At 53.1% G+C, this 57,671-nt stretch carries 50 protein-coding genes; 33 read left to right on the top strand and 17 right to left on the bottom strand.

Annotation, left to right across the window (positions count from 1 at the left end):
- The first annotated feature begins 90 nt into the window (after positions 1 to 90).
- From mpl to ACT3XD_RS07860, 3 genes are read left to right on the top strand one after another with little or no spacing between them, the layout of a single operon-like run.
- A complete protein-coding gene (gene mpl, locus ACT3XD_RS07870; RefSeq protein ID WP_192537838.1) occupies positions 91 to 1,476 on the top strand; it encodes a UDP-N-acetylmuramate:L-alanyl-gamma-D-glutamyl-meso-diaminopimelate ligase in 1,386 nt (461 codons plus the stop codon).
- On the top strand, positions 1,473 to 2,132 hold the full coding sequence (locus tag ACT3XD_RS07865) for a flavin prenyltransferase UbiX (protein ID WP_192537839.1): 660 nt from the start codon (positions 1,473 to 1,475) through the stop codon (positions 2,130 to 2,132). The genes mpl and ACT3XD_RS07865 overlap by 4 nt, the downstream gene beginning before the upstream one ends.
- Positions 2,129 to 2,749, top strand: a complete 621-nt coding sequence (locus ACT3XD_RS07860; protein WP_192537840.1) for a LysE family translocator — start codon at positions 2,129 to 2,131, stop codon at positions 2,747 to 2,749. Before ACT3XD_RS07865 ends, ACT3XD_RS07860 begins: the two co-directional genes overlap by 4 nt.
- A 22-nt stretch (positions 2,750 to 2,771) precedes the next feature.
- Here the strand turns inward: ACT3XD_RS07860 and ACT3XD_RS07855 are convergent, their stop codons facing one another.
- The 3 genes from ACT3XD_RS07855 to ACT3XD_RS07845 are packed head-to-tail and all read right to left on the bottom strand — an operon-like array spanning position 2,772 to position 5,971.
- Entirely contained in the window at positions 2,772 to 4,169 is a 1,398-nt protein-coding gene (locus ACT3XD_RS07855; RefSeq protein ID WP_192537841.1) for a bifunctional DedA family/phosphatase PAP2 family protein, read from the bottom strand.
- A gap of 27 nt (positions 4,170 to 4,196) precedes the next feature.
- Entirely contained in the window at positions 4,197 to 5,126 is a 930-nt protein-coding gene (locus ACT3XD_RS07850; RefSeq protein WP_192537842.1) for a GGDEF domain-containing protein, read from the bottom strand.
- Positions 5,123 to 5,971, bottom strand: a complete 849-nt coding sequence (locus tag ACT3XD_RS07845; protein WP_192537843.1) for a hypothetical protein — start codon at positions 5,969 to 5,971, stop codon at positions 5,123 to 5,125. The genes ACT3XD_RS07850 and ACT3XD_RS07845 overlap by 4 nt, the downstream gene beginning before the upstream one ends.
- Positions 5,972 to 6,166: 195 nt before the next feature.
- On the opposite strand from ACT3XD_RS07845, the gene ACT3XD_RS07840 reads away from it, so the two are divergent.
- From ACT3XD_RS07840 to lipB, 11 genes are all read left to right on the top strand, one after another.
- A complete protein-coding gene (locus ACT3XD_RS07840) occupies positions 6,167 to 7,474 on the top strand; it encodes a glutamate-5-semialdehyde dehydrogenase (RefSeq protein ID WP_192537844.1) in 1,308 nt (435 codons plus the stop codon).
- Between the two features lie 13 nt (positions 7,475 to 7,487).
- Entirely contained in the window at positions 7,488 to 8,159 is a 672-nt protein-coding gene (gene nadD / locus ACT3XD_RS07835) for a nicotinate-nucleotide adenylyltransferase (RefSeq protein WP_192537845.1), read from the top strand.
- A gap of 78 nt (positions 8,160 to 8,237) precedes the next feature.
- Positions 8,238 to 8,624: a ribosome silencing factor gene (rsfS, locus tag ACT3XD_RS07830; RefSeq protein WP_192537846.1), complete on the top strand. Its 387-nt coding sequence runs from the start codon at positions 8,238 to 8,240 to the stop codon at positions 8,622 to 8,624.
- The gene (gene rlmH / locus ACT3XD_RS07825) at positions 8,621 to 9,088 is read left to right on the top strand and encodes a 23S rRNA (pseudouridine(1915)-N(3))-methyltransferase RlmH (protein WP_018917311.1); all 468 of its coding nucleotides are present in this window, start codon (positions 8,621 to 8,623) and stop codon (positions 9,086 to 9,088) included. The genes rsfS and rlmH overlap by 4 nt, the downstream gene beginning before the upstream one ends.
- A 71-nt stretch (positions 9,089 to 9,159) precedes the next feature.
- Positions 9,160 to 11,067: a penicillin-binding protein 2 gene (gene mrdA / locus ACT3XD_RS07820; RefSeq protein WP_192537847.1), complete on the top strand. Its 1,908-nt coding sequence runs from the start codon at positions 9,160 to 9,162 to the stop codon at positions 11,065 to 11,067.
- Between the two features lie 3 nt (positions 11,068 to 11,070).
- Positions 11,071 to 12,231 (top strand): rod shape-determining protein RodA, encoded by a 1,161-nt coding sequence (gene rodA / locus ACT3XD_RS07815; protein ID WP_192537848.1) that lies wholly within the window; start codon positions 11,071 to 11,073, stop codon positions 12,229 to 12,231.
- 43 nt (positions 12,232 to 12,274) lie between these two features.
- Positions 12,275 to 13,303 carry a lytic murein transglycosylase B gene (mltB, locus tag ACT3XD_RS07810; RefSeq protein ID WP_192537849.1) on the top strand — a complete coding sequence of 343 codons (1,029 nt, stop codon included), beginning with the start codon at positions 12,275 to 12,277 and terminating at the stop codon, positions 13,301 to 13,303.
- Complete coding sequence (locus tag ACT3XD_RS07805; RefSeq protein WP_192537850.1) at positions 13,300 to 14,310, top strand: septal ring lytic transglycosylase RlpA family protein; 1,011 nt, start codon at positions 13,300 to 13,302, stop codon at positions 14,308 to 14,310. Before mltB ends, ACT3XD_RS07805 begins: the two co-directional genes overlap by 4 nt.
- A gap of 61 nt (positions 14,311 to 14,371) precedes the next feature.
- Positions 14,372 to 15,571 (top strand): D-alanyl-D-alanine carboxypeptidase family protein, encoded by a 1,200-nt coding sequence (locus tag ACT3XD_RS07800; protein ID WP_192537883.1) that lies wholly within the window; start codon positions 14,372 to 14,374, stop codon positions 15,569 to 15,571.
- 56 nt (positions 15,572 to 15,627) lie between these two features.
- On the top strand, positions 15,628 to 15,939 hold the full coding sequence (locus ACT3XD_RS07795) for an HP0495 family protein (protein WP_018917305.1): 312 nt from the start codon (positions 15,628 to 15,630) through the stop codon (positions 15,937 to 15,939).
- Positions 15,940 to 16,590: a lipoyl(octanoyl) transferase LipB gene (gene lipB, locus ACT3XD_RS07790; protein WP_192537851.1), complete on the top strand. Its 651-nt coding sequence runs from the start codon at positions 15,940 to 15,942 to the stop codon at positions 16,588 to 16,590. It abuts the gene before it with no gap.
- Between the two features lie 127 nt (positions 16,591 to 16,717).
- On the opposite strand, the gene lipA is transcribed toward lipB, so the two are convergent.
- Positions 16,718 to 17,770, bottom strand: coding sequence for a lipoyl synthase (lipA, locus tag ACT3XD_RS07785; RefSeq protein WP_192537852.1), 1,053 nt, complete (start codon positions 17,768 to 17,770; stop codon positions 16,718 to 16,720).
- A 198-nt stretch (positions 17,771 to 17,968) separates the two neighbouring features.
- Complete coding sequence (locus ACT3XD_RS07780; protein ID WP_192537853.1) at positions 17,969 to 18,955, bottom strand: LysR family transcriptional regulator; 987 nt, start codon at positions 18,953 to 18,955, stop codon at positions 17,969 to 17,971.
- 228 nt (positions 18,956 to 19,183) lie between these two features.
- Between ACT3XD_RS07780 and ACT3XD_RS07775 the strand changes: the two genes are divergently transcribed.
- The 6 genes from ACT3XD_RS07775 to ACT3XD_RS07750 all read left to right on the top strand — a co-directional run bounded on the left by ACT3XD_RS07775 (position 19,184) and on the right by ACT3XD_RS07750 (position 27,160).
- Positions 19,184 to 21,871 (top strand): DUF3141 domain-containing protein, encoded by a 2,688-nt coding sequence (locus ACT3XD_RS07775; RefSeq protein ID WP_192537854.1) that lies wholly within the window; start codon positions 19,184 to 19,186, stop codon positions 21,869 to 21,871.
- 367 nt (positions 21,872 to 22,238) lie between these two features.
- Positions 22,239 to 24,866: a type I DNA topoisomerase gene (topA, locus tag ACT3XD_RS07770; RefSeq protein ID WP_192537855.1), complete on the top strand. Its 2,628-nt coding sequence runs from the start codon at positions 22,239 to 22,241 to the stop codon at positions 24,864 to 24,866.
- A complete protein-coding gene (locus ACT3XD_RS07765; protein WP_192537856.1) occupies positions 24,863 to 25,324 on the top strand; it encodes a DUF6586 family protein in 462 nt (153 codons plus the stop codon). The genes topA and ACT3XD_RS07765 overlap by 4 nt, the downstream gene beginning before the upstream one ends.
- An 89-nt stretch (positions 25,325 to 25,413) precedes the next feature.
- Positions 25,414 to 25,878: a 2-hydroxyacyl-CoA dehydratase gene (locus tag ACT3XD_RS07760; protein WP_192537857.1), complete on the top strand. Its 465-nt coding sequence runs from the start codon at positions 25,414 to 25,416 to the stop codon at positions 25,876 to 25,878.
- A gap of 178 nt (positions 25,879 to 26,056) precedes the next feature.
- A complete protein-coding gene (locus ACT3XD_RS07755; RefSeq protein WP_192537858.1) occupies positions 26,057 to 26,686 on the top strand; it encodes a L,D-transpeptidase in 630 nt (209 codons plus the stop codon).
- A 210-nt stretch (positions 26,687 to 26,896) separates the two neighbouring features.
- On the top strand, positions 26,897 to 27,160 hold the full coding sequence (locus ACT3XD_RS07750) for an Lpp/OprI family alanine-zipper lipoprotein (protein ID WP_018917296.1): 264 nt from the start codon (positions 26,897 to 26,899) through the stop codon (positions 27,158 to 27,160).
- A gap of 95 nt (positions 27,161 to 27,255) precedes the next feature.
- Here the strand turns inward: ACT3XD_RS07750 and ACT3XD_RS07745 are convergent, their stop codons facing one another.
- Both ACT3XD_RS07745 and mfd read right to left on the bottom strand, forming a co-directional pair.
- Positions 27,256 to 28,383, bottom strand: a complete 1,128-nt coding sequence (locus ACT3XD_RS07745) for a L,D-transpeptidase family protein (protein ID WP_192537859.1) — start codon at positions 28,381 to 28,383, stop codon at positions 27,256 to 27,258.
- 82 nt (positions 28,384 to 28,465) lie between these two features.
- Positions 28,466 to 31,915 carry a transcription-repair coupling factor gene (gene mfd / locus ACT3XD_RS07740; RefSeq protein WP_192537860.1) on the bottom strand — a complete coding sequence of 1,150 codons (3,450 nt, stop codon included), beginning with the start codon at positions 31,913 to 31,915 and terminating at the stop codon, positions 28,466 to 28,468.
- Positions 31,916 to 32,270: 355 nt separating this feature from the next.
- Between mfd and ACT3XD_RS07735 the strand changes: the two genes are divergently transcribed.
- The 9 genes from ACT3XD_RS07735 (at position 32,271) to sthA (ending at position 42,001) form a co-directional block, all read left to right on the top strand.
- Positions 32,271 to 33,731, top strand: coding sequence for a glyceraldehyde-3-phosphate dehydrogenase (locus ACT3XD_RS07735; protein ID WP_192537861.1), 1,461 nt, complete (start codon positions 32,271 to 32,273; stop codon positions 33,729 to 33,731).
- A gap of 314 nt (positions 33,732 to 34,045) precedes the next feature.
- Positions 34,046 to 35,395, top strand: a complete 1,350-nt coding sequence (locus tag ACT3XD_RS07730; protein ID WP_192537862.1) for a Na(+)-translocating NADH-quinone reductase subunit A — start codon at positions 34,046 to 34,048, stop codon at positions 35,393 to 35,395.
- A 2-nt stretch (positions 35,396 to 35,397) separates the two neighbouring features.
- On the top strand, positions 35,398 to 36,621 hold the full coding sequence (locus ACT3XD_RS07725; protein WP_192537863.1) for an NADH:ubiquinone reductase (Na(+)-transporting) subunit B: 1,224 nt from the start codon (positions 35,398 to 35,400) through the stop codon (positions 36,619 to 36,621).
- Positions 36,621 to 37,442: a Na(+)-translocating NADH-quinone reductase subunit C gene (locus tag ACT3XD_RS07720; protein WP_192537864.1), complete on the top strand. Its 822-nt coding sequence runs from the start codon at positions 36,621 to 36,623 to the stop codon at positions 37,440 to 37,442. Before ACT3XD_RS07725 ends, ACT3XD_RS07720 begins: the two co-directional genes overlap by 1 nt.
- 2 nt (positions 37,443 to 37,444) lie before the next feature.
- Entirely contained in the window at positions 37,445 to 38,113 is a 669-nt protein-coding gene (locus ACT3XD_RS07715; RefSeq protein ID WP_192537865.1) for an NADH:ubiquinone reductase (Na(+)-transporting) subunit D, read from the top strand.
- A gap of 1 nt (position 38,114) precedes the next feature.
- A complete protein-coding gene (gene nqrE, locus ACT3XD_RS07710) occupies positions 38,115 to 38,732 on the top strand; it encodes an NADH:ubiquinone reductase (Na(+)-transporting) subunit E (protein ID WP_018917287.1) in 618 nt (205 codons plus the stop codon).
- A 70-nt stretch (positions 38,733 to 38,802) separates the two neighbouring features.
- Positions 38,803 to 40,035: an NADH:ubiquinone reductase (Na(+)-transporting) subunit F gene (nqrF, locus tag ACT3XD_RS07705; protein WP_192537866.1), complete on the top strand. Its 1,233-nt coding sequence runs from the start codon at positions 38,803 to 38,805 to the stop codon at positions 40,033 to 40,035.
- A 238-nt stretch (positions 40,036 to 40,273) separates the two neighbouring features.
- A complete protein-coding gene (gene nqrM, locus ACT3XD_RS07700; protein WP_192537867.1) occupies positions 40,274 to 40,528 on the top strand; it encodes a (Na+)-NQR maturation NqrM in 255 nt (84 codons plus the stop codon).
- 81 nt (positions 40,529 to 40,609) lie between these two features.
- Positions 40,610 to 42,001 (top strand): Si-specific NAD(P)(+) transhydrogenase, encoded by a 1,392-nt coding sequence (gene sthA, locus ACT3XD_RS07695; RefSeq protein WP_192537868.1) that lies wholly within the window; start codon positions 40,610 to 40,612, stop codon positions 41,999 to 42,001.
- Between the two features lie 93 nt (positions 42,002 to 42,094).
- On the opposite strand, the gene ACT3XD_RS07690 is transcribed toward sthA, so the two are convergent.
- From ACT3XD_RS07690 to leuS, 5 genes are all read right to left on the bottom strand, one after another.
- Complete coding sequence (locus ACT3XD_RS07690) at positions 42,095 to 43,024, bottom strand: PA2778 family cysteine peptidase (RefSeq protein ID WP_192537869.1); 930 nt, start codon at positions 43,022 to 43,024, stop codon at positions 42,095 to 42,097.
- 10 nt (positions 43,025 to 43,034) lie between these two features.
- Complete coding sequence (locus ACT3XD_RS07685; RefSeq protein WP_018917282.1) at positions 43,035 to 43,439, bottom strand: PA2779 family protein; 405 nt, start codon at positions 43,437 to 43,439, stop codon at positions 43,035 to 43,037.
- Between the two features lie 103 nt (positions 43,440 to 43,542).
- Positions 43,543 to 44,610, bottom strand: coding sequence for a DNA polymerase III subunit delta (gene holA / locus ACT3XD_RS07680; protein ID WP_192537870.1), 1,068 nt, complete (start codon positions 44,608 to 44,610; stop codon positions 43,543 to 43,545).
- The gene (locus tag ACT3XD_RS07675) at positions 44,607 to 45,101 is read right to left on the bottom strand and encodes an LPS-assembly lipoprotein LptE (RefSeq protein ID WP_192537871.1); all 495 of its coding nucleotides are present in this window, start codon (positions 45,099 to 45,101) and stop codon (positions 44,607 to 44,609) included. Before ACT3XD_RS07675 ends, holA begins: the two co-directional genes overlap by 4 nt.
- A complete protein-coding gene (gene leuS / locus ACT3XD_RS07670; RefSeq protein WP_192537872.1) occupies positions 45,098 to 47,683 on the bottom strand; it encodes a leucine--tRNA ligase in 2,586 nt (861 codons plus the stop codon). Before leuS ends, ACT3XD_RS07675 begins: the two co-directional genes overlap by 4 nt.
- Positions 47,684 to 47,844: 161 nt before the next feature.
- Here leuS and ACT3XD_RS07665 point away from each other — a divergent pair, with 161 nt between their 5' ends.
- On the top strand, positions 47,845 to 48,366 hold the full coding sequence (locus ACT3XD_RS07665; protein ID WP_018917278.1) for a zinc ribbon-containing protein: 522 nt from the start codon (positions 47,845 to 47,847) through the stop codon (positions 48,364 to 48,366).
- A 66-nt stretch (positions 48,367 to 48,432) separates the two neighbouring features.
- Here the strand turns inward: ACT3XD_RS07665 and ACT3XD_RS07660 are convergent, their stop codons facing one another.
- On the bottom strand, positions 48,433 to 49,749 hold the full coding sequence (locus tag ACT3XD_RS07660) for a hypothetical protein (RefSeq protein WP_192537873.1): 1,317 nt from the start codon (positions 49,747 to 49,749) through the stop codon (positions 48,433 to 48,435).
- Positions 49,750 to 49,961: 212 nt separating this feature from the next.
- On the opposite strand from ACT3XD_RS07660, the gene ACT3XD_RS07655 reads away from it, so the two are divergent.
- Together ACT3XD_RS07655 and ACT3XD_RS07650 are read left to right on the top strand one after the other, a co-directional pair.
- Entirely contained in the window at positions 49,962 to 50,309 is a 348-nt protein-coding gene (locus tag ACT3XD_RS07655; protein WP_192537874.1) for a DUF488 domain-containing protein, read from the top strand.
- Between the two features lie 43 nt (positions 50,310 to 50,352).
- Entirely contained in the window at positions 50,353 to 50,901 is a 549-nt protein-coding gene (locus ACT3XD_RS07650; RefSeq protein ID WP_192537875.1) for a nucleotidyltransferase family protein, read from the top strand.
- Between the two features lie 105 nt (positions 50,902 to 51,006).
- On the opposite strand, the gene ACT3XD_RS07645 is transcribed toward ACT3XD_RS07650, so the two are convergent.
- Genes ACT3XD_RS07645 through pgaA form a run of 4 tightly spaced genes read right to left on the bottom strand, consistent with a single transcriptional unit; the run spans position 51,007 to position 57,020 of the window.
- Positions 51,007 to 51,399: a hypothetical protein gene (locus ACT3XD_RS07645; protein ID WP_192537876.1), complete on the bottom strand. Its 393-nt coding sequence runs from the start codon at positions 51,397 to 51,399 to the stop codon at positions 51,007 to 51,009.
- Entirely contained in the window at positions 51,389 to 52,639 is a 1,251-nt protein-coding gene (gene pgaC / locus ACT3XD_RS07640) for a poly-beta-1,6-N-acetyl-D-glucosamine synthase (protein WP_192537877.1), read from the bottom strand. The genes ACT3XD_RS07645 and pgaC overlap by 11 nt, the downstream gene beginning before the upstream one ends.
- Positions 52,636 to 54,597, bottom strand: a complete 1,962-nt coding sequence (pgaB, locus tag ACT3XD_RS07635; RefSeq protein WP_192537878.1) for a poly-beta-1,6-N-acetyl-D-glucosamine N-deacetylase PgaB — start codon at positions 54,595 to 54,597, stop codon at positions 52,636 to 52,638. The genes pgaC and pgaB overlap by 4 nt, the downstream gene beginning before the upstream one ends.
- A complete protein-coding gene (gene pgaA / locus ACT3XD_RS07630; protein WP_192537879.1) occupies positions 54,594 to 57,020 on the bottom strand; it encodes a poly-beta-1,6 N-acetyl-D-glucosamine export porin PgaA in 2,427 nt (808 codons plus the stop codon). Before pgaA ends, pgaB begins: the two co-directional genes overlap by 4 nt.
- Positions 57,021 to 57,547: 527 nt before the next feature.
- Here pgaA and ACT3XD_RS07625 point away from each other — a divergent pair.
- Positions 57,548 to 57,671 (top strand): GFA family protein (locus ACT3XD_RS07625; protein WP_444280551.1); only part of this gene is annotated, 124 nt, incomplete at its 3' end.

Here is a 57,671-nt window from a genome sequence, read left to right as displayed (position 1 = left end):
TCCAACGCTTATGGATGAGCATTCCAGCCGGGCATGCTAGTCTTTTCAGCTATTTGTTTGCTGTTTACTACGTTGTTAGGGGCGCACGCCATGCATCTTCACATTATCGGTATCTGCGGCACCTTTATGGGTAGTCTTGCGCTGTTGGCACGTGAGCAGGGCCACCAGGTCAGCGGATCGGATGCAAATGTCTATCCGCCCATGAGTACGCAGCTGGCTGAGGCAGGCATTGCGCTGATGGAGGGCTATCGTGCAGAGCACCTTGAGGCGTCTGTCGACTTGGTTATCGTAGGCAATGCGTTATCGCGCGGAAACCCGGAAGTAGAGGCGCTGCTTAACTGTGGCTTGCCCTATACCTCTGGCGCCCAGTGGCTTGCCGAGCATGTTTTGCCAGGGCGGCGCGTAATTGCCATTGCCGGGACCCACGGTAAAACCACCACCGCCAGTTTATTGGCCTGGCTACTAGAAAGCGCTGGCCAAGCGCCGGGTTTTTTAATCGGCGGCGTACCGCGTAACTTTGGTGTTTCGGCGCGCCTGGGCGACCCTCAAGGCCCGTTTGTGGTTGAAGCCGATGAGTATGATACGGCTTTCTTCGATAAGCGCTCCAAGTTCGTTCACTATCGCCCAGATATTGCCGTTCTCAATAACCTTGAGTTCGACCATGCGGATATTTTTCCAGACTTAACGGCCATTGAGCGCCAGTTCCATCATCTCGTGCGCACTGTACCAAGCCAGGGACGCTTACTGGTCGCCGACGAGCAGCCAGCTCTTGAGCGCGTTCTGGCAATGGGCGCCTGGACACCCGTTGAGTACTTTGGCGAGCAGGCCGAAAGCGCTTGGCAGCTCTGTCTGGAACGCCCCGATGCCAGTCGCTTCCAGGTCATTTACCGTACGCCGGAAGGTGAGGAAGACAGTGTTGTTGAATGGCCGTTAAGCGGTGCCCACAACGCGCGTAATGCATTGGGTGCGCTGGCCGCCGCCCATCAGTGCGGCGTTGACTTGGCCCGTGCCTGTGCGGCTCTTTCACGCTTTGAGACCCCGCGGCGGCGTCAGGAAGTGCGTGGCGAGGTGAAAGGCGTTCAGGTGATTGACGACTTTGCCCATCATCCCACCGCAATCGCCGCCACCTTGGAAGGTTTACGAGCCACTACGACCAAAGGGCGCTTGCTGGCGGTCATCGAGCCACGCTCCAACACCATGCGTTTGGGAGCGCTACGTGATCGGCTTAAAGAAAGTATTGCCGATGCCGACCAGGTCTACTGGTATCAGCCGGAGGGAATTGACTGGTCGATGGACGAGCTGGTCGCAGAGCAGGGCGCCAAGGCCCATCTGTACCGTGAGATCGATGCATTGGTAAGCGCGGTGGTGAGTCAGGCGGAGCCGCTGGATCGTATTGTTGTCATGTCTAACGGTGGTTTTGAAGGCGTACACGAACGTTTATTGAGCGCACTAGCGGCAAAGGAATCCATGGCGTGAGTAAAGATTTGTGCTTTAAAAAACCGGTGACCGTCGCGTTAACAGGTGCATCCGGCGCGCAGTACGGCTTGCGGCTGATTGACGTGCTGGTAGAGGCTGGCCATGAAGTGTGGGTCATGATCTCCAAGGCGGCGCATATGGTCGTCGCGACAGAAACCGATATTACGCTACCCGCCCAGCCAGATCGGCTGGCTAAGGCGTTAAGCGAGCGCAGCGGTGCGCAGCCGGGGCAGATCCGCTGTTTTGGCCGGGAAGACTGGATGGCTCCTGTAGCCTCAGGCTCCGGCGCGGCATCCGCCATGGTTATTTGCCCCTGTTCCACAGGCACGCTTTCTGCGGTGGCAACCGGAGCCAGCAACAATCTGATAGAGCGCGCAGCGGACGTGGCGATTAAGGAGCGGCGAACGCTGGTGATGGTGCCTCGGGAGAGCCCGTTTTCGCCCATTCATCTGGAGCATATGCTGGGATTGAGCCGACTGGGAGTGGTGATTTTACCCGCCGCACCCGGGTTCTATCATCGCCCGCAATCAATTGAAGATCTTGTCGATTTTATCGTCGCAAGAATTCTTAATCAGTTAGGCATTCAACATACTTTGATGCCCCACTGGGGCGAGCTTGATACTGACGCAGGCGATAATGTTAAGGATGACCAATGAGCTGGGCAACGCTATCGATATTTGTGCCAACATTTCTATTCGTATCGCTGACGCCCGGTATGTGTATGACCCTTGCGATGGTGTTAGGGATGACCCAGGGCGTTAAGCGCACGCTGTGGATGATGATTGGTGAGCTTCTGGGTGTGGGGCTGGTGGCTGCCGCCGCGGGAGCGGGTGTCGCTGCATTGATGCTGCGCCAGCCCGAAATTTTTATCGCCTTTAAATGGATCGGGGGCGCTTATCTAGCTTATTTGGGTGTGATGATGTGGCGCTCTCGTGGGCGCATGGCCATACCCAATGAGTTAAATGCCGGCCCACCCGCTGGTCGTCTTCAGTTAGCCATGCAGGGGTTTGTAACCGCGGTGGCTAACCCCAAAGGCTGGGCTTTCTTTATGGTGCTGCTGCCGCCTTTTCTGGACAGCAGTCGTCCTCTTGCAAGCCAGCTTAGCCTGCTTATCATGGTGATCCTGCTAATTGAATTTGCCAGCATGCTGGTTTATGCCACCGGCGGTAAAACGCTGCGTAAAACGTTGGGTAAGAGCGGCAATGTTCGGCTTCTTAACCGAATTGCCGGCTCGTTGATGATAGGCGTGGGCGCGTGGCTGGCGCTAGGCTAACGCGTTGAGCTAAAGCTCTGAGCTATACCGGTGGAAAGAAGCCAACCCGCACGCTGATCAGGATTAAAGAGGTCACGCCTAGTAGCTGCCATGGGCAGGGGGTTAACGGCTGGCGCGGATAGCGTTGCCAGCTTAAACGTACCAACGCGCACATCACCAAGCCCAGCAGCGCGCCGCCGATCAGGTCGCTAAACCAGTGCACGCCGATAACTAGCCGGGATAGGGCCATCGGAACGGCTAAGGCAATTGCCGCCCAATAGATCCAGACACGTTTCTGGCGCGAGAGCTCTGAGGCCACAAATGCCGCCAACAGCCCCAGAACCACCACCGATGTTGAGGTATGGGCGCTGGGGTAGGAGAGCGATCCGGTTAGATAGTCCGGCGTGTCTGGGCGGGCACGGCCAAAATATGCCTTGCCAAAAGTATTTAGAAACGCGATGCCACCGACGGCTAAACCCCAATGCAGTAGGGCATCAATCCGCTTATTAAACAGCATCCATAAGCCCCACGGCGCAAGAAGCGTGGCGATACCCAGCTTGTCACCTATCTTGGCAAATACCGCCCCAATTTCAATTAACGTATCGTTTTCCAGCCAGGTGAACAGCCGCTGTACATAGAGGTCGAGCATTAAAGGACCGTCGTGGTGTATCACCATCAGCGTCCAGCCAGAGAGGCTGGTGAGTGCAACGATAAACAGCAAGAGTGAGGCGAGAGGAACTTCGCCGGATTGACTCATGGAAAGCCATGGGCGACGCATCAACGGGACTTTTCGCGCCAGGCGGGCCATAGCGAGATATAGGCGCCCATGACGCCCTACCTGGGCACGGCCCCAGGAGAACACAACGGCCAAGACCACAATGCTGGCTGCCATAATGAGCAGGGCTAACTTGATCCCCGGCGGCACGTTGAGGTGCTCTTGCCAAGTGCGCCCCAGTAAATAGCCCGGCAACAGATAAGCCGGTGCCCATAGAGCGGCTGAGCCAATATTAGCCCATAAAAAAGTACGCGGCGGCATGCGCATCATGCCCGCGACCAGAGGAATAATCGGCCTTACCGGGCCTACAAATCGGCCAATGAATACCGAATAAAGGCCGTAACGTTCAAAAAAACGCACGCCTCGCCCCAGCCACTCGGGATGCGCGGAAAGTGGCCAGCGTTGGGTGATTTGCGCACGTTGATGATAGCCAAGGCTAAAGCTAACGCCGTCGCCTATTACCGCCCCTATAAACGCGGCCATCATCAGCCAGGGAAGCCCTACCAGCTGATGTCCCGCAAGTGACGCCACTGCCGTAATCAGCACAACACCGGGTACCAATAGGCCAACCAAAGCCAAGGACTCAGCCAATGAAATCAAAAATACCAGCAGGATTAGCATTAACGGCGATAGCGAGAGCTGATAAAGGTTATCGGCTAAAGACACAAAAAACTCCTAAAAGGCATTAAGCCGTCACCCGTTGGCCAGTGCCTTCGCACGGGCATTCAGGCGTTGTACATAGCGCTCAAAGCTCTCTTTGTGAGGCAAGCAAGCGGCGATGCGTGATTCAAGTTGACCGGTTTCAACCAGTACACATTGGGATAGCGCATGTTGCAGGCGCTCACGCACTAATAATGCCCCACTTTCGCTGGTATCGGGTAATACTAACCAGAAGGCTGTTTCTCCCGCGCGACCTAGCAGGTCATGGTCACGGCAGCGGCCATGTACTTCATTACACAGGGTATCAAGTAGCGCATTTTTCGCTCGGTGACCAAACTGCTCTTCCGCCATGTCTAATTGTGGCAGGTGAATCACCAGGACGGCCAAGCGCTTGTTGAGCATGGCAGCACGCTGAAACTCATTTTGTAAGCGCTCTTTTAAGGTATCAATATTATAAGCATTACACTGACAGTCGTTTGGGTCGGTTGCTCGTAGGAGCGCACCGCGGCGGCCATGCTCCCAGCGGGGGAGCGCTAGCAGCAAAATAAGCGTGACATAGCCAAGTACGAAAGGGGCTTGTACAGCTGGATAGAAAATAAATAACCATATCAGTGGACCAAGTAGACCGGTTATCAGCAAAGCAGCCCATAAGGGTAGGAGTAAAAAAGCGCTAACTGTAGGTAAGCCTAACCAGATAGAAGACACATAGGGAGGATGATAAAGTGCATTGAATACCGTCAGGTAGGTAGCACTTAACAGCAGTAGCTGGGGTATATAACCTTTTATGCCTTGCCCTAGATGAATCAATAGAGCGGCTAATAACAGCAGTGTCACAAAGGTAGGTATCAGCAAATGCCGGTAGTTACCCAGCCCGTAAAGCCATGTCGCATAACCAACCATCAAGACCAGGCTAGCACCGTAAGCGAGTGACATTAGACGTCTTGAAAACGGGTATTCGGTCATGTCGGGCTCCGCTGACAAGAGGGGTGGCTAAGCTCTTCAAGCGTTAGGTTAGCGGGCTCGATATCAATTAACGGCAGCGAGTGGCTTAAGACACTATCTGGCAGTGCGGCATGTAACTGCTTGCGGCGCAGGGCCGCTTCCTGTGGTGAACGCGAAAGCATCAAGGTCGCAAGCGTGGTGCCATTAAGGCGGTAAGCATTTTCAAAGGTATAGGTTAGCGCACACAGTTTTTTGGCCATGGACCAGAGCTGGTGTCGTTTCACTTGAAAAACCACCAGCTCCGCATGGATAGCTTCACGCTCCGAGCGTGTTTGTTCGCGGGGCAAATCACGTAACAACTGTTCTCCAGCCCATAGGTTAACTTTCGGAATTAAGCGCAGGCGCTGGCGGATAGCGCCATTCATATCGACCAGTTGACGTGCTCTGGATAATGCCAGCAGACTCAAGAGAATAAAAAGAAGCAGCATTAATCCCCCTTCCGGCAGGCTTAGTTGCGGCGCAATTAAGACCCAGCTAAATAGCGCTGCTATGACATTAAACGCCAGTATCCACCGCGTCTGAGGTAGCATGAACATAGCGGCCCACGCCCAGATCAACATACTATGGCGTTCTGGCGCAGCGGCAATTAAGCCCAGCAGTAGTGCGCCGGGTAATACTTGCCAGGGTAGGCCATGCGAATAACGATGACTGAAGTCCAGCAGCAGTGCGGTGATGGAAAGCCAGCCTACCGATAGCCAAAGCAGTAAGGCAGCCATTGGCGGGGCGGTTAGCGTCCAAATCGCTAATACAGCCGCAGCAGCGAATAAACTGGCCTTAAGCAGACGAATTTTGTATTTGCTTTGCATGGTGGCTTACTATTCACCTTTAATAACGCTATTTAGCAGCCATCGTGGATAAAGGCGGCTGACTAAGATACGAAGCCTAACGCACTTATTGTAACGTTTAATTAGCGTAATATACTGCCAACCACTGAACACAATTACCATGTTATTGCCTAGGCATTTCTCATACTGCTTGCGCGACGAAAATAGGGGGACAGCATGAGCGTTTTAACACTGTTTCAAGATGAGGCCCAGCAGCAACTCACTTCTGGTGATGTTGGCGCCTACATGCAAACGCTCGGGAAAGCGGCCCGTTTAGCAGCAAGCGAACTGCGTCGTGCCGATACCGGTATCAAAAACCGTGCTCTTGAGGCGATAGCAAGCCGGGTCGCTAACGCGCGAGCGGCTATTTTGACCGCTAATACCCAGGATATGCAGCACGGGGAAGATAACGGCCTGGATAGCGCACTGCTCGACCGTTTGGCATTAAATGATGCTCGGATCGACGCCATGATTGAAGGGTTGCGCCAAGTAGCTACGCTGCCAGACCCGGTAGGTGAAATTGATGATATGAGCTATCGGCCCAGCGGCATTCAGGTGGGCAAGATGCGCGTGCCGCTAGGCGTCATTGGGATCATTTATGAATCGCGTCCCAATGTCACCCTGGAAGCCGCCAGCCTGTGTTTGAAGTCTGGCAATGCGTGCATTTTACGTGGCGGCTCTGAAGCGAGCGCCTCGAATGCAGTCATTGCTGAATGCATTGCGCAAGGCTTGCAGGAAGTAGGTCTCTCGGCAAGCTGCGTGCAGGTAGTGGCAACGATTGATCGCGCCGCGGTAGGCGCATTGATCAGCATGCCTGACTATGTGGATGTGATTATTCCACGCGGCGGTAAATCGCTGATCGAGCGGATCTCCCGCGAAGCAAAGGTGCCGGTTATCAAGCATCTGGATGGTGTCTGCCACGTCTATATCGATACCACAGCAGACCCGGTCAAGGCGCTGGCCATTGCCGTCAATGCCAAGACGCACCGTTACGGCACCTGCAACACTATGGAGACCCTGCTGGTGGATGCACCGGTGGCGGATCTGATTTTGCCCGAGCTGGCCCGCGCGTATGCTGAACATAACGTTGAACTGCGTGGCTGCGAGCGTACCCGTGCCTTGCTGCCTCAAGCGCTGGCCGCATCGGAAGAAGACTGGCATGCCGAGTACTTGGCACCGATCCTGGCCATTAAAGTCGTCGACGGGGTGGACGAAGCGATTGCGCATATTGAGCAGTATGGCTCGCACCACACCGATGCCATCGTGACTCAGGACTACTCGCTGGCGCGCCGTTTTATGGCCGAAGTAGATTCAAGCTCAGTGATCGTGAATGCTTCGACGCGCTTTGCCGATGGCTTTGAATACGGTTTGGGCGCTGAAATTGGTATTTCAACCGATAAACTGCACGCCCGGGGCCCCGTTGGCCTGGAAGGCCTTACCACGCGTAAGTATGTCGTGTTCGGGGATGGGCAGGTTCGACAGTGAAGGCTGGGGCAATATGAGTTCTCCACCGATAAAAATCGGCATGCTGGGCGGGACGTTCGATCCCGTCCATCATGGCCATCTGCGTAGTGCTTTGGAAGTACGTGAAGCGTTGGGGCTTGATCGGCTGCATATGATACCGGCGCCCAAGCCACCATTGCGTGGCGCGCCTCAGGTATCAGCCGAGCAACGCTTGGCGCTGCTTAACGCCGGGATTGGTGATACGCCGGGGCTGTATGCGGATGATCGTGAGCTGCGCCGTGAAGGGCCATCCTACAGTATCGATACGCTCGCTCAACTGCGGGCCGAGTACGGTGAGCAGGCGCGTTTGGTCATGGTGATTGGGTTTGATGCGTTTTTGCGTCTTCATCAGTGGTACCGTGCTGGCGATCTGTTTTCCCTGGCGCATGTGGTTGTTATGGCGCGCCCTGGTTATCAAATGCCCTGGACCAGTGAATTAAGGGAACTGGTTGGTGAGTGCGAAGTCGAAAGCGTGGATTCGCTGATGCAGTACCCAAACGGGGGGCTTTTAACGCTATCGTTACCGTCGATGATGGCTATTTCAGCGACCTATATTCGCCAGCGGCTTAGGGAGGGCAAAAGCATTCATTATTTGCTTCCAAATGCGGTTGAAGAGGCCATTCGAGAGAACGGCTTTTATCAACACTTTTCCCAGCACGACGAATAGCGCTGGTAGTCACGAAAGAAGCCGTTACAATGGCCCGCTTTATGGGCCGATTACCAAATGGGGTTGTCTTCAGGAGTCATGCACATCGATACACTGAAAAGCCTAGCGCTTGATGCGTTAGAAGAACTTAAAGCACGTGATATCACCCAGCTGGATGTTTCCAGCTTGACCGAGGTCACCGACCTTATGCTGATTGCCAGCGGCACGTCTACGCGACACGTGGCGGCACTTGCGCAAAACGTCGTAGAAAAAGCCAAAGCAGCAGGTCTGGCACCCCGTGGCGTTGAAGGGGGCGACAATGCAGATTGGGTACTGGTGGATCTGGGCGATATTGTGGTTCATGTAATGCTGCCAGAAGCGCGCACTCTCTATGACCTTGAGCGGTTATGGGCGGATCTTCCAAGCGACGGTTTCAAAGCAGACGAGTCGTTTGAGCAGTTTGAAGAGCGAGCCAGCATGTCATGAAGGTACGGCTGTTAGCGGTAGGTACCAAGATGCCTGCGTGGGTGGAAGAGGGCATTGAAACTTACCGTAAACGGCTCCCTCGGGATTTCAGCCTTGAAATAGAAGAGATCCCGCTTGGCCAGCGTGGCAAAAATGCCGATATTGCTAAAGCGCGAGCCCAAGAGGCGCAACGCATTCGAGATAAACTGCGGGGCGATGAATACGTGGTGGCGCTTGAAGTAAAAGGTAAGCCCTGGACAACTGAGCAGTTAGCCCAGGAGGCTGATGCCTGGCGGATGGAAGGCCGCGATATCGTGCTATTGGTCGGCGGGCCGGACGGTCTTGAACCGTCTCTGTCCGCCATGGCTGATAAAGCGTGGTCGCTTTCGCCGTTAACCCTGCCGCATCCGTTAGTTCGTATTATGCTTGCCGAGCAGCTTTATCGCGCTTGGACCTTATTGGTTGGTCACCCCTATCACCGCTAAGGCTCAAACGGGTGGTGGTGTTTGTTGACTGTTGTTGCGTCAATCGTCTGATTTGAGAGTCATCTGTTGCCATGCCCCAGCGCCGTGACACGCTAAAAAATTCTGAGCAAGAGTTGCGTATTTTTCGTGTCAGAACGCTGCTTGCTGTTCTGGTGGTGGCAACGCTTACCAGCCTATTAGTGGGGCGTTTGGCCTACCTGCAGATCGTTCAACATGAAATCTATACCACTCGGTCGGAAAAGAATCGTGTGCGCGTTGAGCCACTGCCGCCCAATCGCGGTTTGATTTACGACCGCAATGGCGTGCTGCTGGCTGAAAATCGACCTACCTATAACCTGACGCTGGTGCGCGAACGCGTTGATAATCTTGATGATACCCTGGCACTGCTGGTAGAGCTTCTAGAGCTTCCCGAGGAGGATGTCGAGGCCTTCAACGTGCGTTCACGCCAGCGTCAGCGTCCCTTTCAACCTGCACTATTGATGAGTGATCTTAGCGAGGAGCAAATTGCGCGCCTCGCCGTTAATCGTCATCGCTTGCCGGGGGTTGAAGTCGAAGCGCAGCTGCTGCGTTACTATCCTGACTCCGAAGTGATGGCGCACACCCTGGGTTATGTGGGGCGGATCAATGTCGAAGAGCTTCAATCTTTGGATGCTGGCCGGTATGCCGGCACTCACTTTATTGGAAAAACCGGGGTCGAGCGCTTCTACGAAGAAGAGCTCCACGGCGAAGCGGGCCTACGCAAGGTTGAAACTAACGCTCGCGGACGCGTATTAAGAGAATTAGGGCGTACCGATCCTGTGCCCGGAGAGAACATTACCCTGACGATCGATAAGTCGCTTCAGACGCTTGCCTATGAGCTGATGGATGGTCGACGCGGCTCTATTGTAGCGATTGCGCCGGCAACAGGTGAAATTCTGGCAATGGTGTCGACGCCAGGATTTGATAGCAACCAATTCGTAACCGGGATTGACGTCGCGTCCTACCGTGGCTTGCAGGAAGACCTTGATCTACCGCTGTTTAATCGCTCGATACGTGGGCATTACCCTCCGGGCTCGACCATTAAACCTTTTTTAGCGCTTGCAGGGCTTGCTGAAGGCGTGATTACGCCTGACAGCACGATTAACGACCCCGGCTATTACCAGTTACCCAATGACTCACGCCGCTACCGTAACTGGCTGCGCTGGGGGCATGGGCGTGTGGATTTGGAGCGCTCGTTGGCGGTTTCCAACAACACCTATTATTACACCCTGGCGCATGATTTGGGCATCGACAACCTGGATAAGCGGATGAGTGGATTTGGGTTCGGGCAGCGAGTTGCCCACGATGTCCAGGGCGAAAGCAACGCCTTGATGCCATCTCGCGAGTGGAAGCGAGAGCGCTTTAATCAACCTTGGTACCCAGGTGAAACCTTGTCAGTCGGCATTGGCCAGGGGTACTGGCAAGTAACGCCGTTACAGTTAGCGAGTGCAACGGCCACCCTTGCTAACCGAGGCCACTGGGTAAAACCCCGTCTAGCACTGCAAATTGGCGGTGAGCCGCTGCCTCAAGACTTACCTGATACATTGGATGATATTCAGCTGGAAAATGATGCCTGGTGGGATCGGGTGTTTAGCGGTATGGAAAAAGTTCTAAGTGGTAGCGAGGGTACTGCGCGGCGATCCGGTGTCGGTCTTGAGTATCGTATGGGCGGCAAATCGGGAACGGCCCAGGTATTTTCGTTGGGCCAGGACCAGCGCTATAACGCCGATGAGCTTGAGGAGCGACTGAGAGACCATGCCCTGTTTATGGCGTTTGCCCCGATTGAGAATCCCCAAATTGCCGTTTCGGTCATCGTGGAAAATGCGGGCGGCGGCAGTACGCATGCCGCGCATTTAGCGCGCGCAATGACCGATGCTTGGCTGTTAAAAGATGAAGCCCCTGACGCTGATGAGGTACGCGAAGTTTTGGAAGAAGATACCGCTCAAGTGGAGGGAAACTGATCTATGCCTTGGCAGACGCTGACCCGTCCATTACGGCGCCATCCAGTGCGCCCACCCGATAGCGGGATAGCCCGGCGTAAAAGTATTTGGGAACGTATCCATATTGACCCTTGGCTGTTAGGACTTTTGCTGATTTTGATGGCGGGCGGTCTGCTGGTTCTTTATAGCGCGTCGGGCCAGCGTATTGAGGCGGTAATCGCTCAGGCGATGCGGTTTGGAGTGGCGCTGGCAGGCATGGCGTTTTTGGCGCAGCTATCACCTACTACGTTTTTACGCTGGGCGCCCTTTGCTTATGGTGCAGGGGTTGTCATGTTATTGGCAGTGGAGATTGCTGGTGATATTGGAATGGGCGCCAAGCGTTGGCTTGAGATTCCCGGCGTTATTCGCTTTCAACCTTCAGAAATGATGAAGCTGGCAGTGCCTTTAATGGTGGCTGCCTATTTAAATCGTTGTCAGCTCCCACCGAGATTGAAAGACATCGTAGTGTGCGCTGTGATTATTGGCTTACCGGTCGTGTTGACTGCCATTCAGCCGGACTTGGGTACATCATTGCTGGTGGCCAGTGCAGCAGTCATTGTGGTGTTGCTTGCGGGTCTTTCATGGCGCCTGATCGGGTTTGTCGCCGCATTGCTGGCTGCGTGTGTGCCGCTATTGTGGATGAATATGCACAATTATCAGCGCCAGAGGGTGTTAACCTTCCTGGACCCAGAGAGCGACCCGCTTGGCTCCGGGTGGAATATTATTCAGTCGACTACCGCTATTGGTAGCGGTGGTTTATGGGGAAAGGGGTGGCTTGAGGGTACGCAGTCGCAGCTTGAGTTTCTGCCCGAACGGCATACCGATTTTATTATTGCCGTATTGGGTGAAGAGTTTGGCCTGGTTGGCATGCTGATTTTACTGGCTCTTTACCTAATGATTGTAGGGCGGGGTCTGTGGTTGGCGGCTTCGTCGCAGGATACTTTTGGTCGCTTGTTTGCGGGCAGTATTATCCTGACATTTTTCATTTATGTGTTTGTAAATGTCGGTATGGTCAGCGGTATTTTGCCCGTAGTGGGCGTTCCGCTACCCCTGGTTAGTTATGGTGGAACCTCTAGCGTGACCTTGTTGGCAGGGTTCGGTATTCTCATGTCTATTCATGCCCATCGTCGGCTATTGCCACGTTAATATTTCAGTCAGGGCGGTGCGTTTTCAAAGGAGTGGTGAGTTGATGAAAAGGGCCCGGAATAAAGCTGGCAGTTACCTTGTCGCCGCGCTAATTGCGTGTTCGATGCCTGCTGCATTCGCTGAGGAACACCCGGCGGAAGCGGTAGACCTGCAAAAAAATGAACGCACCCAGATATTGGTAGATGAGTTAATCGCCCAGGGCATACCAGAAGCTTGGCTCCGCGATGCTTTTTCACACGCAGTGTATTCCCAAGAAGTGCTGGATGCCATGGAGGGTGCGGCGGAGCGTCGCTTACGCTGGTATGAGTATCGCGATATATTCCTTACCCAGCAGCGCATTGAAGAAGGCGCTGCGTTTATGCAAGCGCACGCTGAGACGCTGGCGCGTGCGGAAGACGTGTACGGGGTGCCGGGTAATGTTATTACCGCTATTATCGGCGTAGAAACGTATTATGGTCGCCATAAAGGTCGCCACCGGGTACTTGATTCGCTGGCTACCCTGGCGTTTTATCACCCCAGTCGTGGGCAGTTTTTTCGCGGTGAGCTGGCGGCATTTTTACAGATCGCCTATGAGCAGGAAGTCGATCCAGCAGAGCTTTATGGCTCGTACGCAGGCGCGATGGGTTACCCGCAGTTTATCCCCACCAGCTATCAGGCATATGCGGTCGATTTTGACGATGACGGCCTGCGTGATTTGTGGGAAAACCCGGTTGATGCCATCGGCAGCGTAGCGAATTATTTTGCCGTACATGGCTGGCAGCGTGATGGCGCAATCTATCACGAAGCGAGTGGGCCGGACGAACCGCCGGAAACATTGACGTTTAATCAGACCTCAGCGCCGGATATAACCGTCGCTGATGCCGCTGCTGTGGGAATTGAGTCGCAGCAAGCGCTGGCGAACTCACTGCCGGTGATACCGCTGGTATTTGAAATAGACGATAGCCACATGCGTTACCGGCTGGGCGAGAATAACTTCTACGTCATCACTCGCTATAACCACAGCCATTTATATGCGATGGCAGTGGCGGAGCTAGCCGAGGCCATTCAAGCCAAGGCCGAGGAACAGGGATGAAAATGTTGCAAGCAGTGACCTGGCGAGTGGGCGGTGCCATTGCCCTTATTGCGTTAGTAAGCGGCTGTGCAAGTCGTGATACACAACGCGTGGATACGCCCGCGCAGGCCGAGCCCCAGCCCGCCGCACCAGCAGCAAGTAGCAGTAATGGCGGTGGTCGCTATGCCATGAATGGCGATGCCTACCCGGTCGAGCCACCGGATGTGTCTACGGTGCCGGATGCTGAGCCGCGCATCGAAGCACCTTCGAGGGCGGGTAATCGTTCGACTTACGAAGTGTGGGGCGAAACGTATCATGTAATGCCCGATTCCCGTGGGTATGCTAAACAGGGCACTGCCTCGTGGTATGGGGAGAAATTCCATGGCTACGCGACCTCCAACGGTGAGATTTATGACATGTACAAAATGTCGGCGGCGCACCGTTCACTACCGTTGCCTACCTTTGCGCGTGTTACCAGCCTGGACAGCGGGCAGTCGGTAATTGTACGGGTTAATGATCGAGGCCCTTTTCATAGCGACAGGGAAATTGATCTTTCCTACGCTGCCGCTGCGCGATTAGGTATATTGGATAACGGCACCGGGCGGGTGAGGGTTGAAGCGGTTGACCCGGAGCGCTGGCTAGCCGAGCGGGGCAAAGCGCCCGCTAATGCAGTGTCAGCTGCAAGGGCACCAGCCGCCCAGCCAACGGCTGTAGCATCGGCATCGCCCGTTGCTGCCCAAAGCGTTCCTGTAGCGCCTCAGTCGGCCTCCGCTGCAGCACCTTCAAGTGCTGGGTCTGAGAGCGACGCTACGGGGGCTATTTACCTGCAGATTGCCGCCTTGGGTAGTGCTGAAGGAGCGCAACAACTTCAGCAGCGATTGAAAAACGAATTGCCCCATGAAGTCCGTGTAATGAGTGATGCAAGCGTGCACCGTGTACAAGTGGGGCCCGTAAGGCCCGCTCAAGAAACACAGGCGCGTGAAGAGCTTCGCCAGGCGGGCTTCCCTCAAGTTTTTATCGTGAGATAATTCACTTTTTTATACTCTTTGGTGCCTAGCGCCATTTTTTCTTGTAAGTGAGATGTTAGTGATGAATGTATTTGAGTCGATACGCCGCTCTGCCAAGCTCTGCCTCTTTGCGGCCATGACAGCCGTTACGCTGCCGGCAGCGGCACAGGTAATTCCCCAGCCGCAGACGATTATTCCAGCCGCACCGCAGCTTGCTGCCAGCTCCTGGATTTTAATGGATGCTAATAGCGGCCGTATCCTTGCCGAGCACAACTCGGATGAGCGTTTGGCACCGGCAAGTCTTACCAAACTCATGACCGCCTATCTTGTCGAGCGTGAGTTGGATCGTGACACTATTAAATTAGATGATTTGGTCAATGTCAGTGAAAACGCTTGGCGGACTGGCGGCTCAAAAATGTTTATTGAGGTGGGCAACCAGATCCCCGTTGAGGAGCTGTTGCACGGTATCATAATTGTCTCAGGTAACGATGCCAGCGTCGCCATGGCCGAGCATCTGGCAGGCGGTGAAGCCCCTTTTGCTGACTTGATGAACCAGCATGCGGCTCGTCTTGGGATGGAGAATACCCATTTTGAGAACGCAACGGGGCTGCCCAGCGATAATCACTATTCAGCCGCTCATGACTTGGCCCGGCTTTCACGCCACATCATTAATGATTACCCCGAACATTATGCGATCTACTCGCAGCGTCACTTCTCTTACGGTGGAATCGATCAGCCTAATCGTAACCGTTTACTCTGGCGTGACCCGTCGGTTGACGGTCTGAAAACCGGGTGGACAGACGCTGCAGGCTACTGCCTGGTATCCTCTGCTGAGCGCGACAGTATGCGACTCATTTCCGTGGTAATGGGCACCAATTCAGATGAGGCGCGAGCCCAGGAAACTCAGAAACTGCTGAGCTACGGCTTCCGTTTTTATGAAACCATGAAGCTTTACGAGCGTGGCGCAGTACTTGAAACACCCCGCGTATGGGGCGGTGATATTAATGAACTGCGCGTAGGGGTAAATGAAGAAGTCTATATGACGCTACCGCGCAACCGTAACGAAGAGCTGCGCGCACGTCTTAACCTGCATACCGATTTGCAGGCGCCGATTGCGGTTGGCGATGACGTAGGCACATTAGAAGTTTATCTGGGCGAAGAAATGGTGGGAGAGCGCCCTCTAGTGGCGCTTGAAAATGTCGAAGAGGGTGGCTTATTTAAGCGCTTATTCGATCAGGTTCAGCGCTTTTTCAGTGGGTTGATTTCTAAATTTACCGACTAATCTGCCCGGCCTGGGTACTGCCCAGGCCTCTTGTTTCGCTTAGTAGAAGGCAAATTATGAAAAAAGGTGCCAACGATGGGTTTCGCGATCTGCGTCAGCCGGCAGTGACCGAGCCACCCAAGATTACGTTTCCCTGCGATTATCCGTTGAAAATTGTCGGCGATGCCGCTGATGATTTTACCGCCTGTGTTTGTCAGATCGTGGTGCGCCATGCGCCGGATTTTGATGAATCTACACTAGAAGTGGTCGATAGCCGAAACGGTCGTTTTCAGTCAGTGCGCATCACGATTAATGCGACCAGCGAACAGCAGATAAGCCAGCTGTTTGATGAGCTGAAAGCTACAGGCCGTGTGCATATGGTGGTGTAAATGAGCGATGACTCGCCCATTGAGCTACACCGCTTAGGACGTAGGCCTTACCTGCCTGTGTGGGAGGCTATGCGCACGCTGACCGATACGCGTGATAGTGATACGCCCGATCAGTTCTGGCTGGTAGAGCACGACCCGGTGTTTACCCAGGGGCAGGCAGGTAAGCCTGAGCATTTGCTGATGCCGGGTGAGATTCCTGTTGTGCAAACGGATCGTGGTGGGCAAGTAACCTATCATGGCCCCGGGCAGGTCGTACTGTATCCTCTGCTTGACGTTCGCCGTGCGAAAATAGGCGTGCGGGAATTGGTGTCAGCGCTGGAGAATGCGGTGATTGCGTTACTTGCCGATTATGGCATTAGCGCCCATGCAAGGCCTGACGCCCCAGGGGTTTATGTAAAAAGCCCGATCGGTGAAGCCAAAATAGCCTCTCTGGGGTTACGCATTCGGCGTGGCTCAAGCTATCACGGCGTAGCGCTCAATGTGGATGGGGATCTTTCCGCCTTTCAACGTATCAACCCTTGTGGCTACGCGGGTATGGCCGTCACTCGTCTGGCAGACTTGGCAACGCTGCCCAAGGAGCACAACGTAGGCGAACAGCTGGCGCATTCACTGGCCATTCAGCTAAGGCGAGTGTTGGTGGCTATCGATTAGCGAAGCACCGCTTGTATAAATGCCACCGCTCATGCAGACGTTAGATGACGTGGATAAAAAGAGGCCGCCGCGATAAATAATATTCGCGGCGGCCTCTTTTTGTAAGCTTACATTATGCTTCGCCGTATCAGCCTACATTAAGTGCAGGGATAATATTGGGGTTAGACTCTTGGCCCGGGATGGCGGCCGGAGAGGCGAGTCCTAGATTATTCTTCTCAAACACTCGGTCGGCGCGGTAGCTTGAACGCACCAGCGGTCCTGAAGGTACTTCCATAAAGCCTTTTTCCAAGCCCAGGACACGATACCGATCGAACTCTTCAGGACTTACCCAACGCTCAACCGGCAGGTGGTTTTTTGTAGGGCGTAAATACTGGCCTAAGGTGACAATATCAACGCCAATTTCGCGAAGATCATCGAATGTCTTGAGTATCTCTTCGTCCGTTTCACCAAGCCCTAGCATGATGCTGGTTTTGGTAATCACATCAGGACGATGCTTTTTAGCATAGGCCAGCACGTCCAGCGTTTTGCGATACCCGGCACGTGGGTCGCGTACTCGGCTTGTCAGCCGTTCAACGGTTTCAACATTCTGCGCAAACACCTCAAGGCCTGAGTCCACCACGCGCTCAATGGCAGCTTGATCACCATCAAAATCGGGTGTTAGGGCTTCAACGACGACGTCTGGCGTGCGCGCTTTGATAGCCCGGATACAGCTGGCATAGTGGGTGGCGCCACCATCGTCGAGATCATCACGATCAACCGATGTCAAAACGATATAGCGAAGCCCCATCAGCTCAACCGATTTGGCGGTATTTTCGGGTTCTTCATGATCCAGCCAGCCTTTGGGGTTGCCCGTATCGACTGCACAGAAACGGCATGCACGGGTGCACACAGACCCCATCAACATTATGGTGGCTGTTCCGTTGCTCCAGCACTCGCCCATGTTTGGGCAGTGAGATTCAGCACAAACGGTACTTAGGCGGTGCTCCGCGACGTTACGCTTAACGGCTTCAAAGCGCTCGCCACCAGGGATTTGAGCGCGCAGCCATTTGGGCTTGCGGTCAAGCGATGGGGCTTCAGCCTGTGCACTGCGCACCTTCATGCCATCTTTGATCGCCGTCGTGCCGTGTTCATTACGGAATTTCTGACCGCTGGGAACACGCTGTGTGGGGTTGTTGCTCATAGGAATAGAGCCTCTCTACTGTGCGGCAGGCAGGGCTTATCATAAACAGTAAGCGCTTGCCCCCCAATCATGCCGATTAATACGTTGCCTAATGCGTTGCTAATTAATACATGTTGCTAATTAATACATGTTGCTAATTAATACATAGGTAGTAGGAGGTAATGTAACATAACTGGGGAATAACAAGACACCGCCGGGTTAGCTTGAAAGCATGGGTAAGCAGGCCACGCCATGACTTGGCAAGGGGCTTGCGGGCCCTTTGAAGTGACGCTGATACTCGGCTAAATGCTCACGCACGAAGCGTAAAAAGAGTTCGGCCACGGGCGTGGGAAAACGTTCACGCTGATAAACCATGCACCAGGCTCGACGAATGGGGAAATCAGGTAGCGACAGGGCAGACAGAAGTCCTTGCTCAAGCTCCAGCTGTACGGCTAAACGCGGTAGTACCGCCACGCCTAAATGGGCCATTACGCCTTGCTTGATGGCTTCGTTGGTACCCAGCTCAATGCAGTGGGGCAGGGCGACTTTCTGATAGGCGGCCAGCTGTTCAAAGGCGTTACGTACTCCCGAGCCCGGCTCGCGCATCAAAACATAGTGGCGGGCGAAGTCAGTCAACGTGGGCGAGAGCATATCCAGCAGCGGGTGCTCAGGCCATACCACCGCCACCAGCTCATTATCGAGAATAGGCATTACGGCCAAACGTTCATCCTCGGGTACCATCGCCATAATCACCAGGTCATCCTGCTGCTCGGCCAAACGTTCAAGCGCCTGACTGCGGTTGCAGACCTTTAAACGTACATGAATATCGGGGTAGCTTGCGCGAAAACGTGCCAGCAGGTACGGCACAATATATTGGGCTGAAGAGACAGCAGCCAAGTTAAGCTGCCCGGTAATCTTGCCGTTGATATTCGACAAATTCATTTGGAGTCGTGAGAGCTGCCCAAAGATTTCCCGCGTGGACAATGCCAGCGTGTCTGCCGCAGGCAATACGTGCAGGGTTTTACCGGCATATTTGAAAAGGGGTTGGCGCAGAGCTTGTTCCAGCTGGCGTATTTGCGCGCTGACGGCGGGCTGGGTGAGCCCTAACTGCTCGGCCGCGCGGGAATAGGAGCGCTGGCGATGTACCGCCTGAAATACTTGCAGCTGTCGAAATGTTAGGCGGTTAAGCAGCGTAGGGGATGACATAACAACCTCTGAAAAGACCGCTCTAGGGCGTCGAATAGCCCGGCTAGCGTTATATGCTAAGTGAAAATGCTACCACTGTTTAGTCAATTCTACCTGATATCCGACTAGTTTTAGGCGTTGCGCGAATACCCATCGACGTTCGGCGCCGAGTGGCCTAGACTATATTGCATTGCAGCATCATCAAGGCTTTTGGGTTGATTGCCAGCGCCTTCACCCTAGGGAGACCCTATGAATTTTCTCGCCAATCCTTTGCTTAACGCTAATCCGATAATGAACGCATGGAGAGGAAACGCTAATTCCTCTACTTCAATGCCAGGCAGTGAGGCACTGACCTCATTAATGGACCCGTTTGGGATTGGGCGCGCCGCTGTCGATTATTGGCGGGATAGCGTGGAGCGCAGCGTGCTTTACTGGGACGTTATGCGTGAGCGCGGCAATCAGTATCTGGAACATATGGAGCAAACCAAGCCGAGCGTGCTGGGTTTTAAAACCGAAGTGTTGCTGGATGGCCGTACGCTTCCCCAGCCGACCAACTACGAATTGCTGCGTGTGCTGCCTCCTGAAGGCACGGTCATTGATCCCCATAAGCGTCCCTTTGTCGTTGTCGATCCGCGTGCCGGGCATGGCCCGGGTATTGGCGGTTTTAAACCTGACAGCGAGCTTGGCGTGGCGTTAAAAGCCGGGCATCCCTGCTACTTTATCGGTTTTCTACCCTTTCCTGAGCCCGGTCAAACGGTTGAAGATGTCGTCGAGTCAGAAGTGGCTTTTTTGCGTCATGTGATTAGCCTGCACCCAGAAACCACGGAAAGGCCCATGGTCGTGGGCAACTGCCAGGCCGGTTGGCAGTTGATGATGGCGGCAGCGCTTGAGCCGGATGTTTTTGGACCTATCCTGATCGCGGGGGCGCCGCTCTCCTACTGGGCGGGTGAGCACGGCAATGCACCCATGCGCTATACCGGCGGTTTGACGGGGGGGAGCTGGATCACGGCATTTACCAGCGATATGGGTAACGGCTTATTTGATGGCGCTTGGCTAGTACAGAACTTTGAGCGCTTAAATCCTGCCAACACCTATTGGAAAAAGCAGTATCACCTCTACGCCAATGTGGATACCGAGAGCGAGCGGTATCTTGATTTTGAGCGCTGGTGGGGTGGGCATGTAGTGCTGGGCGGTGAGGAAATCCAATATATTGTCGATAATTTGTTCGTTGGCAACCGCTTATCGACGGCCCAGTTGGTAACTCGTGACGGGCGGCGGATCGATCTGCGCAATCTACGCTCCCCTGTCGTGGTGTTCTGTTCCCGCGGTGACGATATCACTCCGCCCCCTCAGGCATTGGGCTGGATTCGTGATCTATACGAAGATACCGATGATATTATCGCCAACGATCAAACCATTGTTTACTGCATGCATGATACTACCGGGCATTTGGGGATATTTGTATCTGGCAGCGTGTCGCGTAAAGAGCATTCTGAATTTACGGCGAACATGGACTACATCGACGTAATGCCGCCTGGGTTATATGAAACCAAGGTTACCCTGGCGTCAGAAAGCAGTGATGCCGCTCTTTATGAGCGTGACTATCTGCTGGAATTTCAGCCACGCAATTTTGAAGAACTTGATCGTGAAGTGCATCATAAGGCCGATGACGATCGGCGATTTGCCACGGTTGCGCGGATCTCTGAGATAAATTTAGGTCTGTATCGACTCTATGTCCAACCTTGGGTGCAAGCGCTTATAACGCCCGAAAGTGCACGTTTAATGCGCCGTATGCACCCGATTCGTCTGGGCTACAAGCTGTTGTCGGATCGCAATCCTTTATCGGTACCGCTGCCGGTGATGGCAGAAGCAGTGCGTAAAAACCGCCAGGAAATAAGCCAGGACAATCTTTTTAAAGCGTTTGAAATCATGAGCTCCGATCAGATTGTGGCGTCGCTTAACGCCTTTCGTGATCTTCGCGATAGCAGTTCAGAGCGGCTGTTTATGGATATCTACGGCCAACCACTGCTTCAGGCGGCTGTAGGGCTTTATGGCGATGCCCATGTGCACCGTCGGCGGCCGGGTGCCGAGCCTGAGCATCGGCGCTTCTTGGCAAGGCGTCAGGATGAGTTACGCGAGCGTATTGCCCAAGGCGGCGCCCATGAAGCGACCATGCGCTCCCTCATTTATGTGCTGGGCGGTGCTCCCGCAACGGATGAGCGTAACTTCAAGCGGCTGCGGGCTTCACGGGCTAAGCTTGAGTCTGATATCAAGCTTTCAGAATTCAAGCAATTAGTACGTGAACAGTTCTTTATTTTAAAACTGGATCGTGAGAAAGCGCTGAATACGCTGCCTGAGCTTTTGGCAGGTGAAAGTAGTAGCGCCATTGATGGGTATATTAAAAATCTTGAGCACGTGTTTGCCGCAAGCGGCGAGCTTTCTGAGCATGCCGCTGAGCGTTTTGCGCAAATCAAAGCGCTGTTTGAGAAAGCGCGGCCGGCCAAGTCCGCCCCAAGCAAAACACCTGCCGCTTTAGCTGCGCCTAAAGCGGCGGTAAAGGCTGGGCCAGCTCCAGCTGCTCAAACTGTTAGTACAAACACTGCCAGTAAGGGCGCTGCCAGTAAAAACACCGTCAGTAAAAACGCTGGTGAGAAAAAGCCAGACGAGAAAAAACCGGCCGACAAGAAGCCTGCGACTAGAAAGGCCGCGGTAACCCAAAAAGCATCCGAAGGACCGGCGGTGGTTAAAGAAGATGCCAAGCCGAGCTCGGCTGACGGTACGACCGAGAAAGCCTCAAAGGCTGCCCCGGCGGAGGCAGGTTCAAATGATCAAAAGCAGGCTTCAACGCCTACGGCCAAGCCAGCGGATGACCAGCCTGTTGAGATCAAAAAACCAAGCGCAAACGTCACTCGACGTAAGACGCCTCGAAAGCGTTAATTAGGTTTTTTTGGCTGGCTCTGCGCCCCTGCTTTTTAGCAGGGGCGTTTTGTTTATAGAAAATGGTAGGTTGCCGATCTTGGAACGTCGGTCTAGTGTCTAGCTACTTGGGTTTAGAAAACCTGATTTTAGAAAACCTGATTTTAGAAAACCTGATTTTAGAAAACTTGGTTTTAGAAAAATAGGCTTTGTTCTCTTTACCACACGGTTGTTACTGGCGCTAAGTGAAGGCCTGGGGTAGGGTAGGCGCATTTTTTCATCCGTATGTTTGTTTCGGCCACTTCAAGAGGGCCGTTAATTGCAACATCATGCGGTACCGTATTCAGAGCGTGGGCTGTCAGCCCACGCAATAGAAAAGTGGAGCACTATGGGCAAGTCACTGGTCATCGTCGAGTCGCCGGCTAAAGCGAAGACGATTAATAAGTATCTCGGCAACGATTTCATCGTAAAGTCGAGCGTGGGTCACATTCGTGATCTGCCGACCAGCGGCTCGGGCAAGGCAGCTTCCGACCCTAAGGAGCGCGCTCGCCAAGCCGCGGCAACACGCAAAATGTCAGCGGAAGAGAAGGCAGAGTATAAAAAGCGCAAAAGCCATGATCAGTTAATTCGGCGTATGGGTATTGATCCCAATAATGGCTGGGAAGCCCGCTACGAAGTCTTGCCTGGCAAAGAGAAGGTAGTGGCTGAGCTCAAAAAACTCGCTGAAAAGGCTGACGCCGTTTATCTGGCGACGGATTTGGACCGCGAAGGGGAAGCCATCGCTTGGCATTTGCGGGAAACCATCGGCGGGGACGATAGTCGCTATAAGCGGGTCGTATTTAACGAAATTACTAAAAACGCCATTCAGGATGCGTTTAAGGCTCCCGGCGTTCTGAATATTCCGCGTGTAGAAGCTCAGCAGGCGCGGCGGTTTTTAGACCGTGTGGTAGGCTTTATGCTGTCGCCATTGCTGTGGGCCAAAGTGGCCCGTGGCCTTTCCGCTGGTCGCGTGCAGTCTGTCGCGGTGCGTCTTATTGTTGAGCGCGAGCGTGATATTCGTGCGTTTATCCCAAAAGAGTTTTGGGATGTGCATGCGGATCTAGTCTCGCCAGACGGCGAAGTGGTACGCTTTGCACTCGCCAAGCAAGACGGCAAGGTGTTTAAGCCGACCTCTGAAAAAGACACCATGGAGCGAATTGCGGCGCTGCGTAACGCGAAGCTTGCGATTACCTCACGGGAAGATAAGCCCACTAGTTCTAAGCCAACGGCACCGTTTATTACCTCTACGCTGCAGCAGGCAGCCAGTGGCCGCCTGGGTTTCTCGGTCAAGAAAACCATGACCATGGCTCAGCGTTTGTACGAAGCCGGCTACATTACCTATATGCGTACCGACTCCACTAATCTCTCGAAAGATGCGGTTGAAAGTGCACGTGAGTTTATTGGTAGTGAGTACGGCGAGCGCTATCTACCCGAAGCGCCCAATCGCTATAGCAGCAAAGAGAGCGCCCAGGAAGCTCACGAAGCGATCCGCCCATCAAGCGTTGAGCGCAAGGCGACCGATTTGGTTGGTATGGAGCGCGATGCCGAGCGCTTATACGAGCTGATCTGGCGTCAGTTCGTGGCCTGTCAGATGACCCCGGCCGAGTATCTGTCGAGCACGCTGAGCGTTGAAGTGGATGGTTATGACCTGCGCGCTAAAGGGCGTGTTCTGAAGTTTGACGGCTACACGCGGGTTTTGAAACCAAGCGGTAAAAATGAAGACCAGACGCTGCCTGATTTGCCCAAAGGCACGCCAATGGCGATGGAAACGCTGGATCCTCAGCAACACTTTACCAAGCCGCCGGCACGTTATACTGAGGCGAGCTTGGTTAAAGAGCTTGAAAAGCAGGGGATCGGTCGTCCTTCTACCTACGCCTCGATTATTTCGACGATCCAGGATCGTGGCTATGTGAAGTTGGAAAATCGGCGTTTTTACGCCGAAAAGCTGGGTGATATCGTTACCGAGCGCCTGAAAGAGTCGTTTCCTGATCTGATGGACTTCTCGTTTACCGCCCGTATGGAAGATAGCCTGGATGAGGTTGCGGAAGGTGAGCGCAATTGGCAGGCACTGCTCGATGCTTTCTATGGCGAGTTTAGTGAAGAGCTTGCCAAGGCTGAGAGCGATGACGGGATGCGTCCCAACCAGCCGGTGCCAACCGATATTGATTGCCCCTCGTGTGGTCGGAAGATGCAGATTCGCACTGCTTCCACCGGCGTGTTTTTAGGCTGTAGTGGCTATAACCTGCCGCCCAAAGAGCGCTGCAAGACTACGATTGACCTGATTCCGGGTGAGGAGGCCGTGGCGGCGGATGCCGGTGAAGAGGCGGAAACCAACGCCCTGCGTGCCAAGCGTCGGTGCCATAAGTGCGGCACGGCGATGGATAACTACCTGATTGATGAAACCCGCAAGCTGCACATTTGCGGTAATAGCCCTGACTGTGATGGTTATGAAATAGAGCAGGGCAAGTTCAAGATCAAAGGCTACGACGGCCCGGTTATCGAATGCGATAAGTGTGGCTCGGAAATGCAGCTTAAGTCAGGCCGGTTTGGTAAATACTTTGGCTGCACCAATAGCGAGTGTAAGAATACTCGTAAGCTATTGAAAAGCGGTGAAGTGGCGCCGCCCAAGATGGATCCGATTCCGATGCCGGAACTGGCCTGCCAGAAAGTCGATGACCACTACGTACTGCGTGATGGAGCAAGCGGCCTGTTTTTAGCGGCGAGTAAATTCCCTAAAAACCGTGAAACGCGTCCGCCGTTGGTTAAAGAGCTAAAAGCTCATGCTGATGAGCTGCCCGAGAAGTATCACTTTATTCTCAAGGCACCCAGCGAAGACCCTGATGGTCGCCCAGCACAAATTCGCTACTCGCGTAAAAATAAAGAACAGTACGTAATGACGGACGAAGAGGGCAAGGCCACTGGCTGGAAAGCAACCTTCGAGGCAGGCAAATGGCACGTAGAGGACAAGCGTAAATGAGTGCTCGCTCGCGCACTAATCAACTGCTCTACCAAGCTGAATTGCTGGTAAGCATGCCCATTGGTGAAGACGAGCATGCGCCCGCTCGCCAGATGGCGCTCGAAGAGAGTGCCTTGGCTCTCTTTGAGTTGGCGTTGACCTCGCTGCTAAAAGAAGTAACCGAGCATGCCCGGCTGGAACATCACGTCTGGCAGGAACTGCTGGCAAGCAATGGGCCGCCGCTTGCAGAGCTACAGCGGTTGCGCGATTTGATGCGTGAGCCTGAAAGCTGGCTGTATTGGCTTACCCAGAAGCTTGAGCAGTTACATAGCAGTGATGGCGCTGCCAGACGCGCAGTAGCTAACCCGGCGATGATTGCGGTAGGTCATCAGGCAAGTCTTCACGAAGAGCTTCTCATGCACTTGCAAGCAGCAAAGCTTGAGATTGCAGCGCTCCGAGAGACCAGCCAGGAATGGTAGCTTGTGAGATAACGGAACTACCCTGATCAGCTAGTATCATAAAACAACACGATGTTGCTTTGATGATAGAACGCCAGAAGGAGGCAAGGATGCGTTATAACCAAGTCAAAGATTTAGTTGAGTGGGCGGAAGGCTTTCATAAGCGTATGGCCCTTCAATACAGCGACGCGGCGGATCAAGCGAATAATGAGCGTTTAAGCATGGCGCTGACCTACCTTGCCAGTCGTGAGTTAAGAATGCAGAAAGGCCTGAATGGTCTCTTCCATGATGGTTCTAGTCATAAAGAAGTTCTGGAAACGTGGTTTGATGAATCAAGTGAGTTTCCTGAACCGCCGGAGCTTGAAAGGCTAACTGAAAAAACGGTAGCTGGGTCTGTCGATGAAGTGACCCGTACGGCCGTTGAGGCCCATGAAAAATTGCAGTCACTATATGAGCATCGCGCTTCCAGGGCGCGTATTGAGCCTGAGGCTGAGTTTTTTGATTCCCTAGCTCAAGGCCATAATGCCGAGGCGCGAAAGCTGGTGACCAGCATGCGAGAGTTTGAAGATATTTAGCCCTGCGTTGAATAGCGTTTGGTTGACAGGGTTTGGTGTGTCTAAACGAAAAAAATCTTGTCCAAGGCCGCTGACAGACATGGCGTAAATAGGGTATAACAGCCCTTAGATATGCTTTGTTGGTCAGCCGTAAACTGGCCCGTTTTGAGAGCTAACCGATGTCTTTAGATTTAGAACTATGCCTTTAAATCGCCGCCGTTTTTTAGCCCTTGCGCTTGGTTGGCCAGTGGTGGCAAGCGCCGCTACGACAAATGCTACGTTAAATGTAGAGCCGCCTGACTTAGTTGAAACGCTGCTCTCGCGCGCGCACATACCGCGCTATAGTACCGAGCTGTGGTTGATGATTGACGATCAGGCATCGTCGCTTAGCGTTTTTCGCGGTGAAACGCAGCTTGAATATTTTGCGCCTATTTCATTGGGGCGCGCTGGTGCAAAGACGCAGCGGGTAATGGGTGATAATGTGACTCCGCTGGGCGAATTTCGCATTAATCGATTTAATTACGAAAGTCGGTGGCATATCTTCCTCGGTATCGATTATCCTACCCCAGCCCATGCACGCATGGCGCTTGAAAAGGGCATCTACTCGCAGCGCGATTACGAAGCCTATTTCGATTATTACCGTCGATATGGACATCCACCGCAAAACACGGCGCTGGGTGGGGCTATTGGAATTCATGGCATCGGCAGCGGTGATCCCGATATTCATGGCCGCTACCACTGGACTCAAGGGTGCGTGGCGGTGACAAATGAACAAATTGAGCGACTTGCTGAGCTGGTTGATGTTGGCACTCGCGTTGTGATCCGCTAGTCTTATGTTGTTGATGGAAGTTCGAGGTTTTGTACAAGTGGCTATAGACAAGCGTTGTGGTCTATTATAAAACAGCGTTTGACTGGCGTGCTCATGCACAAGTCATTGTAAAGAACCTGTATCGTGGGTAGACAATTTCTAACTAAGCAATTAGCCTGATTTTTGTTATACCCCTAACGTTGTACCCAAGGAAGACTCAAGGAGAACATTATGACTCTGAAGACTACTCTGAAAATGACCGCCGCTGCTGCTTCTCTGGCAATCCTGGCTGGCTGTGCTTCTACCAGCGCTCTGGAAGAAGTTCGCATGACTGCTGAATCTGCACAGGCTGATGCCGCAGAAGCACGCAGCATGGCTTCACAAGCTCTGAACACTGCTAACCAAGCTCAGCGCGATGCGCAAGCTGCCCTGCAGATGTCTGAGCAGAACCGTGAAGAAATGAACCGCATGTTCCAGCGTTCCATGCAGAAGTAATTCTGCTTGGACCACTGGGTAGCTATTAGACTCAGCGGTTGCTGAAGATGTAAAAAAACCCCGCCTCGGCGGGGTTTTTTTATGGATGTTATCTGTTAAGCATCTTCTTCAGCAGGCTCTGCCTGGCTAAGCTCTACTTCTTCAAACAAGCCATTAAGTTCTGCTGCAGGCTCTTCTTCTACGACAGGCTTAGGTGCCTGAGGGCCATGCAACGCAACAAAGTTGCCATCCGGTGATTCTACGGCACGTTTTACCTGCTCATAGTCCACCTCAACCTGATCTTCGGTCAGCGCATCAACGCGCTCGATGGCGGCTAGCAGGGGCTCGAAGTCACCGACATTCTCTTCAAGCTGCGGGTACGACTGCACAAATAGCGTTCCATCGGCTGCCCAGCCTGCTTTGAAGGGCGCATCCATCAAGTTGACCTTCGTGCCGCTCGGCAGGCGCTCATACAGCGATTTGATGTCTTCCGGATACATCCGGATACAGCCGCGGCTAACGCGCATGCCCACACCGTCAGGCCGATTGGTGCCATGAATCAGATAGCTTGGCATGGCCAATAGAATGGCGTGTTCGCCAAGCGGATTATCCGGGCCGGGCGGCACTACCGCTGGAGCTGGGTCGCCTCGTTCTGCTGCTTCGCGGCGCATGGAGGCGGGCGGCGCCCAGGCGGGGTCCTTTACTTTTACCGTCGTGCGGGTAAGGCCGACAGGCGTTGCAAACTCATTGCGACCAACGCTGACCGGGTAGGTTTCAACGATGCCTGGGTTATCGGCCGGGTAGTAGTAGAGGCGCAGCTCAGAAAGGTTGACGACCACTCCTTCGCGCGGTGCTGGTGGAAGAATGTATTGAGCGGGAATCACTACCTCGGTGCCTTCGCCTGGCACCCACATGCTTACTTCGGGGTTAGCCATGCGTATTTCTTCGTAGCCAATATTATGGCGACGGGCAATGTCGATCAGAGTCTCTTTGGGGTCTTCAACGGTAACCGTGTAGCGCTCACCGATGATGTCGCCTTGTTCCGGAAGCCGAAATTGCCCGCGTGGCAGTTCGTCGCGCCCTTGTTCAGCTTGAGCTGCATCGTCCAGTACTTCGCTGGCTGTCGCTACGTTATCTGCTTGCTCAGGCGCTGTTTGCGCAAAAACCGGGCCTGTGAGGCTAGCTGCCAGCAATACAGCCAAACTGGTAGGGCCCCAAAGGTTGAATTTGTGACGAATGTTCATGGTCATTCCTAATAAGTTAGTGCACTGCTAGTACGCGTAAACGGGCAAACATAGCCTGCTTGTTACCAGTTTGCCCCAAGGTTCACGCCGCCGCTACTTTTTGATTAAGGGTAGTTAAAAGTGTTTCTACTTGTTCAAAGCGTTGTTCGCTGGTTGCCATGGTAAATTCAAACCGTAAGGTATCTGAGCCATCCAGGCGGTAGTGCTGGGGTGAGGTTTGAATGAGCTTGACGAGGGTTAATGGGTCAACCTTGGTTGTGCCATCAAACAGCACTCGTCCACGGCTTTCGCCTGCCTCAATGCGGCTAATCCCCAACTGCTCAGCGCGTTGACGCAGTTTGGTTTGGCGAACCAGGTTTTTAAGGGGTTGGGGGAGCAGGCCAAAACGATCAATCAGCTCGACCTGTAGCTCCTTAAGCTCATTTTCGCTTTGCGTATTGGCAATGCGTTTATACATGACAAGCCGCTGTTGAACATCATGAATGTAATCATCGGGGATTAATGCAGGTAAGTTTAGGCTAATTTCTACGCCGGTGTTGAAGGGGGCGTCGATGTTAGGTGTTTTCCCCGCCCGAATGGCTTTCACGGCCCGGTCCAGCATTTCCATATAAAGCGTATAGCCGATGGTTTCCATCTGGCCGCTTTGCTCATCGCCTAAGAGTTCGCCTGCGCCACGAATTTCCATATCGTGGCTTGCCAGGGTAAAGCCAGCGCCCAGATCATCGGACGCGCTGATGGCCTCAAGGCGTTTAACCGCATCGCGGGTCATGGCTTTGGGGGGAGGGGTTAAAAGGTAGGCATATGCTTGATGGTGGCTGCGGCCAACGCGCCCGCGCAGTTGGTGCAGCTGCGCCAAGCCAAACTTGTCGGCACGCTCAATCAAAATGGTGTTGGCGCTTGGGACGTCAATACCGGTTTCAATGATGGTTGAGCAGACGAGAACGTTAAAGCGTCGGTGATAGAAGTCCGACATCACGCGTTCTAAGCTACGCTCAGGCAACTGGCCATGAGCCACCGCAACGCGAGCTTCGGGTACGAGTTCACGTATCTGCTCCGCGGTGTTCTCAATGGTTTTGACTTCATTGTGTAGAAAGTAGACCTGGCCGCCGCGCAGTATTTCGCGCAGTAAGGCCTCTTTAATCACACTGTTGTCACGCTGCTGGACGAAGGTTTTGACCGACAGGCGGCGAGCCGGTGGTGTCGCGATAATGGATAGATCGCGGATACCGCTCATTGCCATGTTGAGCGTGCGGGGAATAGGCGTGGCGGTGAGGGTTAAAATATCGATTTCTGCGCGAAGCGCTTTGAGTTTTTCTTTCTGGGCGACGCCAAAGCGGTGCTCTTCATCGATAATCAGTAGCCCCATTTGAGGCAGTTCGACGCTTTTGGAGAGCAGCTTATGAGTACCGATCACGATATCGGTTTGACCGCTTTTAATGCTCTCAAGCGTTTGTGTCATCTCTTTGCCCGCCGTAAAGCGTGAGATCAGGCGGATATTGACCGCCGTATCGGCAAAGCGGTCACGAAAATTCTCAAAGTGCTGACGCGCGAGTAGGGTGGTGGGAACCAGCACAACCACTTGGCGGCCTGACTGCACGGCCAAGAAGGCTGCACGCATGGCGACTTCGGTTTTACCAAACCCGACGTCGCCACAGACCACGCGATCCATTGGCTGGGGGGAGGTCATATCATCAATGACGGCTTCGATGGCAGCATGCTGGTCGGGCGTTTCTTCAAACGGGAAACTCGCCGAGAAGCGCACGTAGTCGTCGCCTGGACTTTCATAAACCACGCCCTGTTGAGCTTCCCGCCGTGCGTAAACATCCAGCAACTCGGCGGCCGTATCGCGAATTTTCTCGGCCGCTTTGCGGCGCGCTTTTTCCCATTGGTCAGAGCCCAGCTTATGCAGCGGCGCCAGCTCATCATCGGCGCCGCTATAGCGGGAGATAAGGTGCAGGCTATCCACGGGAACATAAAGCTTCGCACCATCGGCGTAGGAGAGCGCCAGAAACTCATTGGCCTGACCGCCTGCGGCCAGGGTTTCAAGCCCCAGGTAGCGGCCTACACCGTGTGCCTGGTGAACTACGGGCGCGCCTTCGCGCAGCTCGGATAGATGCCGAACCGCCAGCTCATTGTCATCGGTGGCCTTTTCACGGCGTCGGCTTTGACGGACTACCTCGCCAAACAGCTCTGTTTCGCTAATCACTGCGATAGCCGGCTGGGTTAACCATAGTCCGCTATCCACCAGGCTTTCGGTAATGGCGTAAGCGTGTTGGCTCGCCAGGAATGCCTGAAAGCTTTCAACATGCGGAGGCGACAGGGACAGCGGTGCCAGAATTTCTTCCAGCGCTTCCCGGCGTCCACGTGATTCAGCGACAAACAGAATTCGGGTGCCAGGCTCGCTGTTTAAAAAGCTGTTTAGTTCGCTCAAGGGGTGTTTTGCCCGGGCATTAATCGCCAGAGGCGGCAACGCCTTTGCTTCTGGGATTAATGCGTGGCGCTGCGTTTCATCTTCGGTCAGCTCAATGCGTGGGCGCGCCTTGATTGCCGAGAACACCTCGCTGACCGGAAAAAACGCTCGGTGTGGGGGCAGTAGAGGGCGGGTAGGGTCAACCCCCAGGTTAATATAGCGTGCTTCTATGGACTGCCAATGCTGCTCTGCGGCTTGAAAGACGCCGGGTAACAGCGCAACGCGAGTGTCAGCGGTAACGTGGTCGAAAAGCGATGCCGTTTCGTCAAAAAAGAGCGGTAAATAGTGTTCTAGGCCCGGTGACGGTATGGCTTTCAAAGCGTCGTTATAAAGTGGGCACTGGCGCGGGTCGACATCAAACAAGGTTTCAAACTGCTCACGAAAGCAGGCAATCGCACTGCGGCTGAGTGAATACTCGTGAGCGGGAAGCAGCTCAATCGTGCCTACTTTATCGGTTGAGCGCTGGCTGCCGGGATCAAAATGCCGCAGGGTATCAATTTCATCATCAAACAGGTCGATGCGAATCGGCTCGTCCATGCCCATCGCAAAAAGATCAATCAACGCACCCCGCATGGCGTACTCGCCGGGCTCATAGACCGTCTCAACTGCGCGATATCCTGCGCGGGTTAATGATTCTCTAAAATGTTCTCGATCAAGTTTAGCGCCTGCCGTTAGCGTCATCACGCGGCCAGCGATATACGATACCGGGGAGAGGCGCTGCATTAACGTGTTAATGGGTACTAGCACGATGCCCCGTACGCCGTCCTGGAGTTGGCGTAGCGTGCGCAGGCGTGCCGAAACGATATCCTGATGGGGTGAAAAACTGTCGTACGGCAGCGTTTCCCAATCAGGAAATGGCAGAACGGGAACGTCGCTGTAAAACGCCAAATCTTGTTCCAGGCGTTGGGCGCTGGCCGTGCTGGGCGTGATCACCAACAACGGTGCACTGGCGGCAGCCTGGGCTAACGCCAATGCAGACGCACTGCCGGGAGGCGCTGTCCAATAAAGCGTGTCGCGTGTTCCTTGCGGTTGGGGCGGTTCGAGCAGAGAAAATGATGGCATAGTCAGGGTATCGTTTTGCGCTGAAACGGAGATTGGATCATACACGATGACCCGTTTTCAGTCAGAGGGCTAGCCGGTACGGTGTTGCCACTGCCTATTTTGTATTTGTAGTCAAACGCCTGTTTATGTAATACCCCTACATGGTGTGCGACCATCCTTTGATTGCGGGCTGGTCCGAAGGCCGGGATAATACCCTGGTCATTTGGTTTACGACCCTGTGGTCGATACCCGATTTTTAGCGTTTATGTTTTCAGCGCTCTGGTTTTTAAGTACTGGTGTTAAGTACTGGTTTTAAAACTCTGTTTCAAAAATTTGTTTTTACAAATCCGTTTTCACAAACCTTATGAGGCCGCACGTGAGTCAGCAAGCTCCCGAGAATGTTTTTGAGCAATGGCAAAACAACCAAGCCTTGGCAGAACAGATGATCCCGCTGGTGGGGCGTCTTTATCGGCAGCACAACGTTGTGGCTACCATGTTTGGGCGTTCGTTGATCAATCAGTCGGTTATCCGAATTCTGAAAGACCACCGCTTTGTGCGTAAGATTGAAGGTACCGAGCTTTCTGTTGAAGATACGTTCCCGATTGTTGAGGCGATGAGCGCGCTTAACCTCGGTCCGGCCCATGTGGATGTGGGTAAGCTGGCGGTGATGTTTAAAAAACAGGGCGGCGGTGACCTGGATGCCTTCCTGCGTAATGAGCTGCAAGACATTATTGATGGCTACCAACCGGGTGCCAGCAAGGGCGAGCCTCAGGACGTTGTGCTTTATGGTTTTGGCCGTATTGGGCGTCTGTTAGCGCGAGTCTTGGTTGAAAAAGCTGGCGGCGGTAACCTGTTGCGGCTGCGTGCGATTGTGGTGCGCGGGCGTGGCGATGTTGCTAAAGACCTTGAAAAGCGTGCCAGTTTACTGCGTCGCGACTCTGTGCATGGACCGTTTGAAGGGACTATCTCTGTTAACGTTGAGGCACGTACGCTCACCGTGAATGGAAACGTTGTTCAGGTTATATATGCCGATTCACCTAGTGAAATCGATTACACCACTTACGGCATCAATAATGCCGTTATTGTTGATAACACCGGTATCTGGCGCGATGAAGCAGGCCTGGGTCAGCACCTTGAGTGCAAGGGCGCTGCCAAAGCGCTATTAACTGCGCCGGGTAAAGGTGATATCAAAAACATCGTTTATGGTATTAACCATCAAGCCATCGGTGAAAATGATCGCATTGTGTCGGCCGCTTCCTGTACTACTAACGCCATTGTTCCGGTACTCAAGGTATTAAACGATGAGTATGGGGTAGAGGTGGGGCATGTTGAGACGGTTCACGCCTATACCAATGACCAGAACCTGATCGATAACTACCACAAGGGTGATCGTCGCGGTCGTAGCGCAGCACTCAACATGGTATTGACGGAAACCGGCGCCGCGAAAGCCGTTTCAAAAGCGTTGCCTGAGCTTGAAGGCAAATTGACCGGTAATGCTATTCGTGTGCCTACGCCGAACGTATCCATGGCCATTTTGAACCTGACGCTGAATAAGTCGACTGACGCTGAGGCGTTAAATGATTATCTGCGCAAAATGTCCATCGACTCGGATTATCAAAAGCAGATCGACTTCGTAGACTCTGCAGAAGTGGTATCGTCGGATTTTGTCGGTAACCGCCACGCCGGTATTGTGGATGCCAAGGCAACGATTGCTAATGACAACCACGCCGTTGTGTACGTTTGGTATGACAATGAATTTGGCTACAGCTGTCAGGTAATTCGTATCCTGCAGCACATGTCCAATGTCGAATTTTTAAAGCTGCCACGCCACGCGTAACGCCTCTATATCGGTGAATTGCTTGTTAAAGTGATTTTTCATCGAGTTGTATTTTTTTTTAACGCCACCTTCGGGTGGCGTTTTTAATTGTAAAATCAATAGCCATTGGTAGGTGTATAACACTTTTGGGGGGCATCAGGGATGTGGTCATTGGCCGCGCTTATCTTTATAATGCGTAAGATTTTTCGGGGTGGTTCAAGCAGTGCTTGGGCCTGACTGGTAACAATCTGACAGAAAATAACAATTCACTGAGCAGAAAATAAGCATTCGAACCCCTTACCTTCGTATATCCGATCCATCAACTGGGCGAGACTATGATCGAAGTCAAAAAAGGCCTGGATCTCCCCATCACGGGAGCGCCCGAGCAGCGTATTGAAGATGCGCAGCCTGTGCGTTACGTGGCAATCCTAGGCACTGACTATGTTGGCATGAAGCCAACCATGGAAGTTCAGGAAGGGGATAAGGTCAAACTAGGCCAACTACTCTTTACCGATAAGAAGGTTGAAGGTGTGCGCTTTACGGCACCGGCAAGCGGTGAAGTGGTAGCAATAAACCGTGGCGAAAAGCGTCGCCTGATGTCTGTCGTGATTAAAGTTGACGAAAATGAAGAAGCGATGACATTCGCCTCTCATGACCGCGCCTCTTTAGCACAGCTCGACCGTCAGCTGGTAGTCGATCAATTGGTCGAATCGGGACTCTGGACAGCGTTACGCACGCGTCCATTCTCGCGTACGCCAGCAATTGACAGTAAACCTGCCGATATCTTCGTAACCGCGGTGGACACTCATCCGCTAAGCGCTGATCCAGCAATTATCATTAATGAAGAATCCCAGGCATTTGAAGACGGCCTCAAGGTGCTAACCCGCCTGACCGAGGGCAACGTTTTCTTGTGTACCGGGGCTGATGACGCTATTCCAGGGAAAGAGATTGACGGTGTGACCGCAGAAAGTTTTGCTGGTCCTCACCCGGCGGGTCTGGTGGGCACGCATATTCATTACCTTTCCCCGGTCGCACTGCACAGACACGTCTGGCATATCGGCTATCAGGATGTTATCGCCTTCGGCAAACTGTTTGCCGAAGGGAAGCTTAGTACTCACCGAATAGTCGCCATTGGTGGCCCGCGTGCTGAAAAGCCGCGTCTTGTTCGCACCCGGATTGGAGCAAGTACCGATGAACTCCTGGCCGGTGAAGTCATCAAACCTGATGACACTCGGGTGATTTCCGGTTCTGTTTTCTCTGGCTTTACGGCTGAAGGAAATCTTACTTACCTGGGGCGCTTCAGCAATCAGATCAGTCTGCTTGAGGAAGGCAACAAGCGTGCCTTGCTAGGTTGGCTGTCGCTAGGTGCCGATCGCCACTCGATTCTGGGTATTTATCTTTCCCGCATCAAAGGCCTGCGTAACTACGCGCCGACGACCTCCACTAATGGCTCTGAACGTGCCATGGTGCCAGTGGGTTCGTACGAAGCCGTCATGCCATTGGATATTATGCCGACCCAGCTGCTTCGTTCGCTGATCGTGGGCGACATTGAAGTTGCCATGCAACTTGGGTGTCTTGAGCTAGACGAAGAGGATCTGGCGCTGTGCACATACGTTTGCCCCGGCAAATACGAGTATGGCCCTATTCTGCGTGACAATCTCACCATGATCGAGAAAGAGGCCTGATAATGGGTATCCGACAAACGCTCGATAATATCGAGCCGCATTTCCATAAAGGCGGCAAGTATGAAAAGTTCTATCCGCTTTATGAAGCGGTAGATACAATTTTCTATTCCCCGCCCAGCGTTGCTAAAACTACGGCTCACGTGCGCGACGGTATTGATCTTAAGCGCATCATGATCACCGTTTGGCTTTGCACCTTTCCGGCCATGTTCTTTGGTATGTGGAACGCAGGCTGGCAGGCGAACGTGGCAATCGATGCAGGCTATGCCTCCATGGGTGGCTGGCGCGAAGCTATCCTGATGACGTTGGCTTCAGGGCATGATTCAAGCAGCCTATGGGCCAACTTTGTATTGGGCGCAACGTACTTCCTGCCTATCTATCTGGTGACGTTTGCCATCGGTGGCTTCTGGGAAGTGCTATTTGCCATCAAGCGTGGCCATGAAGTTAACGAAGGTTTCTTCGTGACCTCGGTGCTCTACGCACTGATTCTTCCGGCAACCATCCCGCTTTGGCAGGTGGCGCTCGGCATTACCTTCGGTGTCGTGATCGGTAAGGAAATTTTTGGCGGTACTGGCAAGAACTTTCTTAACCCGGCGCTAACCGGTCGTGCCTTTCTCTACTTCGCTTACCCGGCGCAGATCTCCGGCGACGCTATCTGGGTGGCCGCTGACGGTTACACCGGAGCAACAGCGCTCTCCATGGCTTTCCAGGATGGCATGGACACACTAACCAACACCTTCAGCTGGTGGGATGCCTTCCTTGGCTTCATTCCCGGGTCGGTAGGTGAAGTGTCAACGCTTGCGATCCTTATCGGGGCCGTTGTGCTACTTTGGACGCGCATCGCCTCGTGGCGCATCATGCTGGGTGTGTTCCTTGGGATGGTGGCGACCAGCGCGCTGTTCAATCTGATCAGCTCAGACACCAACCCCATGTTTGACATGCCCTGGTACTGGCACTTTGTGGTCGGTGGCTTTGCGTTTGGTATGGTCTTCATGGCAACCGACCCGGTATCTGCTTCAATGACCAACCAGGGCCGCCTGATCTTTGGCGCGTTGATCGGTGTGTTGACCGTGCTGATCCGGGTGGTTAATCCGGCTTTCCCGGAAGGCATCATGTTGGCTATCCTGTTTGCTAACCTGTTTGCCCCATTGATTGACCATTTCTTCGTCCAGGCCAATATCAAGCGCCGTATTAAGCGTACTGGCGTACCGGCCGAGGAGACTGCCTAATGGCACAAGGTAACAACTCAATCAAGAAGATCCTGATTGTTGCGTTTGCACTGTGTATCGTGTGCTCGGTTATCGTTTCGACGGCCGCCGTAGCGCTACGTCCCACGCAGCAGCTCAACCAGGAATTAGACCGTAAAACCAACATCCTTAATGTGGCACGTTTATACGAGCCGGGTATGGATGTCGAGGAAGAGTTCCAGGCCCAAATCACGCCACGTGTCGTTGAACTCGAAACCGGTGAATATACCGACGAGTTTGATCCTGAAACATTTGACGGGTTTGAAGCCGCGCGTGACCCGGCGACGGGCCGCACGCTGTCTGGCGACCGTGACATCGCGGGGCTTTCTCAGGTTGAAAATTACGCGACCGTATACCTGGTAGGTGATGAAGAAAATCCGGACCAGATCGTTCTGCCCATTCGTGGACAGGGCCTATGGGGCCGTATGATGGGCTTTCTGTCGATTGAAGGCGACGGTAACACCATCATCAGTATCACTTACTATGACCACAGCGAAACGCCGGGTCTAGGTGCGGAAGTTAATAATCCACGCTGGCAGGCTCAGTGGGAAGGCAAAGAGATTTACGCTGAAGAGGGCGATCTCTCACCAGCCATCCACCTGACCAAAGGCGGCGCTAGCAACGAAAACGAAGTAGACGCGTTATCCGGTGCTACGCTCACCAGTAATGGTGTCACTAACATGCTGCAGTTCTGGCTGAGCGAAGAAGGTTTTGCACCGTACCTTGCGAAATTCCGCAGCGGTACGGAGCCGGAAGACGCCGAAAACACCGAGACTGACTTCGAAGACGGTGAGGGGGCTTAATCATGGCGGACGTAAATGCAAAAAGCGTATTAATAGCGCCAATCTTCCAGAACAACCCGATTGCACTTCAGATATTGGGGATTTGTTCGGCGCTAGCGGTAACCACCAGCATGAGCGTGTCGTTGGTAATGGCGTTGGCCGTTATCTTTGTAACGGCGCTCTCTAGCTTCTTCGTATCGCTAATCCGGAATCATATTCCTTCTGCGATTCGTATTATCGTGCAAATGACCATTATTGCTTCGCTGGTCATCGTGGTTGACCAGATCCTCAAAGCCTACGCTTATGAAATGTCCAAGCAGCTGTCGGTGTTTGTCGGTCTGATCATTACCAACTGTATCGTTATGGGCCGTGCTGAAGGCTTTGCCATGTCCAATACGCCCGGTATGTCGTTTTTAGACGGTATCGGTAACGGTTTGGGCTATGGTTTTGTGCTTTTAGTAGTTGGCTTCTTCCGTGAACTGCTGGGCGCGGGTAGCGTATTTGGTTTTACCATTTTGCCGACGGTTCAAAACGGTGGCTGGTATGTGCCTAACGGTCTGCTGTTATTGCCGCCGTCTGCCTTCTTTATCATCGGCCTGTTGATTTGGGTACTGCGCTCAGTCAATCCCGAGCAGGTAGAAGAGAATGAGTTCAAGATGAAGGAAAACTCAAAGCCACAGGAGGCTGTGTAAAATGGAACACTATCTAAGCCTTTTCGTTGCTTCGGTTTTCGTCGAGAACATGGCGCTGGCCTTCTTCCTGGGCATGTGTACTTTTCTTGCCGTATCCAAGAAGGTCTCTTCAGCCATCGGTCTAGGCATTGCCGTTATCGTGGTACTGACCGTCACCGTACCGGTTAACAACCTTGTCTACACTTACTTGCTGCAAGAAGGCGCGTTGACGTGGACCGGTATCAGCGGTGCTGAAAATATCGATCTTTCGTTCCTGGGTCTGCTCTCCTATATCGGGGTTATTGCGGCACTGGTACAAATCATGGAAATGTTCCTTGATAAGTACGTGCCTTCGCTCTACAACGCGCTAGGTGTATTCCTACCGCTAATTACCGTTAACTGTGCCATTTTAGGTGGCGTACTGTTCATGGTAGAGCGTAGCTATAATTTCGGTGAAGCGGTGGTATACGGCTTTGGCGCGGGCACCGGTTGGGCATTGGCCATTGCCGCGCTTGCGGGCATTCGTGAGAAGCTGAAATACAGCGATGTGCCTGGTGGCCTACAGGGGCTGGGTATCACGTTCATCACCGTAGGTCTGATGTCACTGGGCTTTATGTCCTTCTCGGGCATTCAGCTCTAAACAGAGCCGGTTTTCCCGGCGGCGTAAAGCGCTGCCGGGTTACAGGAAACCTCAGCAATAGGAAACCGACATGGTTGATACATCTGTCATCTTGCTCGGTGTTGTCATGTTCACGATCATCGTTATTAGCTTAACGGCGATCATTCTGGCAGCGCGTAGCAAGCTAGTGAGTAGCGGGGATGTGACGATTGAAGTCAATCACGACCCCGAGCACACCTTGACGACTCAGGCCGGCGGCAAGCTTTTGAACACGTTAGCAGCCAACGGTATTTTCCTTTCTTCCGCGTGCGGTGGCGGTGGTTCTTGCGCCCAGTGTAAGTGTCGCGTTGAAGAGGGCGGTGGCTCGATTCTGCCTACCGAAGAGTCCCACTTCACCATGCGTGAAAAGAAAGAGGGCTGGCGTCTCTCTTGTCAGGTGCCCGTTAAGCAGGACATGAAAGTAGAAGTACCTGAAGAAGTGTTCGGCGTTAAAAAATGGGAAACCGAAGTAACGGCCAATCCCAATGTCGCTACCTTCATTAAGGAGTTGAACCTGAAGCTGCCGGAAGGTGAAGAAGTAGCTTTCCGCGCCGGTGGTTATGTTCAGCTAGTGGCGCCGCCATACGATATCAAGTTTTCTGATTTCGATATTGAGGAAGAGTACCGCGGCGACTGGGAAAAATTCGGCCTGTTCGATGTTTCCCATAAGAACAACGAGGAAATTGTTCGCGCATACTCCATGGCGAACTACCCTGAAGAAAAGGGACTTCTCAAGTTCAACATTCGTATCGCGACACCGCCTCCGGGCAGCAGCCATCCGCCGGGCCTGATGTCTACCTACGTCTTCAGTCTGAAGCCGGGTGACAAGGTGACGGTAATGGGTCCGTTTGGTGAGTTTTTCGCCAAAGATGGCGATGCCGAAATGATCTTTATCGGCGGTGGTGCCGGTATGGCGCCAATGCGTAGCCATATCTTTGACCAGCTCAAGCGTCTTAAGTCAGATCGTAAGATGTCTTTCTGGTACGGTGCTCGCTCCTGGCGTGAAACCTTCTACAACGAAGAGTACGACCAGTTGGCCGAAGAGTTCCCGAACTTTGAGTGGCACTTGGCGCTTTCTGACCCGCAAGAAGAAGATAAGTGGGAAGGTCCTACCGGCTTTATCCATAACGTGCTGTTTGAGAACTATCTAAAAGATCACCCCGCACCTGAAGATTGTGAGTACTACATGTGTGGGCCGCCCATGATGAACGCATCGGTAATCAAGCTACTGCTTGACCTGGGCGTTGAGCCTGAAAACATCATGTTAGATGATTTTGGCGGATAAGTACTGATTTGTAGTGCGTGCCCTTTGGGCGCATTTGGGGCTGGCCGTGAGGTTGGCCCCTTTGTTTATGAATAAGCGTATAAGTGGGGCAAAACCCGCGTTATCTGTGCGAATAGCCACCTGTGCTAATAAGTGTCTGGCGGCTAAGGTACAATAAAGGTAGCAATGAATGACGGGCACTAATTGCCTGAGCTGTTGTCGGCAGGTAGTGCATCAAAAGCAATGCTGGGAGGTTTACATGGCAATCTGGCTACTGGTATTTGGTTTTATGGCGCTAATCATGGGCGCGATGGCGGTTGGCGTTTTAATGGGCCGCAAGCCCATCGCAGGTTCCTGCGGTGGTTTAAACCAAATTGGCATGAAAGATGGCTGCGATATTTGCGGCGGAAAAGATGAAGTATGCGAAGAAGAGAACCGCAAGCAGAACGGCGTGCGCAGGCGTAGCGATGAAAGCCGTGGTGCAGACCTTGGCTATGACGTAACGCGGCGATAAAGCCACTCTTGAAGGGCTTAGCAGGCGCAGCCGAGTGATCCGCTGCGCCTAATTATTGGGGAAAGAGGAGACGCAGAAAGTATGGCGGTTCACAATTACGATGTCGTGGTTATTGGTACAGGCCCCGCAGGGGAAAGCGCTGCTATCAACGCTGCAAAGCACGGGAAGCGTGTCGCGATTATCGAAAAGCAGGCTCAGGTGGGTGGTAACTGCACGCACTGGGGCACCATCCCCTCAAAAGCGTTACGCCATCAGGTCAAGCAAATCATGGCGTTCAATACTAACCGCATGTTTCGCGATATCGGTGAGCCTCGCTGGTTCTCTTTTCCAAAAGTAATGGAGCGCTCCCGCGGTACTATTGATAAGCAGGTTGAGATGCGCACCACGTTTTATGCCCGCAACCGCATCGATCTGTTCCATGGCGTTGCGCGCTTTAAGGATGAGCATACGCTGGTCATACGTGACCAGCACGAGGGCATGGAGGAGCTTGTCGCCAAGAAAATCATTATTGCTACCGGCTCACGTCCCTATCGGCCGGCCGATATCAATTTTCGCCATCCGCGTATCTACTGCTCCGATACCATTTTAAGTCTTGAGCACACGCCGCGTACGCTGGTGATCTTTGGTGCTGGCGTTATCGGCTGCGAATATGCATCGATCTTTTCAGGGCTGGGCCTTAAAGTCGATTTGATCAATAATCGCGAAAGCCTGCTCTCCTTCCTGGATGCTGAGATCAGCGATGCGCTGTCTTATCATCTGCGTAAACACGGCGTATTGATTCGTCATAACGAAGATTACGCAAGTGTTGAAGGCGATGAATCCGGCGTTGTAGTGCATCTCAAATCAGGTAAGAAAATCCGCGCCGATGCCTTTTTGTGGGCTAACGGGCGGACCGGTAACACGGATAGCCTGGGGCTTGAGAATATTGGCCTGGAAGCTAATGGGCGTGGTCAGCTCAGTGTTGATGAGCACTACCGGACGTCGATTCCGCATATTTATGCCGCCGGCGATGTGATTGGATGGCCAAGCCTTGCCAGCGCGGCTTACGACCAGGGGCTCAACTCCTGTAACGAGCTGCTTGATAAAGAGTATCGCTTCGTTAGCGACGTACCCACCGGCATCTACACCATTCCCGAGATCAGTTCGTTTGGCCCTAACGAGCGTGAACTTACCGAAGCAAAAGTCCCTTATGAAGTCGGCAAAGCGTTCTTTAAAGACACCGCGCGGGCGCAAATCACTGGCGACGTGGTAGGGATGCTGAAAATCCTGTTTCATCAGGATACGCTGGAGATTCTAGGTATCCACTGCTTTGGCGATCAGGCCTCGGAGATCTTGCATATCGGCCAAGCCATTATGCAGCAGCCGGGCGAAGCCAATACTCTCAAGTACTTCGTGAATACGACGTTTAACTACCCGACCATGGCAGAAGCGTATCGAGTAGCAGCACAAAATGGCTTAAACCGAGTGTTTTAAAGCGCCATCAGTTGAGTAGTACGCTGTTGCTAATATTTTATTGAAACAACGCGTTGTTTTAAAAAGGGGCCGAGCGGCCCCTTTTACGTATGTTTAATACTCGCCCAAAAGCTGCTGGGCGCGTTCCTGCCAACTGCCTTCAATAGACGCCGCCTGAATCAACGCGTCACGGGCTTCTTCGGGTTTGTTCTGCTGTCGTCGCAGTATCCCTAAATTTAGCCAGGCTGCCCCCATTTGGGCATCGTATTGGGTCGCCGCGTCAAAAGCTGCCATGGCTTTCTCTGGTTGCCCATTGGCATACAGGGCGTTGCCCAGCGCAAACTGAGCTAGCGGATTGCTCGGGTAGCGCGCAGCAAGGGCTTGCCAGCTGCTTAAGGCTTGTTTTGGCCCGTGGGTTTCTTCATAAGCGCTAATAGCTTCCAGAGCATTACGCGCGCTAATGCCTTCCGGCAGTGTTCCTGGGTCGGCAACAACAAACCCCCAGCGGTCGCTGCGTGCCCAGGTGGCATCAAACCGGCTAAACGAAAGAGTGTGTCGCTCGCGTTCGCCACTGCGCAGGATCAGCGTTTCTTCGGGTAAATCAAACCCGATAGCGACCGCATAGTGCCACATTGGGTAAATAGGCAGCGATAGGTTCTGCATCACCACGACCGGGTCGCCGTTAGCCAAATGGTTTAATAGCGCATCCATAGTGCCGCGAATGGGGTAGGCAAGCTGCTGGTGGCGACGAACGGTGGCCAGCATTTCAGGTTGAACACTGCCGTCGCGCCCTGGCAAAAATACTTGCGGAATCAGCTGATCTACGTCTACCTCAACACCCTGATAGTTCAACACCATGGCAAGCGTTGCCGGGCCGCACTGGTACTCGGTTTGAGCAAAAAACGGTACGTTACGATTTTCTATTTGAGGGGTTAAAGCTTCGTAGGTGCTGTCGAGTAAAACAGGGCTGCGGGCACAGGCAGAAAGCAGTAGAGCGAGCGTAAAAACGCCCGCAAAGCGGGCGTAGGGTAACAATGTTTTCATAGTGACTGGCTTAGCGGGTAAACGGATAAACGTCGGTCAAGCCGAGAATATCAGTAATCAGCAAAATGATGAAAACGGCAAACAGAGCGCCGATAACACCGCCACCAGCGCCGGCAGGTAGCTGATCAAGCTGCTGAGCCATTTGCTGTGCTTCGGCATCGCTCAGCGCGGCCACACGAGCGTCTACTTCATCAAGATCCACACCCTGCTTTAGCAGCTGGTCCTGTACATCGGCACGGGCCAGAATTTCATTGATTTTCTCACGGTCAGCACCGGCACGATCACCTGCTAAAACAGACTGAGTTGAAACTAGATCCATAGATTGCGGAGCGGCAGGTGCAGCAGCAACGGGCAGGCTGGTGATCACGAGCGCCGCGATTAAGAGCGTAGAGAGGTAAGCGCGCAATGTTTTCATCGTCTTCTTCCTTATAGACTGTTCAGAGGGGAGAGGTACTTTACTGCTGGAATCAAGAGTATAGAAATAAAACGCGTGAGTTTTAAGTCAATTGTGCAAGATGCTAATTATTTGCACTAATGCGGTAGGTCGAGGCCATTTCAGAAAGTATGCCTTTACCACCGGCCATGGTCATCGCCAAATCATGCAGACCGGGCCATAACGGCACCACCGATGCACCTTTCACGGCAAGATCAAGTCGCTGGGCCATCAACAGGAGTTTATGCAAACGTTTCATGGGAAGGCGTTTAATGGCTTTTTGATAGGCGGGACGGCGCTTGTCAAAAATCATCGGCTTTTGGGTTTTGCAGGCATGTTCAAAGCTCTGTCCTTGATCCAAATGCTGATGCAGCGAGAGCAGGGTGCGCAGTTCGCGACTTAATGCCCATAGCACGATAGGTGCTTCGATGCCTTCACTACGCAGGCCCTGCACAATACGCGAAGCGCGGCTGGTTTCGCCTTTTAAACAGGCATCCGCCAGGTTGAAAACGTCAAAGCGCGAGCTGTCTTCAACGCCCTGAGCAATGCTTTCCACGTTTAATCGCGTGCCTTGAGGGTGAATCAGCGAGAGTTTTTGAAGCTCCTGATCAGCCGCCAGCAGGTTGCCCTCGGTACGTTCGCCTAAGAGGCGTGCCGCCTCAAGATCAATTTGCAGACCATGGAGTGATGCGCGATCGCGAAGCCAGTAACCAAGACGTGAGTTGTCCACCGGCCATACGGGTACGAACACACCGTGCTTGTCGAGGGCTTTAAACCAAGCACTTTTTTGCTGCTTGGCGTCTAGCTTGCCCATGCTGATAAGCAGTATATCGTCGCTACCTTCCATCATTTCAGCGTACTGAACCAAGGCCTTGCTACCTTCCTGGCCAAGCTTATGGGTGCCTAGCCGCACTTCCATTAGTTTTTGAGTAGCAAACAACGACAAATTGCTCGAGGCTTCCAATAAACGCCCCCAGGCAAAGTTGGCATCTACATCCAGCACTTCGCGTTCTTCAATACCCGCCTGACGAGCAGCCGTACGCACGGCATCGCAGGCATCACGATGCTGAAGCGGTTCTTCACCGGCCACAATGACTACCTTGGGCAGTTTTTTGGCAAGCGCTGCAGGTAGCTGGTCAGCAAAAACCTTCACTCAAAACCCTTAACGTTCGCCAGGCGTTCGACAATCCGCTGCGCTAGCTGACGGGCAAGCGTGTCCTGAGCTTCCCTAAAGAGCGTCTCGCGGTTAAGCAAGTCGTCATCATTGACCCGGATGCGGCTACTGACAGCCACGGTTGCGTTATTAAGCGCATAGGCATTGGTGTCGCGCTGTTGCACGGATAGCGTCGTGCTAAGTGTCAGCTCATGTTCACGACTGGCACGACTGTCACTGCCTATACGCCGCTCTAAACGAGAAGGCGGCCCTAATGTAACGCGCCAAGGCGCAGAGGGATCAACCTCAGTGCCCAGCTGCTGCAGGCGTGCGCGTAGCTGTTGTGCCGTAGCACTGGTCACATCGCCTTCAAGGGCAAGCGCAGGCAGAGTGGGCATGGAGCCGCTGCCGCGTAGATGAAAGCCACAGCCGCTAAGTAGCACTGCCGCCGAGGCGGCAATGCTGGTAGTCAGAAAGGTACGTCGGTTCATCCGCTTACCACGATGTTTACCAGCTTACCCGGCACGACAATCACTTTACGGACCGTTTTGCCTTCCAAGTGGCGCTGGACGTTTTCGTTTTCCATCGCGAGCTTCTCGATGGCTGCTTTGTCCGCACTCGCCGGAGCTTCCAGGCGAGCACGTAATTTACCGTTCACCTGAACAACGAGTTCGATGTTGTCACGCGTAAGTGCTGCTTCATCAATAACCGGCCATTGTGCTTCAATCGCAGGCTCTGTGTACCCCAGGCTCTGCCACAGGCTGTGACAAAGGTGCGGCGTAATTGGCGCAAGCAGCAGCACGCAGGCTTCAAGCGCTTCACGGCTAACCGCCAGACCCAGCTCGGAAGTATCATCGAACTTGCCAATCGCGTTGGAAAGCTCCATGACTGCCGCAATCGCCGTATTGAACGTGGTACGGCGACCAATATCATCGCTGGCTTTCTTAATCGTTTCATGGGTTTTACGACGCAGCGCTTTCTGATCATCGTTAAGCGTATCCAGGGTTAATTCACCCGGTGTACCCGCTTCGATGTGCTCGTTGACCTGACGCCATATCCGCTTGAGGAAACGGTGCGAGCCTTCAACGCCTGAATCAGACCATTCCAGCGACTGTTCGGGCGGAGCGGCAAACATCATGAACAGGCGAACCGTATCAGCCCCGAACCTGTCGATCATCGACTGTGGGTCAACGCCATTGTTCTTCGATTTGGACATTTTCTCAATGCCGCCCATCTCAACCGGCTGGCCGTCACTCATAAGCACTGCGCTCAACGGGCGACCTTTATCATCACGCTGAACTTCAACATCGGCTGGATTGAACCACTGCTTGCCGCCGTTATCGGTGGTGCGATAGAAGGTTTCCGCGATCACCATGCCCTGCGTTAACAGCTGTTGGAACGGCTCGTCAGAATCCACCAGACCAAAATCACGCATCAGCTTGTGGAAGAAGCGGGCATACAGCAGGTGCAGGATAGCGTGCTCGATACCGCCAATATAAAGATCAACCGGCAGCCAGTAGTTGGCGCGATCATCCAGCATGGCGTCGTGGTTATCGGCACAGCAGAAGCGTGCAAAGTACCACGAGGACTCCATAAAGGTGTCGAAGGTATCGGTTTCACGTACCCAGCCATCGCCTAGATCAGAAAACTCGGGCATTTTCTTAAGTGGTGAACCGGAGGCGTCCACGGTTACTTCCATAGGCAGCGCCACCGGAAGCTCATCGTCAGTTAGCGGAACGGTTTGACCTTCCGGGCCGTATTTAACCGGAATCGGCGCGCCCCAGTAGCGCTGGCGGGCAACGCCCCAATCGCGCAGGCGGAAGTTGGTTTTGGTTTCACCCCGGCCCATTTCCGCAAGCTTGGCGGCAATCGCATCGAACGCCTGCTCGAACTCGAGGCCATCGAACTCACCGGAATTGATTAGCTTGCCGTGCTCGATAAACGCGGCTTCGGAAAGATTTGGCGTTTGGCCGTTTTCATCAGCGATAACCGGTTTAATCTCGACGCCATACTTGGTGGCGAATTCCCAGTCGCGCTGATCGTGAGCAGGTACCGCCATGACTGCGCCGGTGCCAAATTCCATAAGTACGAAGTTAGCCACAAAAACCGGGACTTTATCACCGGTCAATGGATGAACCGCCAAATGGCCGGTCGCCATGCCAAGCTTTTCTTTGGTGGCCATTTCCGCTTCAGACGTACCGCCTTTGGCGCACTCGGCACAGAACGTGGCAAGCTCGCTATTATGCTCCGCCGCCTGTTTTGCAAGCGGGTGGCCTGCGGCAACTGCCACATAGGTAACGCCCAACAGTGTATCCGGGCGGGTGGTGTAAACCGCCAGCGGCTCAACTGCGCTGCCATCGGACGCTTCAATATCAAAGGTCAGCTCAACGCCACGAGATTTGCCAATCCAGTTGCGCTGCATGGTTTTGACCTGCTCAGGCCACTCCACTTTATCCAGATCAGTCAGCAGCTCGTCGGCATAGTCGGTGATTTTCAAGAACCACAGCGGAATTTCTTTGCGCTCAACCGGGGCGCCAGAGCGCCAGCCACAGCCATCAATGACCTGTTCATTGGCGAGTACGGTCTGATCGACCGGGTCCCAGTTCACCGTGGACATCTTCTTATATACCAGGCCTTTTTCAATCAGCTTGGTGAAGAACCACTGCTCCCAGCGGTAGTAACTGGTATCGCAAGTAGCGAATTCACGGCTCCAGTCGTAGGCAAAACCCAACGCCTTTAACTGGTTACGCATGTAATCAATATTCTGGTAGGTCCACTTGGCAGGCGGTACCTGGTTTTGAATAGCGGCATTTTCCGCAGGCATGCCGAAGGCGTCCCAGCCCATGGGCTGCATCACATTTTTACCCTGCATGCGCTGGAAACGTGAGACAACGTCGCCGATAGTATAGTTACGCACATGGCCCATGTGCAGCTTACCGCTGGGGTAGGGGAACATGGATAGGCAGTAAAACTTCTCGCGATTAGCGTCTTCTACTGCTTTGAAGCACTGATGTTTGTCCCAGTACTGCTGGGCGTCACGTTCGATTTCACGAGGGCTATAGTGTGCGTCCATCGGTTTTTTTAATGCCTTGGCGTATCCGCCCAATTTGGGCGCAAAGTGAATGGTAGATGACGACTGTCAGATAAGTAATGTCGATTGTATCCTATGAAGGAGTATCCTTGAACGGCAAGCTGATGATAGGAAATAACTGCGTCGATAAAAGGAGAGGTACCATGAGTGAACAACACAATGACCATCGCCTGCGTGAGGGCTATGAACGCCTGCTGGAACGCATGCAGGATGGCGCCAATGAGCTGACGTGGGACAACTTGCAAAAGGATCTAGACGACGCAGTCGCTTTTGAGGCAGAGCTTGAAGAGTACACCAAAGATGAGCTGGCGTTGCTGCGCGCATGGGTGGAGCGTGATCTAAAAGATATGCGGTACTACCTGGCCGATACCGGTATGCAGGTCGCCACGTGGCTGGGCATTGATATCAGCGGCCTGTCGCGGCGGGTAGCGGAGTCGCTACTGTCTATCGCCGACCGCAGTGTGGTTGAGCGTGAACGCTTTGCCGAAGACCTGGAGGCAGCTCGGGCTGATTACTGTGAAGGTGAAATAGCCGCCCCTGGCTTGATGGCTTGTGTGCATTGCGATGCCCAGGTGATGCTGCCGCAGGTGGCTCGCCTGGAACCTTGCCATCAGTGTGGGCACCGCTATTTCTACCGATTCCCCAATAAAATCATCGAAACGTAAGCGTTGCTGTCTGGGATAAATACGTAGACGTGGCAGCCCTTTACAGGGCTGCCTACGCCTATTCAGCTAACTGACTAAATAGCTCAACCCGGCAATCGAGCCCAGCGAAAGCAGGCTCATCACTCCCGCATAAAACAGATTGTTCTTCATCATGCGATAACCGCTAACGCCGTAGCGTCCCTGCAGGGATAAATTAATCCCCGACAATGGCCCGACGCTGGTGCCCACTGCCCATGAACATAGTCCCACAAAGGCAAACAGGGTGTGTTCTCCGCCTTGCAAGCTCACCATGGAAGCCAGTACCGAAACCCCAATAATCGGGTGAAGGCCCGCCAGCGCACTCAGCACGATCGCGATAAAACTGACCATGCCCTGTGAAGCCCCAAAGGATTCAAACAGTGTCCAATCGCTGCCTGCTATTGCAGCGACCAAGGTAGATAGGCCAAGTGTTAAGAGGCCCGCCGCTAAAAATAACGAGATCTCACCGCGCATCGCCGGTAAACGTGTCGTCGTGTGCTGACGAACGCGGCGAAGCGTATAGCGTGGCCCCTCCCGCAAGTTATAAAGTGAAGCGACGCCTGGAATTAAAAAAGTGATAATTCCCACAATGGACAGCTCAGGCGTAAGCCAAAAGTGAAACACCATGACCAGCAGCGCCATCACGACCGGCATCAATAAACTGCGCGGTGCCAGTGAGAAGCCCAGCACATTGCTTAAATCAAACCGGCGCGCTAGTTCCAGGGTGGTCAGTAATCCTGATGCCATCGCCAAAGGAAGACCAAACAGCGCAACGTGGGAGTACTGCATCTCGGGGGCTAAGGCGATGACGATGCCCATGGATGCAAAAAAGGGGGACCACGTCGCGGCACTGGAAAGCCCGCGGTTAAGCGCCAGATACTGAGGCATGGAGAGGGGGGCAGAGCGCGCCAAACGATCGCCGACCATAATAATCGTCGACATGTTCAAGATCGTGCCCAGAAAATGCACGCCTAACCACGTGCGCAAAATGCCGCCGCTGCCCGTCAGCTTCTTACCGGAGGCTTTTTTTCGCCCCTGTTGTTTGCCGACGAGAGAAATAAAGCTCACGCCGACAAGCATGGCCGCCACAAAAGCATTGCCCTGAAGCATCGCGGGCCAATCCACCTCGGCGTTATAAACAAGGCGTGCCACTAACAGCATCGAAAGGCCCAAGCCCATCAACACCCCCGCCTGAACCCGCGAGCGCTTAGGGATATCCCGCCAAAGCAACGCCACCGAGAGCCATAGCAAATAGCTCACCGCATGCGCCGTATTTACTAAGCCCGTAAAACCGAGAATCTGAGCGATCAGCCCAAGCAAAATCAGCACGCCCGCTAAACGCTGTCGAGAAGAGGTCTCTTGCATGACAAACCCTTAATAGTGAATTAGCAGGCTAATAGGATTGGCAATGAAAGACCAGCAGGAGAAGCGGTAGCCTCAACTTTAGACGCAACCTGTGCTTATTCGCGTTCTAAAGCACAGTCCTCGCCAAGTGTTACGCTATCAAACCATGGCATTTCCATGTTTTCATTAAGCCAAGTGCTGCAAGCCATCAATAGCGTTGAAGGAGGAACTCTGTGAATATTAAATTACACCGTATTTACGAAGAGAATGCACCCCAAGGCTACCATGCGCTTGTAGATAGACTTTGGCCGCGGGGCGTGTCAAAAGAGGACGCTGACCTGGATGGCCATTGGAGGGAGCTGGCGCCGAGTAACACATTGCGTGAGTGGTTTAATCATGACCCGGACAAGTGGAGCGATTTTCGGAAGAAGTACATGAGTGAACTGAGCGAACAAAAAGAGAAAGCCAAAGAGTATCTTGCAGACGTTAGCCAGAAAAACCTTGTGCTTTTGTACGGCGCCAAGGATAAGCAGTACAGCCACGCGCACGTTTTGAAGGAGTATCTGGAGAAGCTGGGCTAGTCAGGTAAATCGCAAACGCATGCATTCCCTATCGAGGCGTGTAATGAATAAAGAAGCACAGCTAGGCGATTGGATTACCCAGGATCCAATGCGCATGCAGGCGCTAAGGGTAGCGGCGCAAGAACGCCTGCCCAACTGGTGTATTGCGGCGGGGTTTGTACGCAATCTTGCCTGGGACAGGGCCCATGGCTACCCTCATTCAACACCGCTCAACGATATCGATTTGATTTATTTCGACGCCGACGCTATCTCTGAAAACCGGGATCGCGATCTCGAAAAAAAATTGCGCCGCCTATCCGACGTGCCGTGGTCGGTCAAAAATCAGGCCAGAATGCATGTGCGGAATCTGGACCAGCCCTATACCTCAACGGCGGATGCCATGAGCTACTGGGTAGAGGTTCAAACCGCCGTGGGTGCATCGCTGGATGATAACGGTGAGGTGGTGATTATCGCACCGTTCGGGGTTGAGCCTTTATTTGATTTTACTATCACGCTGAATACCAAAAGGCCCAAGCCACTCGACTTTAAACGGCGTATTGCTGAAAAACGCTGGTTGGAGAGATGGCCCCAATTAAAGGTGGTAAATCCTTAACGAGGCCTTAGCGTTATTGCGCGCTGCAGTAGGCGCTGAGCGGTAACCTCTCCAATCACACCTGCCGTGGTCTGATCGAAGGGGTTAGCCTTTCATTTTGGTAAATCATCTAGTGTGTGCTTCGGTTACTTTCTGCTTTGGCAGCGGAACGGTCATTATTTCTTCATTAGCCATTTTATTATCGATTTCAAGCGTAGGTTGTTCCATGTGGCGCGCTTGGCGCTTCAGAATACTGGTATACAAAAATTGGTTATAAACCGCCCAGCAGTGGAAGGTTAAAAAGGTGATAATAAAACTGACGGCGACTACTTTGATCATCAGTGAGCCGTAAAGCTGTTCAAGGATGGCTTCTTCGATGATAAAGAAGGTGTATAGCCTTGCCAGTACAAGCAGCCACAAGATAAGGGTGGCCGTTGTAATAATGACGTCGCGGATACGATAGCCCAAGCCTTTCTGGCAGGGGTTATCAATAATGATAGGTACGAGTTTATTGTTCATGGAAGCGTTCTCCTCGGTCTGGGCTGGTCCAGGTGGCAAGCCTTCCCTGTTGACGCATCATGGCTTTGGGGAAGGCAATAACGACGGTCGCCATATTGAGAATCCAGTAAGCAAATGGGTACCAAATGCTCCAATAAACGCAGCGAAATATCTCTTTGTCGTAGCGGCTGTCGATATAAAAACTAACGGTAAACTGGATAAAGCTAATCGCTATTAGGATGCTGCCAAAATACGAGAACGCCTGGGTGGTGATGGGCCATGCCGTGGGTTGGGTGGCCTGAGAAACAAGCCAGGCGATCAGTAGCGCGATAACTGAGTAGCACCAAATCACGCTGATGATGTATTCCAGCATCAGAGGCCAGAAGCGCCGGTTCTTCCAGCGAATGGTTTGAGAGAAGTAGCGTAGAACGACTTCGCCGCCACCTTGGGACCAGCGCAGCCGCTGTTTGAACAGCCCGCGCAGCGTTTCAGGCATCAATACCCAGCACATGGCGCGTGGTTCATAGCGGACATGGCCACCTGCCAGCTGCAAACGCCAGCTCACGTCGATATCTTCGGTAATCATATCGGTGTTCCAGCCACCGACTTTCTCCAGCGCTGTGCGCCTAAACGCGCAGATAACGCCGGATATAGTGAATACCATGCCGTAAATCCGTTGGGCGCGTTTGATGAGCCCGATAATTGCAGAAAATTCGCCGGTTTGTATTTTGCCAATGGCGGTTGAGCGGGTTCTCACTCGGGGATTGCCAGTGACGCCGCTTACTCTAGAGCTGCTGATAAAATGCCCCATCATATAGCCAATAGCGTCGTAATCGAGAATGGCATCTCCGTCGATCCCCACGATGATATCGCTGGTCGCCTCACTCAGCCCATGATTCATGGCGCTGGCTTTGCCCTGATTGGGTTGATGCAGTACTTTTAAGCCTGGATACTCAAGCGCGAGTGCTTCAAGCCGACTACCTGTGTCATCCTTACTGCCATCATTAATGGCAATAACATGCATTTGTGGATAGTTCTGCTTGAAAAGATGATGAACGGTTTCATCGACATTAGCGCCCTCGTTATAGCAGGGTAGCAGCACCGTGACGGATGGCGCGTTTTCATCCCATTCAAGCTTGGCAGGCCAGGGCTGCTTGCGCTCCCAATGTATATAAAAGTAAATACCGCCACAGATCCAGATGGTTGCCATGAGGCTTGGGTAGCCAAGCGTAAAGATGGCTAGGTATTCAAGTATGTTCATGGTGTTGCCCTAAAGCGGCGGCCAATGGAAAAAGCTGGGCGTAGCACACTAAGGTTTGGATGGTTCTGGAGAAAATCATCCGGGTAATAGCCGATATGCTGAATGCCTTCTTCACGCAGCAAACGTACCCATCGTGCTAACTCTTCGCTGGAAACGGGTGTTTGGGTGCGCCAATCCTGGGTTTGCAGTTCAAAGACCAACTGTTTGGCACTCACCTGAGCAAGCGAATGTCTGGCTAATTCGCGTAGCCACTCATCCGGATTTTCAGCCTGTTCCATATAGGGCATGGCCATTACGGCAACAAAATCGTAGCCCGCCGCAAAGTTCTGGATATCCTGAGAGAACCATTGCTGACTTTCCGGATTCATCACCGTGCCGGCATACAGGTTACGCGCAGTAGTGAACTCTTTATTGTCTGCCTGGCGATAGTAGTTGGCTGCCTGCTCCAGCTCTCGGGTGAAGTCGGTTAAAAATTGGGTTTTATGTTGTGTCCAGGCCGCCATAAGGCTTGCATCATTATTAATAGCGGCAATATCGCGAGGTAAGGAGGCCTGAGCGTATGCCGTGAGTGCTTCAGGGTTGGCATCCTCAAAGTCGTTCAGAAACGCGTCATCGTGAAATATCAAGCCATCGAATTTCGTCAGGCGGCCAAGGTCCTGATAAATTTCGCGAATGATGCGCCGGTTGTCTTCCACATAGGGGGAAAGGCGGCGGTAGCGGTCGGGAGACTCAAGGCCGGTTTGCGAGTCGGTGACATAGCGGTGGTCGTCGCCAAGGTCAAACGAGAGCACCGGCATCCACGCATATACCTTGACGTTAGCGCGTTTCTTCAACTGCCAGGCCACACGGTTGAACAGATCGGCCCTTACCGGCAAATGGCGGTTGGGGAAGTAGAGCTCATCGGCCACGCCATCACCATCGGGATCAGCAAACGCCTGCAAGTAAACGGTGGTAACGCCATAGTTGTAGATACGCTCGATCAGCCTGTCGAGATTCTGTTCTTGCTGAATGGGGTCAGCGTCGTAAACATAGTCTATATCGACGTGAACAATACGCAGGTCTTCTGGTTCCCAGACGCGGTCGGATAGAATCTCTTCAATTGTTTGAAGACCGGTTTCCTGATCGATCAGGTAGCGATTGATTGAGCGCATAGAGCTATGCAGCTGGTTGGGAGCGCTTAACAGGCTAAAGGTGTAGATCATGCCGTATTCAGCGGCGATATCCAGCGTTGCCTGACTAGACGCCCCGTAAGGCCATACCATCATGCGGGGCGAGCGGCCCATGTGTGTCTGAAACTGCTGCTGGGTTCTTGCCATATCGTTGCGAATTCGTTCTACATAAGCGGCCTCACTTTCGTAGCCGGATTGCGGGTTCCAAATGCTGGTCACCGCGGCTGCCTGTTCGTTACCCATCGGGTTGCCTTTAACCCCGTAATGCAGGTTGTAGGTGTGAGAGGCGATTTCAACCAGCGGCGATTCGTCCAGAATCTGAACCTGCTCCCAGGTTAAAAATCGATCCCGGGGCAGGGTAATACTGCCGTAAGGTACCCGGCCGTTTTCAGGGACATCCAGCCAACTGCCGACGACTGCTTGAACGGCCGGAAACCCGTACAGCTTGAGCAGCGGGAAGACGATATCGTAGAAACTGCGATAGCCATCATCAAAGGTGAGCAGTACTGCTTTATCGGGTAGAGGCTGCCCACCTGCTTTGGCATCGACAATTTGCTGCAGACTGACCGGTTGATAGCCACCTGCCGTTAGTAAATTGAAATGTTCTATTAACCGGGCGCGGGTGATGGTTTGTGAGTAAATAGGTAAGTCAGGAGTGACGGTACTATCCACAATATCGTGATAGCTGATGACTACATAGTCACCGGGGGTACGTTCAGCGTGGGCTTGTTGTAGCCCCAGCATGACCAGCAGGGCAGCGTTAACAAGACATACGCGCCAAAATTTCATAAAAACCTCCATACAAAGCTGGCCGAAATACTGTTGTCGTACTCAGGGGTGCCGTCGTAAACGGCCCTTTGTCTTGAAATGCCGTACTCGATGCTGAGCGTGGGCGCTATTAGCCACTCGTGCTGATAGCCCACTGACCACGTGTTTTCGCTATTTTGATCCTCCTGCCAGTAGTGCCCTGATCCTAGAGATAGGGTTTGTGTAAAGGATTTTCGGTAATCAAGAGGAAGCTCATAGCTAAGGGATAACACGCCGCTCAGATTGGCATCACGGCGTGGGTTGAAATAACTGGCTTCAACTTCGTCATTACGTGAGGCAGCCGCTTGTATCTCGCCGTTAACCTGCCAACGATCAAAGTGATAAAGTATCTGGTCCCAGTAGCCGTAAACCGATTGGCGTAGGTTGCTGTCGCTAAAGTCGGTTGCCATTATGCCAATTGCACCTGCGCCTCGTTCGTCATGGCGGTAGGCCAACTCTCCCCGGTAACGGTCAGCGGTTACTCCATCGCGTAGTGCCCGCAGAGGAGTGTCTGGGGTGTTAAGCTCAACGCCTAACGTGGTGGTGAGGTGATCCGATACCGCGTAGCGAAGCTCGGTACGGGCCATAAAATCGTTATTGAGCTGAGCGCCGTGTCCGGCGGCAATCGTCACGGTTGCCGGATAGAGATTCCATTCGTAGCCTGCGGCTGTATACGCCGCGTACAGGTTTTCGCCTTCAAACTCACCATATTGACCAATGCGTTGTGCGAACGCGCGTGAGCCATTCTCATCGCGCGGCCCTTCCAGCAGCACCTCATAGCGCCATTCCTTAGAGGCCTGAGTGCCACTTCCTTCGCCTTCACTACGGGCGACCGTGCTGCTCAATTGGGGAGCGCGCAATTCGCGCCACTCGCGGACCAGTTGGTCACGCGTTGGGCTAGGCCTGGCGTTGGCCAGTTCACTGGCAATTTGGGTTGTGGTATCGCGCCACTGGCCACGCTGGAGTCTGGAAAGCAGTACTCCATGACGTGGTGCATCTCGCTGTGTGGGCGGCATTAACTGTTCGGCGTGCTGATATGATTCTTCTGCTTTTCGTGGCCAGCCACGGTCACGCTCAAGATCACCTTTGATCTGCCAAAGGTACGGGTCGCCAGGTGCCTGGTCCTGGTAGCTGGCCAGGCGTTCGCTAGCGGCACCTGCATCGCCACGCCACGAGGTAAGCAATATTTCGAGTAACAGAATTTTTTGATAGTTGGGGTTGTCGATGCGCGTTGTGCGGGTGAAATCCCAGCGTTGTTCGGGTTCGCCCGCACGCCATGCCGCCAGTAACCGGTCTGCATCACGAAAGCGTTGTGCATCCGTATAGCTGTAAAAGAGCCCTTCATTGAGAGGGTCGTCTGGGTCAGAGGCTTTTTCAGGCGCCTGCTGGATCAGGCTCTCGTAAAGCGTTGCCGCTTGATTGGGACGGCCTAAACCATTTAATGCATAAGCTCTGGCGCGATTGACGTAAGTTGGCAATTGACCGTGCTGGTTTTCAAGCCGCGTCGCGAGTGCCTCCGCTTCGGGGAATTGTCTAAGTTCGGCAAGTGCTACCACTTTGTCATATTCAGCCAGGGCGATGAGCTCTGGAGGCGCATTTGTTATTTGCAAAACGTTATTTAACTGCGCCAATCCGGTGCGGGTTCTGGATGGCTGATCCGTGTGGATCCCCAGGCGTATATCAGTGACCGCTTCGTAGTAGGTAAGCCACAAACGATCACTTTCCGAGAATACGTTGGGGTTGGTCTGCATGATCTGTCGGGCAGCAGAGCTTGCTCCCAGGCCTACCGCCAAGCGATAAAGCGCTTGAAGCTCGTTGGTGTTTGCGGGGTCTTGCTCTACCAGTGCCTGCCGGGCGCTCAGTTCTTGCATAGCGTTAGAGGTACGCGATGCAAGGTAGCCTCTGGCTTCCAACCCAGCGGTGGTGGTGCCCGCAACTTGGCTATACTGCTGTAAAGCAATATCGGCCATGGTGTAATTGCCCATGTCGGTTTGAACTAAGGCACGCCCGAGCCAACCTTCTGCATTGCCAGGATTACGATAGGTAAGCGCCTGAAATAGCGAGAGTGCTTTGGGATAGTCGCCCGCACTACGGGCCGCGCCAGCCAGGTTGGCAAGTTCGTTTTCAGCGAAATCATTTGGCTGGCACCAAGAGCAAACAGCCAATGCCTCTTGGTATTGTCCGGCACGCACCTGTAACGCAATCAGATCGGCACGTACGCGTGTATTTTGTGTTTGGGAATAAAGTGCTTTAAGCCCTTCAATCGAGGTTTCCAAACCTCCTTGACGTGCCTGAACCACTAGAGTTTCACGCTGCATATCGGTAGTGTTTTGCCCGTAGGCTGTCTCTACGGTTAAACAGGCAAGTAGGCAAACCGGCAATAAGGAGCGAGGACGACCGTGCATGGCGTTATTCCTACACTGAAAGGAAGTGGCAACTGCATATGGTTACTAAGAACATATGTTTTCAGTGTATAAGAGGATCTAAGCGATAGAACTAGGGTAAATGTTGATATTGTAGGGGATAATAATAAGTAAAATTCCGCGTCAGACTCAGCCTTATTAATGAGTTTCAAGAAATTAAATTTTTAGTATTTTTAGTTCTTTTTTCATTTTTTATAGATAGTTGCAGTAGCTCTGCTTTAAAGCGGAAAGCCTCGCTAACCTATAATTATTGAGCGATAAAGTAAAAGTAGCGGAACTTTTAAAGAACACAGCGTATTAGATAGTGCCGGTTAAAAATAAATCATCTAATGTATGTTAGGTATTTCCATTACATAAGAGTGAAGTAGCTTATTGAGACCGACTGAGTGTGTGGTTGTAGGCTAATAGGACGTTTATTGACTATATGAAGCATCTGGTCATTCAAAAAATGGGCGTCAGTTGATTTTTTGAATGTTTAGGCGATTGGTAAATTCGTTTAGGAGGAAATCATGGTTTCTGATATGCAACACCAGGCTAAATGCCTTTGCGGTGCTGTGGGCATAACTATCACTATGCAAAGTAATCATATCAGTGTTTGTCACTGTTCAATGTGTCGAAAATGGGGCGGTGGGC

The sequence above is a fragment of the Halomonas sp. AOP7-B1-5 genome (genome assembly GCF_052353045.1).
In the GTDB taxonomy this organism is placed as follows: Bacteria; Pseudomonadota; Gammaproteobacteria; order Pseudomonadales; family Halomonadaceae; genus Vreelandella; species Vreelandella colorata.
This window is presented reverse-complemented; position numbering and strand designations above follow the sequence as displayed.

Coding starts and splice junctions, on each gene's coding strand:
- mltB (WP_192537849.1), top strand. CDS start 12,275: ATGAAAAGGGCCCGGAATAAAGCTGGCAGTTACCTTGTCGCCGCGCTA.
- ACT3XD_RS07845 (WP_192537843.1), bottom strand. CDS start 5,971: ATGCAAAGCAAATACAAAATTCGTCTGCTTAAGGCCAGTTTATTCGCT.
- ACT3XD_RS07775 (WP_192537854.1), top strand. CDS start 19,184: ATGAATTTTCTCGCCAATCCTTTGCTTAACGCTAATCCGATAATGAAC.
- ACT3XD_RS07685 (WP_018917282.1), bottom strand. CDS start 43,439: ATGAAAACATTGCGCGCTTACCTCTCTACGCTCTTAATCGCGGCGCTC.
- ACT3XD_RS07650 (WP_192537875.1), top strand. CDS start 50,353: ATGAATAAAGAAGCACAGCTAGGCGATTGGATTACCCAGGATCCAATG.
- ACT3XD_RS07780 (WP_192537853.1), bottom strand. CDS start 18,955: ATGTCATCCCCTACGCTGCTTAACCGCCTAACATTTCGACAGCTGCAA.
- ACT3XD_RS07690 (WP_192537869.1), bottom strand. CDS start 43,024: ATGAAAACATTGTTACCCTACGCCCGCTTTGCGGGCGTTTTTACGCTC.
- rsfS (WP_192537846.1), top strand. CDS start 8,238: ATGCACATCGATACACTGAAAAGCCTAGCGCTTGATGCGTTAGAAGAA.
- pgaB (WP_192537878.1), bottom strand. CDS start 54,597: ATGAAATTTTGGCGCGTATGTCTTGTTAACGCTGCCCTGCTGGTCATG.
- mfd (WP_192537860.1), bottom strand. CDS start 31,915: ATGCCATCATTTTCTCTGCTCGAACCGCCCCAACCGCAAGGAACACGC.
- rlmH (WP_018917311.1), top strand. CDS start 8,621: ATGAAGGTACGGCTGTTAGCGGTAGGTACCAAGATGCCTGCGTGGGTG.
- ACT3XD_RS07660 (WP_192537873.1), bottom strand. CDS start 49,749: ATGCAAGAGACCTCTTCTCGACAGCGTTTAGCGGGCGTGCTGATTTTG.
- ACT3XD_RS07760 (WP_192537857.1), top strand. CDS start 25,414: ATGCGTTATAACCAAGTCAAAGATTTAGTTGAGTGGGCGGAAGGCTTT.
- topA (WP_192537855.1), top strand. CDS start 22,239: ATGGGCAAGTCACTGGTCATCGTCGAGTCGCCGGCTAAAGCGAAGACG.
- ACT3XD_RS07725 (WP_192537863.1), top strand. CDS start 35,398: ATGGGTATCCGACAAACGCTCGATAATATCGAGCCGCATTTCCATAAA.
- sthA (WP_192537868.1), top strand. CDS start 40,610: ATGGCGGTTCACAATTACGATGTCGTGGTTATTGGTACAGGCCCCGCA.
- ACT3XD_RS07675 (WP_192537871.1), bottom strand. CDS start 45,101: ATGAACCGACGTACCTTTCTGACTACCAGCATTGCCGCCTCGGCGGCA.
- ACT3XD_RS07750 (WP_018917296.1), top strand. CDS start 26,897: ATGACTCTGAAGACTACTCTGAAAATGACCGCCGCTGCTGCTTCTCTG.
- pgaA (WP_192537879.1), bottom strand. CDS start 57,020: ATGCACGGTCGTCCTCGCTCCTTATTGCCGGTTTGCCTACTTGCCTGT.
- ACT3XD_RS07840 (WP_192537844.1), top strand. CDS start 6,167: ATGAGCGTTTTAACACTGTTTCAAGATGAGGCCCAGCAGCAACTCACT.
- nqrE (WP_018917287.1), top strand. CDS start 38,115: ATGGAACACTATCTAAGCCTTTTCGTTGCTTCGGTTTTCGTCGAGAAC.
- nadD (WP_192537845.1), top strand. CDS start 7,488: ATGAGTTCTCCACCGATAAAAATCGGCATGCTGGGCGGGACGTTCGAT.
- ACT3XD_RS07850 (WP_192537842.1), bottom strand. CDS start 5,126: ATGACCGAATACCCGTTTTCAAGACGTCTAATGTCACTCGCTTACGGT.
- ACT3XD_RS07745 (WP_192537859.1), bottom strand. CDS start 28,383: ATGAACATTCGTCACAAATTCAACCTTTGGGGCCCTACCAGTTTGGCT.
- ACT3XD_RS07860 (WP_192537840.1), top strand. CDS start 2,129: ATGAGCTGGGCAACGCTATCGATATTTGTGCCAACATTTCTATTCGTA.
- ACT3XD_RS07765 (WP_192537856.1), top strand. CDS start 24,863: ATGAGTGCTCGCTCGCGCACTAATCAACTGCTCTACCAAGCTGAATTG.
- ACT3XD_RS07805 (WP_192537850.1), top strand. CDS start 13,300: ATGAAAATGTTGCAAGCAGTGACCTGGCGAGTGGGCGGTGCCATTGCC.
- mpl (WP_192537838.1), top strand. CDS start 91: ATGCATCTTCACATTATCGGTATCTGCGGCACCTTTATGGGTAGTCTT.
- ACT3XD_RS07795 (WP_018917305.1), top strand. CDS start 15,628: ATGAAAAAAGGTGCCAACGATGGGTTTCGCGATCTGCGTCAGCCGGCA.
- pgaC (WP_192537877.1), bottom strand. CDS start 52,639: ATGAACATACTTGAATACCTAGCCATCTTTACGCTTGGCTACCCAAGC.
- ACT3XD_RS07645 (WP_192537876.1), bottom strand. CDS start 51,399: ATGAACAATAAACTCGTACCTATCATTATTGATAACCCCTGCCAGAAA.
- ACT3XD_RS07715 (WP_192537865.1), top strand. CDS start 37,445: ATGGCGGACGTAAATGCAAAAAGCGTATTAATAGCGCCAATCTTCCAG.
- nqrF (WP_192537866.1), top strand. CDS start 38,803: ATGGTTGATACATCTGTCATCTTGCTCGGTGTTGTCATGTTCACGATC.
- ACT3XD_RS07720 (WP_192537864.1), top strand. CDS start 36,621: ATGGCACAAGGTAACAACTCAATCAAGAAGATCCTGATTGTTGCGTTT.
- leuS (WP_192537872.1), bottom strand. CDS start 47,683: ATGGACGCACACTATAGCCCTCGTGAAATCGAACGTGACGCCCAGCAG.
- nqrM (WP_192537867.1), top strand. CDS start 40,274: ATGGCAATCTGGCTACTGGTATTTGGTTTTATGGCGCTAATCATGGGC.
- mrdA (WP_192537847.1), top strand. CDS start 9,160: ATGCCCCAGCGCCGTGACACGCTAAAAAATTCTGAGCAAGAGTTGCGT.
- rodA (WP_192537848.1), top strand. CDS start 11,071: ATGCCTTGGCAGACGCTGACCCGTCCATTACGGCGCCATCCAGTGCGC.
- ACT3XD_RS07800 (WP_192537883.1), top strand. CDS start 14,372: ATGAATGTATTTGAGTCGATACGCCGCTCTGCCAAGCTCTGCCTCTTT.
- lipB (WP_192537851.1), top strand. CDS start 15,940: ATGAGCGATGACTCGCCCATTGAGCTACACCGCTTAGGACGTAGGCCT.
- ACT3XD_RS07730 (WP_192537862.1), top strand. CDS start 34,046: ATGATCGAAGTCAAAAAAGGCCTGGATCTCCCCATCACGGGAGCGCCC.
- lipA (WP_192537852.1), bottom strand. CDS start 17,770: ATGAGCAACAACCCCACACAGCGTGTTCCCAGCGGTCAGAAATTCCGT.
- ACT3XD_RS07665 (WP_018917278.1), top strand. CDS start 47,845: ATGAGTGAACAACACAATGACCATCGCCTGCGTGAGGGCTATGAACGC.
- ACT3XD_RS07755 (WP_192537858.1), top strand. CDS start 26,057: ATGCCTTTAAATCGCCGCCGTTTTTTAGCCCTTGCGCTTGGTTGGCCA.